The following is a 55,697-nucleotide window of genomic DNA, read 5'->3' on the forward strand; positions in this document are numbered from 1 at the left end:
GGCCTGGCCGCCGAGCTTGCCCTCGGTGCCGACCTCGCGGGCGACGCGGGTCACCTCTTCGGCGAAGGCGGAAAGCTGGTCCACCATCGTGTTGACAGTGATCTTGAGTTCGAACATCTCGCCGACGGCGTCGACGGTCACCTTGCGTGACAGGTCGCCGTTGGCCACGGCCGTGGTGACCTCACCGATGTCGCGCACCTGTGCGGAGACGCGGCTGGACATCGTGTTCACGGCCTCGGTCAGGTCGCGCCAGCTGCCCGACATGCCGCGCAGGTTGGCCCGGCCGCCGAGTTTGCCCTCGGTGCCGACCTCGCGGGCCACCCGGGTCACCTCGCCGGTGAACAGGGCCAGCTGGTCGACCATGCCGTTGATCGCCTTGCCCAGACGGCGCACCTCGCCCCGGGCGGCCCGGTCGAGGTCGATGCGCTGCGACAGGTCGCCCTTGGCCACGGCGTCGATCACGTCGGCGGCCCCGGTCACGGGCGTGACCAGGGCGTCGATCAGGCCGTTCACCGACTCGACGCTCTCGGCCCACGAGCCCACGCCGGGCCCGGGGGTCAGGCGCTCGCCGAAGCGGCCCTCCTTGATCACCTCGCGGCGGACCCGGGCGAGCTCGTTGGCCAGGTGTTCCCGGCGGTCGGCCACCTCGTTGAGCAGCAACCGGATCTCGCTCAGGATGCCGGGCGGGGCGTGCGGGACTCTCCGGCGGAAGTCTCCGTCTCGCCACACGGTCAGCGTGTCCAGGAGCGGCTTCAGATCAGACTCGGTGTAACTGCGTTCGGTCCGGGCCGGTTCGACGTCCGCACGCGTCATGGGGCCTCCTTACGTGTACGCCCAGTCTGTCACGTTCCGTGGTAGCTCCACCGGCCGTTGATTGACCGCGCGTCAGAGCGAATTGTGGTAAGCACGAGTGCAGTGGCGAATTCTCCACGTGCCGTGCTCGCGGCGTCGTTCACGACGGGCGAGACGGCCGTTCCGGCGGCGAAGCGGTTCACCCAGGAGGTGATGACCGCGTGGGCCGCCATGCCCGTCGGCGCCGAGGCCGAGCGGCTCACCCGGGCGCTCGTCGAAGGGGTCTCCGGCGAGTCGTTCGAGGTGAGATGGCTCCACCAAGGCGACTCTATCCAGCTTGAGGTCATCGAGCGCGGTCATGACTACGGTCCGCCACTCGACGCGGCCGATTGGGGGGTTTCGTTCTCCGGCAACTCCCGGGTCCGGTGGGCGCGGCTCGACCTGCCGGGCGGTGGCGGCGTACCGGAGGAAGAAGCCTGGACCGAACCCACGCCGAGCCCCGGGTGGCTGGGGTTCCTGGCCGACGCGAGCGATCTGCTCGCCGGCACGCTCGACCCCGGCATGGTGCCGGCGATCATCGCCCAGATCGTGGTGCCCCGGCTGGCCTCCTGGTGCGCCGTCTACACGGCCGACCAGGGCACCGGGCCGCTGCGGCTCGACTACCTCTGGCACGCCGACGAGGCCCAGAGCGACGCGCTGCGGGCGCGGCTGGCCGACGTGGTGCTGCCGTCGGCCGACGGGCCGGCCGTGCTCAGCGTCGACGGCACCCAGGCGCTCGGGTTCCCGCTGACGGCGCGGGGGCGGCGGCTGGGCGTCATGTGCCTGGGGCGCCGCGACCGGTTCCCCGACGAGAGCCTCCAACTCGCCGAAGACCTGGCCCGCCGGGCCGCGCTGGCGCTCGACAACGCCCGCCTCTACGCCCAGCAGGCGGCGGCCAACCGGGCGCTGCAGCGCAGCCTGCTGCCGCCCGAGGAGCCCCGCACCCCCGGCCTCGACTCCTACGTGATCTACGAACCGGCGGGCGAGACCAACGAGGTCGGTGGCGACTTCTACGACCTGTTCCCGATCGGCGACGGCGTCTGGCGCTTCGCGATCGGCGACGTCTGCGGCACCGGCCCCGTCGCCGCCGCCGTGACCGGCCTGGCCCGGCACACGATCCGGCTGCTGGCCCGCGAGGGCTACGGCGTCGCGGCCGTGGTCGAGCGGCTGAACCAGGCGATCCTCGAAGAGGGCGAGCGGGCCCGGTTCCTGACCCTGCTGCATGGCGAGATCACCATCGCCGCCGACGGGCTCGACATGCGGCTGGTGTCGGCCGGGCATCCGGAAGCGCTGCGGCTGCGGCCGAGCGGCGTGGTCGACGTCGTGGGCTCGCCGCAGTCGCTGCTCGGCGTCTTCCCCGAGGCCGAGTTCGAGGCCGACTCGATCCATCTGGAGCCGGGAGACGTGCTCCTGGGGGTCACCGACGGGGTGACCGAGCGGCGGCAGGGCTCACGGCTGCTCGACGACGAGGGCGGGCTGGCCAAGCTCCTGGCCGAGTGCGTCGACCTGTCAGCCCGCGCGGTCGCCGAGCGGATCAGGCGCGCCGTCCAGGACTTCGCGCCCGAGCCGAGCGCCGACGACCTGGCCATCCTCGTGCTCCGGGCGCCGGTCGAGCCGCTCTAGCAGCATCACCCCCAGGCCGACCACGGCCAGGGCGGCCCCCACCAGAGCCGACGACATCCAGCCCCAGCCCGCCGCGATGGCCAGCCCGCCCAGATAGACGCCGCCCGCGTTGGCGAGGTTGAAGGCCGAGTGGTTCGACGCCGCGGCCAGGGTGGGGGCGTCGTCGGCGTACCGGATGACCATGGTCTGGAGCGGCGCGGTCATCAGGAAGCCGACGGCGAGGATCACGACGACCATCACCGGCGCGGGCCAGACCACGAAGATCACCAAAACGGCCGCCAGCCCGGCGAGGCTCGCGTAGGCGGTCGGGCGGGCGGCCAGGTCGGTCAGCGGCCCGGCGGCGGCCACGCCGATGGTCATGCCGACGCCGGCCAGCGCCAGGATCCACAGGACCGCGCTCTCGGGCAGGCCCATGACCTCGGTGGTGATCGACGCCAGGTAGGCGTAGGCGGCGAAGACCCCGCCGAAACCGAAGATCGCGGTGCCGAGGAACAGCAGGACCTTGCGGTTCCGGAAGGCCCGGAGCTCGCGCCTGAGGCTCTGGTGCGGTTCCGGCGGCGTGTACGGAATCAGCAGCACCAGCGCGACCAGCGCGAGCACCCCGATGGCGGTGACCATGAGAAAGGTGGCCCGCCAGCCGAGATGTTGCCCGAGCAGCGTCGCGCCGGGCACGCCGACGATGTTGGCCAGGGTCAGCCCGAGCAGGATGCTCGCCACCGCCCGGCCTTCGCGGCCCTTCCTGGCCAGCCGGGCCGCCACGACCGAGGCGACGCCGAAGAACGCGCCGTGCGGCAGCCCGGCGACGAACCGCCCGGCGGTCAGCCACCCGAAGTCCGGCGCGAGCGCCGAGAGCAGGTTGCCCACCACGAAGAAGGCCATGAGGGCCACGAGCAGGCGCTTGCGCGACATCCGCACGCCCGCGGCGGCGAGCAGGGGCGCGCCCACCACCACGCCGATGGCGTAGGCGGCGACGAGGTTCCCGGCGACGGGCACCGAGGTGTCCAGGTCGGCCGCGACGACGGGCAGCAGACCCATGATCACGAACTCGGAGACCCCGATCCCGAAGGAACTGACCGCCAGAGCCAGCAGAGCGATGCGCATGCGCGGAACAGCGCTGCGGGCATCCGCGCCTATTTCACCCACGGCGCCCAATTTTCGGCATCGCCGCTCCGAGGGCGGTGCCGCGGCTCAGAGGCCTGGGGTGGCGGGTTGTTTGCGGCCGTCCATCACCCTGCTCGCGAACTCGATCTGGGTGCGCATCTGGCGGATGCGTTCCTCGACGACCAGGGAGGCGTGGCCGGCGTCGTAGCGGTAGACCTGGCACGGGCCCGGGACCGCGTCGATGAAGCTCTCGATCTGCCTGATCGGGCAGCGGGGGTCGTTCTCCCCGGCCAGGATCAGCAGCGGCGCTTCGACCATGTCGGCGTAGGTGATCGGGGAGGAGGCCGCGTACCGTTCCGGGACCTCTTCGGGGGAGCCGCCGAGCAGGGCGCGGTGGAGGGAGCGCAGGGCCTCCGACTCGTCCTCGTAGGCCGCGCGGTGGTCGGCGATCGGGACGGCGGCGATGCCGGCGCTCCAGACCTTGGGCTGGGTGCCGAGGCCGAGCAGGGTCAGGTAGCCGCCCCACGAGCCGCCCGCCAGGATCAGCCGGTCGGGGTCGGCGATGCCCCGGTTGACCACCCAGTCGCGGACCGCCGACACGTCGGCCAGCTCGATGTGGCCGATCTCGCCGTGGAGGGCGTCGCGCCAGGCCGAGCCGTAGCCGATGGAGCCCCGGTAGTTGACCCGGACGACCGCGAAGCCGCTGTCGACCCAGGCCGCCACGTGGGGCAGGAACGAGTCGTTGTCCTGCGCCGACGGGCCGCCGTGCAGCAGGAACACGGTCGGGTAGGGGGCCGCCTGGCCGGTGGGGCGGGAGATCATCGCGTGGATCCAGCCGCCGGGGCCCTCGACGTCGACGTCCTCGACCGGGACCGACGGGGGCGCGGTCGGGCCGGGGCTCATCACCACGTGGCCGTGGCTCGACCGGATCACGGGGGCGTGGGCGGCGCTCGACCAGGAGTACTCGACCGTGCCGTCGGGGCGGGTGGCGGCCGACTCGATCACGCCGTGGGGCGTCTCGATCGGGGTCATCGCGCCGCCGACGAGGTCGTAGCGGAAGAGCTGGGTGCGGCCCCGGTGGTGGTTGACGATCAGCAGGGCGCGGCCGTCGTCGTACCAGTCGGCGGTGACCTCGCCGGGGTCGCGGAGGTAGATCTCGCGCTGCTCGCCGGTCAGCGGGTCCCAGACCAGCGGCTCGTGCCGGCCCCTGCGCTCGTGCAGCACCAGCAGGCGGCGGTCGCCCAGGACGGGGGAGAAGCGGATGCCGCGCACGCCCTTGCCGGGGCCGTCGTAGAGGTCGCCGACGACCGAGCCGTTCTTCTTCACCACGCGCAGCGCGGGGTGGCGGGCGTCGCCGTGCTCGCTGTGGTCGATGGCGATGAGGGAGCCGTCGAGGGAGATGCCGGCCACCGAGGCCGACTCCTTGTGCTGGTAGAGCACGGTCGGCTCGCTGCCCTCGCCCATCAGCAGGATCTGGAAGCCGAGCCGGCACGAACGCCCTATGGCGGCGGTGCCGTTGGCGGCCAGCGCGAGCCCGGCCGGGTGACCGGGGGAGATGTCGAGCGGGCGGGCCGCGCCGCCGTGGAAGTGCTGGCGGATCCAGACGCCGTATTCGTCGCCGTCGGTGTCGGCGAACCACCAGATCCACTGGCCGGTGGGGTCGATGTCGCCGTGGGCCGTGCCGTTGGGCCGGTCGGTCACCTGGCGGCTCTGGCCGGTGGCCCGGTCCCAGGCGTAGATCTCCCAGGTGCCGGAGGCGTTACTGCGGTAGACCGCGTGGTGCGGGGCCTGCCGAGCCCAGGTGGGCAGCGTCATACGCGGGGAACGGAACCTGGTCTGCCAGCGTTCCTCGGCCTTCATCGGCTTTCCTCCCGGGTCCGCCGTCGGTCGCGGTCAAGTATGTCCCGTCAGCCCCCGGAATGGCCGACAAACAGGGGATCTCAGGTGGGAATTTACGGTGAAAAACCCCATTGGTCACTAGGGCTGCGGGCACCATTTTCAGCTTTTCGGACGCCACACCGTGACCTGCACCGACATCCGCACCCGGGCCCCCTCCGACACCTCGCCGACCCGTCCGTGCCAGGCGCTCGGACCCATCGCGATCACCGACATGACCTCGGCCGCCGTCAGGTCGAGCCAGCCGGCCACCGGCTCGGTCACGTCGCGTGCGAAGTGGTCGCCGAGGGTGTCGGACAGCCGCCGGTCCTTTTCGTCGTCGACCGACAACAGACCGAAACGTTCGACGATCGGCGCGAGGTGGTCGGGGTTTGGCGTGACCGTTATCAGCGTTCCCGTTGGTTTCAGGACACGGTGAAACTCACGGGCGTTCCTGGGGGCGAACACGTTGAGAAGCGTGTCAAACGCCGCATCGCGCACCGGAAGGGGTTTCCACACGTCGGCGACGACCGCGCCGATCCTCGGATGGGCCCGGGCGGCCCTCTTCAGGGCGTGCTTGGAGACGTCGAGGGCCAGGCCCCGGTCGCCGACCGCCCGCGCCAGGTAGTAGCCGGTCCCGGCGCCGGCGTCGCCGACGACGCCCTTCGCGTGCGCGGCCACCGTTTCGGCGATCGGGGCGAAGGCGCCGCTCGCGAGGAACGTCTCCCGGGCCGAGACCATCTCGGGGGTGTCGCCCTTCACCGGGGTGCTCAGCAGGTTGAGGTAGCCCTGCCGGGCGACGTCGAACGAGTGGCCGCGCGGGCAGCGCGCGGCGCCCTCCGTGAGGGCCAGGTCGTCGCGGCAGACGGGGCAGACCAGCAGGTCGATGACGTCTCCAAGCATCCGTCCAGTATCCCGTCAAGTCGTCTGCAACCAGTCTGGGGTGAACTGTCCGTATGACGAAGAAGAGACGCAACTGCCCGAGTTGTCGGACCGTTCTGGACGAAGGCCCGATCGTCTACCGCTGCGCGAAGTGCCAGCGTGCCGTGTACGCCGCCGACGTGAACTTCGATTATTCGGCCCGATGATGCACGATGACCGCATGTAGGAGAATAAAGTGCGGTAATGCCGTACGAACCGATGACCTTCGCCGGGGTCGAGGTCACGCCGCTGTGTGATGCCGTCGGGCCCATGGGGCCGAGCATCGCCCGGCCGCTGCCCGAACTGTTCCCCGGCGGGTCGTTCGCCGACGGCGAGGAGTGGATCCTCCACTTCCACTGCTTCCTGCTGCGCACCGGCAGCCGTACCATCCTGGTCGACACCGGCGTCGGCGACCTTACCGGCCCCGCCGCGGGCTGGGCGCCCATCCCCGGCCGGCTGCTCCAGGAACTCGACGCCGTGGGCGTGGCCCCGGCCGACGTCGACACGGTGATCCTCACCCACCTGCACAGCGACCACGTGAGCGGCTGCGTCGCCGACGGCGCCCCGGTGTTCGCCAACGCGCGCCACGTGCTGCAGGAGGCCGAGCTCGACTGGCCCGGCGGCGGGCTCATGCGCGACCGCATCGTCAAGCCGCTCGGCGACCAGCTCCAGATCGTGCACGGGTCCCGGGACCTCTTCGAGAACGTCCGGGTGGCGCACACCCCGGGCCACACCCCCGGCCACCAGGTGGTCCTGGTCGGCGACCTGATCGTCTCGGGCGACGTGCTGCACCACCCGGTGCAGCTGGCCGACCCGACGATCGGCTACCACTACGACGACGACGCCGAGCGGGCGCTGACCAGCCGCCAGGTCGTGCTCGGCCGGGCGACCTACCTGGCCACCTCCCACTTGGCCGAGCCCTTCACGAAGGTGCGCTGACGGTAACGCAGCACCTGGAAGGCGCCGAGCGCCCAGATCGGATACTGCGCGACCAGCGCCCACCGGAAGTCGCCGTGCAGGTCGAGCCCGACGCCGATCAGCCCGAGCAGCGAGACCGTGGCCAGGAAGCCGCCGCCGTTGACGATGCCGGTGGCCACGCCGATGCGTTCGGCCGGGTTGAACGTGCGGGCGAAGTCGAGGCCGATCACCGAGCCGGGCCCGTTGGTGGCCAGCACCACCATGAGCAGCACGATCAGCCACACGGGTGAGGGGCCGGGCCAGAGCAGCACGGCCGTCCAGACGACCGCGGTCGCCCCGACGATGCCGAGCACCATCCACGAGCGGCGGTGCGGCCACCGGCCGGCGACCCAGCCGAAGACCGGGTTGCAGGCCAGCGACACGACGGTGACCGTGGTCAGCAGCGCCCCGGCCGCGTTCGGCGACATGCGCTGGTCCTGGAGCAGGAACGGATAGCCCCACAACAGCAGGAACGCCGCCATAGACGACTGGGTGGCGGCGTGTGACCACAGGCCCAGCTGGGTGCCGGGTTCGGCCCAGGCGGCGCGCAGCCCGCGCGCCTCGGCGGTCCTCCCCGGGCGGGCCTCGCGCAGCAGCACGACCACCACGGCGAAGGCGACCGCGCTCAGGCCCGCCGCGCCCAGGAAGGTGTCGCGCCAGCCGAAGGCGTGCAGGGCCGAGATCAGCGGTACGGCCGCCAGGATGCCCCCCAGCGCCCCCAGCAGCCCCGTGGTCTGCACCATCAGGGGGTTGCGGCCGGGCGGGAACCACAGGTTCACGATGCGGATCACGCTGATGAAGGTCGCCGCGTCGCCCGCGCCGATCAGGACGCGGGCGGCGACCGCCCCGGTGGCGCTGCCCGCGAAGGCGAAGACCAGGTTGCCGGCCGCCAGCACGAGCGCCCCGGCGAGCAGCATCTTCTTGGAGCCCAGGCGGTCGACCAGGATGCCGACGGGGACCTGGAGGGCGGCGTACACGAGCAGTTGGAGCATCGCGAGCGCCGACAGGCCGGCGGCGCCGAGGTCGAAGCGGGCGGCGGCCTCCAGGCCGGTGACGCCGAGGGTCTGACGGTGGAAGACCGCGACGAGGTAGGCGACGACTCCGGCGCCCCAGTAGAGGTAGGCCTTCCGCGTCCCCGGCATGCGGCGATTTTACCTTTCGACCGTTTTCGCCCTCCGGGCGGTGCGAAGATCGCATGCCATGAAGAGACTGCTCGCCGTCGCCGCCGCCCTGGTCGCGATCATTCCCGCCGCGCCCGCCGCGGCCGCGCTCCCGTCGGGGCTGGTGTTCTACCGGTACGAGCACGGGGTGACCATCCACACGCCCTTCGCCAGGCACACCGTCGACCCGAACGGCCAGTTCTCGGTCTCGCAGGACGGCCGCAAGGTCGCCTACGTCGACATCAACGGCAAGGTGCACGTCAAGGCCGGCGGGGTCGACAAGGTCGTCGCGTCGGGCGCGGTGGCGGGCACGCCGTGCGCCACCCCGGCCTGGTCGCCCGACGGCACGAAGGTCGCCTACGCGGTCATGTCGACCGAGGGCAGCGCCCCGATCGCGGTCGTCGGCGCCGACGGCAAGGGCCGCAGGACGGTCGGCCGGACCTACGGCGTCTGCCACCTGGCCTGGTCGGGCAACGGCCGCTACCTGGCGGGCTACACCGGCACCACCGACGGCGTGCACGTCCTCGACGTCACCACCGGCAAGTCGCGCAAGGCCAAGGGCGTCGGCCGGGCCAACCACGTGCAGTCGTTGTCGCCCGACGGGCGCAAGGTGGTCTACCGCGCGCTGGGACGGAACACCGAGGGCGGCGACGGCACCTGGCCGCTCTGGTACACCCCGCGCATCGTCGACACCGTGACCGGCAAGCGGGTGACGCCGCCGGTCAAGGGCACCCTCATCGGGGCCATGTATTTGAACGACGGCAACCTCGCGGTCAGGGTCAAGGGCGCGACCCGCAACACGGTGGTGATCCTCACCCCGGGCTTCAAGGTCGTCCGGAAGATCTCCGAGCCGTTCCAGTACCGCAAGTACGCGCTGCTGCGGGTGCTCTGACGGCGACGGCCCGGCTCCCCCTCGGAGCCGGGCCGTGCCGGGGCCTGCCTAGACGAGCGCGGGCTCCTTGTGCGGAGCGGGCAGTTCGTCCTCGTCGTCGTCCCCGTGCGACAACCTCGGCAGCCAGTTCAGCCAGCGCGGCAGGTACCAGTTCCACTCGCCCAGCAGGCGCATCGTGGCCGGCAGCAGCACCGCGCGGACGATCGTCGCGTCGATCAGGATCGCCGCCGCCAGCCCCACGCCCATCTGCATGAACGTCAGCAGCGACAAGGTGGCGAAGACCGCGAACACGGCCACCATGATCAGGGCGGCGCTGGTGACCACCCCGGCCGTCGAGCGGATGCCGTGGGCGACCGCGTCCTCGGTGCGCATGCCCTTGTCGTACGCCTCCCTGATCCGGCTCAGGATGAACACGTGGTAGTCCATCGACAGGCCGAACAGGATGACGAACAGGAACATCGGCAGCCAGTCGGTGATCGTGCCCGTCGACTGGAAGCCGATCACGCTCTCGCCGTACCCCCACTGGAAGACCAGCACGAGCACGCCGTAGGCCGCCGCGACCGACAGCAGGTTGAGCAGGATCGCCTTGACCGCGACCACCAGGGAGCGGAAGGAGACCAGCAGCAGCAGGAAGGCGAGCAGCAGCACGAACCCGAAGACCAGCGGCCGGGTGGCCGACATCTGGTCGTTGAAGTCCATCGACCCGGCGGTCGAGCCGGTGACGTGCGCGCCCGGCAGGGTGGCCGGGATGATCGTGTCGCGCAGTTCGTGGATCGCGTTCTCCGAGACCGCGTCGGTGCCGGTGCCCTTGATGCCGATGCTGATCCGGGCGACGTCGCCCCGCGGGTTGACGTCGACCGTGAACGGCTCGTTGAAGTGGCCGGAGGCCAGCGCCCGCTCCTTGAGGCGCTCGATCGCGGCGGTGTCGGGGTTCTTGACGACCACGACGGCCGGTTCGTTGCCGCCGGGGAAGGCCCGGTCGATCGCCTTGAACGTCTCGGCGATCTTGTAGTCGCCCTGGAGCTCGTCGATCGTCTGCGGGCCGGGCTTGAGGCTCAGGCCGGGCACCGCCAGCGCGATCATCAGGCCGCCCGCGATCACGACCGAGATGATCGGGTGGCGCAGCACCGGACGCAGGATCGCGCCCCACACGCGGCTCTCGCCGCCCCGCACGCCCAGGATGCGCCGCCAGGTGACCCGCCCCCGGGTCAGCACCCGGACGGTGCCGTGGAACGCGCGGGCGTCGATCTTGTCGCCGATCAGCGACAGCAGCGCCGGCAGCGCGGTCAGCGAGCCGACCACGGCGGTCAGCACGACCAGGATGGTGCCCTCGGCGAAGCCCATGAAGATGCCGTTGCCGGTCAGGAACATGCCCGCCATGGCGACGATCACGGTGATGCCCGAGATCAGCACCGCGCGGCCGGAGGTGCCGGCGGCGATCTCGATCGCGCGCTGCTTGCCGCGGCCCTTCGCCCGTTCCTCCCGCTCTCTCATGATGTAGAAGAGCGAGTAGTCGACGCCCACGGCCAGGCCGATCAGCAACATGACGTTGGTGGTCGCGGCGTCCACGGCCAGCAGCTGGCTGGTCAGGGCGAGCAGGCCGGTCGCGCCGGCGATGGCGGTCAGCGCGAGCGCCACCGGGATGATCGCGGCCAGGATCGCGCCGAAGGCGGCCAGCAGGATGCCCAGCGTGATCGGCAGCGAGAGCTGCTCGGCCCGGACGAAGTCGGCGTCGATGGCCTCGCCGATCAGCTTGTCGGCGCTGGCCCCGCCCGCCTGCTCGACCCGCAGATCGGGGTGCCGGGCCTGCACGCCGTCGACCGCGTCGAGCAGCGGCTTCACCCGGTCGGCGGCGGTGTCGGCGTCGCCCTTCATGGTGAACTGGATCAACGTGGCCCGGCCGTCCGGTGTGACCGGGGCCGGGGAGGCGATCTCGGCGACCAGGCCGGTCGCGGTGATCGAGCGCTTCACGTCGTCGATCGCCCGCTGGAAGGCCGGGTCGTCGGTGGTCGCCGTGGCGCTCTGCACCAGCACGACCTCACTGGCCGGGTCGACGAACCCGGCGCCGTCGAGGATCTGCCCGGCGGCGCGCGAGTCGCCGTTGGCGCTCTCGTAGGACTTCATCTCCGCCGTGCCGACGGCGCCCCCGACGAACGTGGCGCCGGCCACGAACGCCACCCAGATCAACAGCGCCCACCAGCGGTGGCGTGCGCTCCAGCCGCCCACCCGGGCGGCGATGTTCCGATTCCGAACCATGTCTACGACCGTAGAAATCGATCGGCGCCGGAACCTCCTGCGTGGATGGGAGATCGGCCCTCCTTCCGGAGAGCTAGGGGACAACCCCGGCTAACCTCAGGGCTGTGATCCCCGCAGACGTGTTCTACGCCCGGCTCCACCGCGTCATCCCGGCCGCCGCCGGGTTCGTCACCGACGCCGACGACCGGGTGCTGCTCGTGAAACCCAACTACCGCGACCTGTGGGGCTGGCCCGGCGGCCACGTCGACGAGAACGAGACCCCTGAGGAGGCCTGCGCCCGGGAACTCAGGGAGGAGGTCGGGTTGACGCTCCCCGTGGGGCGGCTGCTCGTCGTCCATTGGGTGCCGGAGATGGACGAGCGGCCCTTCCCGCTCGTCCACTTCACCTTCGACTGCGGGGCCCTGCCCGACGGCGCGCGGATCACCATCCAGGAGGAGGAGCTCGACGACTGGGGGTTCTTCACCCCCGCCGAGGCCGACAAGATCCTGCCCGAGTGGCAGGCCCGGCGGCTGCACGCCTCCGTCGCCGCGCGCGCGTCGGGAGGCTTCACCTATCTGAGTTGAGGCGGTCCAGCTCGGCGTCCGACAGCTGAAGATCGAGCGCCTTCAGCGAGTCGAGGATGCTCTCGGGGCGGCTGGCGCCCGGGATCGGCACGATGCGCGGGCTGCGCGCCAGCTGCCACGCGAGGGAGACCTGCTGCGGCGACACGCCGTGGGCGGCGGCGATCTCGCCGAAGGCGGCGTGCCGGCTGCCCAGCTCGGAGGCCGAGCCCATGCCGCCCAGCGGCGACCACGACAGGAACGTGATGTCGATCTCGTCGGCGACGTCGATCTCCGGCTCGCTGGTGCGGAACCGGGGCGAGAACTCGTTCTGCACGGCGACCAGGTCGTCGCCGAGGATCTCCCGCGCGATCCGCAGCTGCTCCGGGTTGGCGTTGGAGACGCCCGCCATCTGGACCTTCCCGGCCTGGACGAGGTCCTTGATCGCGCCGATCGCCACCTCGTAGGGGACCTGCGGATCGGGCCGGTGGTGGAAGTAGAGGCCGATCGACTCGACCCCGAGGGCCTTCAGCGAGCGGTCGCACGCCTGGAACAGGTATTCGGGGCGGCTGTCCCTGCCCCAGCCGCCGCCGGGCGTACGGGTGTGCCCGCCCTTGGTGGAGACCAGGACCGACCCGGCGTCGCCGCCCCAGCTGTTCAGGGCCTTGGCGACCAGGCGTTCGTTGTGGCCGACGTCGGTGTGCGAGGGCGTGTAGGCGTCGGCCGTGTCGATGAGGGTGACCCCGGCGTCGAGGGCCGCGTGGATGGTGCGGATCGACTGGGCCTCGTCGGGCATGTGGCCGGCGGTGGACATGGGCATCGCGCCAAGGCCGATGGCGCTGACCTGGCGGCTTCCGATGCGGCGGGTATTCATGCCCCTCAGGCTAGTCAGGGCTATCAGAGTCGCTTCAACAGCGCCTGTTTGGCGAGCGCGAACTCCTCGTCGGTCAGCACCCCGTCGCGGTGCAGCCCGCCCAGTTCCCGCAGGCGGCGCAGCACGACGTCGTGGTCGTCCTCCTTCGGCGGCTCGGGCTCGATCGCGGGCGGCTCGGCCAGCGGGTGGGGCAGCCGGGCCACGACGGCGGTCACCAGCAGGGCGACGGTGCGGGTCTCCTTGTCGAGGCCCCACAGGACGACGGAGGACGGGTCGTACTTGATCGGCGGGCGGGTGGACGGTTCGTCCTTGCGGGTGAACCTGAGCCGGCCGTTCTCCAGGCCCGCGTTGGGGATCCACTCGACGGCCGCGAGCTCGGTCAGCGGGATGCGCTGCGGCCCGGCCTTGCGTTTGGTGGTGTCGGCGGCCCAGTTGAACTCGATCAGGATCACGTCGCCGTCGAAGCTGATCAGGCCGTCGGAGGCGTTGGCGGTCAGCGGCACCGAGGGGCCGGGCAGCAGGAAGCGGTCGGTGGGCCCGTCGGGCACCCCTTCGGCGAGCAGCGCGGCGCGGACCTCGTCGGCGAAGTACTCGGCCGCGCCCGTCCGGTCGGCGTCGATCGTGAGCCGGTAGGGGTCGGCCGACTCGGGGAGGCGTCCGCCGGTGGCGTGGCTGAAGGGGTCGGCCCCCATGCGCATGCGCAGGCGCAGCTGACCGCCCTTGCGGGCGGGCTGGTAGGCGATGCCGGCGACCGCCGCCAGCGGCACCACGAGCTCGCCGAGGGCCTGGCGGAGCTTGTTCACCCCGCGTTCCTTGGCCGGCACGATCCGGATGACGTCGCCGTTGAAGGTCCACGAGCCGTCGCTTACGAGCACCTCGGTCATGGCCGGATCCTACGCATCAGGTGGCACAGTGGGGGTTATGCACGTGGGGATTCTCGGGCCGCTGGAAGTGCGGTCCGACCGGGGCGAGGCCGTGACGATCGGCGGGGCCCGCCTCCGTGCTCTGCTGGTCCGCCTCGCGCTCGACCCCGGCCGGCTGATCACCCACGACGAACTGGCCGAGGCCCTCTGGGGCGCGGCGCCCCCGGCCGACCGGGCCAACGCCCTCCAGTCGCTCGTGTCGCGGCTGCGCCGGGTGCTGCCCGACCCGGCGGCGCTGCGCTCAGAACCCGGCGGATACCGGCTGACGCTGCCGAGGGAGAACGTCGACGCCCACCGGTTCGCCGCCCTGGCCGCGAGCGGACGCGCCGCGCTGGCCGCCGGAGACCACCGGCGGGCGGCCGGGCTCCTGGGCGAGGCCGCCGCGCTCTGGCGGGGGCGGCCGCTGGCCGACGTGGCCGACGCGCCGTTCGCCGACGCCGCCGTCGACGGCCTCGACGAGGCCTGGCTGACCGCCACCGAAGACCGCCTCGAAGCCGAACCGGTCGTCTCCGAGCTGCGCGACCTGGCCGCCCGCCATCCGCTGCGCGAACGCGTGCACGCTCTATTGATGCGGGCGCTGGCCGCGTCGGGGCGGCGGGCCGAGGCGCTGACCGTGTTCGAGGAGGTCCGCCACGCCCTGGCCGACGAACTCGGCGTCGACCCCGGCGCCGAGTTGCGCGAGGCCCACCTGGCCGTGCTGCGCGAGGAGCCGGCGCCGCGCCGGGGGCGTCCGGTGTTGCGGGCGCCGCTGACCAGTTTCGTCGGCCGCGACCACGACATGGCCGAGATCGCCCGGCGGCTGGCCGACAGCCGCCTCGTCACCCTGGTGGGGCCGGGCGGGGCCGGCAAGACCCGGCTGGCCAGCACGGTCGCCGCCGGGCTCGACCGGCCGGTCTGGCTGGTCGAGCTGGCCCCCGTCACCAACCCCGACGACGTGCCGCAGGCGGTGCTGGCGGCGGTGGGCGCGGGGCAGACGAAGACGCAGGAGAGCACCGTCGCCCGCATCGTCGAGGTGCTGTCGGGCGTCGAGGGCGTGCTGCTGCTCGACAACTGCGAGCACCTCATCGACGCCGCCGCCCGGCTGGCCGACGAACTGCTCGGGTTGTGCCCCCGGCTGACGGTGCTGGCCACCAGCCGCGAGGCCCTCGGGATCTTCGGCGAGTCGCTCTGGCCGGTGCCGCCGCTGGCCGACGAACCGGCGGTCCGGCTCTTCCTCGATCGGGCCGAGGCGGTGCGTCCCGGGTTCGCCCTCACCGAGGCCAACACGCCGGTCGTGCGGGAGATCTGCCGCCGCCTCGACGGGCTGCCGCTGGCGATCGAGCTGGCCGCGGCCCGGTTGCGCTCGCTCGCCGTCGAGCAGGTGGCGGCCCGGCTCGACGACCGGTTCCGGCTGCTGACGGGCGGGAGCCGTACCGCGATGGCCCGGCACCAGACGCTCCGCGCGGTGGTGGCCTGGAGCTGGGACCTGCTCGGCGACGACGAGCGCGACCTGGCCGAACGGCTCGCGGTGTTCCCCGGCGGCTTCACCGCCGAGGCGGCCGAGGCGGTGGGCGGCTCGCTCGACCTGCTGGCCGCCCTGGTCGACCGGTCGCTGCTCCAGCTCATCGACGGCCCCCGCTACCGGATGCTGGAGACCATCCGCGAATACGGCCTCGAACGCCTGGCCGAACGCGGCGAGGTCGACGAGGTCCGCGGTGCCCACACGCGCTACTTCCTCGACCTGGCCGAGCAGGGCGGCGGCCAGATGCGCGGCCACGGGCAGCTCAGCTGGATCCGCGTCCTCGGCACCGACCACGACAACCTGCTGGCCGCCTTCCACTACGCCATCGAGCGGGGCGACGCCGCCACCGCCACCCGGATGACCGCCGCCCTCGGCACGTTCTGGATGATCACCGGCCGCCGGTCGGAGTCGGTGCCCTGGCTCAAGTCGGCGCTCGACCTCGACGGCGACATCGACCGGAACGCGTGGCTGATCACCACGATGATGTATCTGCTGAACTCGCTGATGAGCCAGCCGATCGAGGACGTCGAGGGGCTGATCGCCCGGTTCGGCGAGATCTCCCGTGAGGCCGACGTCGACGACGACCCGCTGCTCTGCCTGATCAGCCCGATCTACCACCTGTTCCAGGACGACACCGAAGGGGGCCTGGCCGCGATCGACCGGGCCCTCGCGGTGGCCGAACCGTGGAGCAGGGCCATGCTGCTGATGTTCCGAGCGTTCATGCTGGAGAACGAGGGCGACCCCAGCGGCATGCTGGCCGACCTGGGCCAGGCCGCCGCCGGGTTCCGCGAGGTCGGCGACCGGTGGGGGCTGGCCCAGGCGCTCACGTTCATCGCCGACGCCGCCATGTTGTTCGGCGACTTCGACCTGGTGGTGAAGTCGCTGGAGGAGGCCATCGAGCTGACCCGGCTGCTCAACCCCGACGACGACGCCGGGCACCAGCGCATGTACCTGGCCACCGCCCGCAGCCGCCAGGGCGACGTCGACGGCGCCCGCCACGAGCTGCGGCTGATGGCCGAGTCGAGCCGGACCGAGTGGTCGATCAGAGACGCCGCCTTCTCCCGGATCGGCCTCGGCGACCTCGCCCGCGAGGTGGGCGACCTGGCCGAGGCGCGGTTCCAGTACGAACGGGCCGCCGCCGCGATCGACGACTCGGGCATCGTGTCGCCGCAGTTCCGGGCGCTGGTGCTGACGTGCCTGGGCCATCTGTCCATCGCCGAGGGCGACCTGGAGGCCGCCGCCTCGGCCGCCGGCGAGGCCGCCGGACTGGCCGACTCGGCCCGCGACCGGCCCGTGCTGGCCCGGGTGGGCGTGCTGGCCGCCGAGGTCGAGACCGTACGCGGGAACGCCGAAGGGGCGGCCCGCACGCTCGGCGCGAGCGAGCAGCTGCGGGGCGCCCCCGACGCGTACAACCCCGACGTCTTCCGGGTCTCCGCCCAGTTGCGGGAGACCCTCGGGGACGACGCCTACCACGACGCCTACGGCAAGGGCGCGGCCCTCGACCGGGCGGCGGCCATCGATCAGGTCCTGCGCCGGTAGGCCCGGACCGCCAGCGGCGCGAAGACCGCCATCAGGCCGACGCCCCAGGCGGCGACCCACACGACGTGACCGGCCACCGGCCCGCCGATCATGAGGCCGCGGGCGGCCTCCATCGCGTGGGCGACCGGGTTGACGTGCACCCACGACTGGAGCCAGCCCGGCAGGGTGTCGACCGGGGCCATCATGCCGGTGCCGAACGTCAGCGGGAACATCGTCAGGAACGCCACGCCCTGCACCGCGCCCGGCTCCCGCAGCACCATGCCGAGCAGGACGAACGCCCAGCTCAGGCAGAACGCGAACCCGATGGTCATGACGACGGCCGCGAGCGCCGGCACGATGCCGTTGACCAGGTCGAAACCGAGCACCAGCCCGCAGATCGCCAGGGAGAGCGTGGCGACGACGTAGCGGATCAGGTCGCCGAGCACCGACCCGATCAGCGGCGCCGACCGCCCGATCGGGAGGCTGCGGAACCGGTCGAAGACCCCCTTCTTGAGGTCGGTGTTGAGGCTCACGCCGGTCGCCACCGAGGCGAACACGACGGTCTGCACGAGGATCGCCGGCAGCAGGAACTGCAGGTACTGGTGGGTGTCGCCGGCGATGGCGCCGCCGAGCAGGAACACGAACAGCACCACGAAGATGATCGGCTGGAGGGTCACGTCGAGCAGTTGCTCGGGTGTCCTGATGGTCTTTATCAAGCTCCGCCGCGCGAGGGCGAGACTATGTCTGACCAGCCCGAAAGGGCGTGGTTGCGCGCGGGTGGGGGCGGGCTTCGGGGGCTGGACGGGGGAGAGGGTGGTGGTCGTCATGGGGGGCTCCTTCTCAGGCCGCTTCTTCGTCGGTGGCGCGCTGGCCGGTGAGGGTGAAGAACACCTCGTCCAGGCTGGGCAGGCGCAGGGAGAGCTCGGTGACGGAGACGCCGGCCTGGGCGAGCCGCGCCACCGCCTCGGTGAACTGGGCGTCGCCGTCGACGGGCACGGTGACCACGCCGCGGCTGGGCGATTCGGCCGGGCGGCCGGAGACGCCGGTGAGGATGGCCTCGGTCTCGGCCAGGCGGGCCGGGTCGGCCGGTCGGGCGAGGATGGTCTGGCCGCCGACGATCTGCTTGAGCTGGGCCGGGGTGCCGTGGGCGATCGACCGGCCGTGGTCGACGACGGTGATCTCGTCGGCCAGCGCGTCGGCCTCCTCCAGGTACTGCGTGGTCAGCAGCACGGTCACGCCGTCCTTGACCAGCCCGCGCACGATGTTCCACACGTCGTCGCGCTTCGAGGGGTCGAGCCCGGTCGTGGGTTCGTCGAGGTAGATGACGTCGGGGCGGCCGACGAGGCTGGCGGCCAGGTCGAGGCGGCGGCGCATGCCGCCCGAGTAGGTCTTGGCCTGCCGCGTCGCCGCGTCGGCCAGCCCGAACTCGCCCAGCAGCTCGGTGGCCCTGGCGATCGCCTCGCTCTTGCGGAGGTCGAGCAGCTGGCCGATGAGGACCAGGTTCTGCAGGCCGGTCAGGTCTTCGTCGACGGAGGCGTACTGGCCGGTCAGGCCGATCAGGCGGCGGACCTTGGCGGCGTCCTTGACGACGTCGAGGCCGCCCACGAACGCGCGTCCCTCGTCGGGGCGCAGCAGCGTGGCGAGGATCCGGACGGCGGTGGTCTTGCCGGCCCCGTTCGGGCCGAGCACCCCGAGCACGGTCCCCTGCGGGGCGGAGAGATCGAGGCCCGCCAGGGCGGTCGTCTTTCCGTAGCGTTTCACGAGGCCGCGGGCCTCGAATGCGTATTCCATGCCTCCCAGGGTGGAGCCCGCCGCTGTCATCCGGCGCACAGCGGGCTGTCACGCCTCAGCGGGCCCTCAGCGGCGTCTCAGCCGGCTCTCAGCGAGGTGTGCGGCGCCAGCCGGCGGGCCAGGTCGCGGGCGGCTTCGCGGCCGGCCCGGTTCGCGCCGACCGTGCTGGCCGAGGGGCCGTAGCCGACGAGGTGGACGAGCGGCTCGGCCACGACGCGGGTGCCGTCCATGCGGATGCCGCCGCCGGGGCGGCGCAGCTTCAGCGGGGCCAGGTGGCGGAGGTCGGCGCGGAAGCCGGTCGCCCACACGATGACGTCGGCGGGGAAGACCTCGTCGCCCCACGACACGCCGTCGCGCACCAGGTGCGTGAACATCGGGCGGCGGGTCAGCACGCCGCGTTCGAGGGCCTCGGTGACGACCGGCGTGTAGGTCAGGCCGGTCACGCTCACCACGCTCTGGGGCGGCAACCCGGCGCGCACCCGTTCGTCGACGAGCGCCACGGCGTCGCGGCCGTCGAAGCCCTCGGGACGGAAGTCGGGTTCCCGGCGTGTCACCCACAGCGTGGAGGCGGCCACCGCGCCGACCTCCGACAGGACGTGCATCGCGGAATGCCCGCCGCCGACGACCACGACGTTCAGGCCGGCGAAATCCGCCGGGCCATCATAGGACGCGTAGTGGAGCTGCCCGCCTTCGAAACGCCCGGGATAGAACGGCCAATGCGGGCGGGTCCACGTGCCGGTGGCGTTCACGATTCCGCGGGCGCGCCATTTCCCGTCGACCGTGAAACCCGGCTCGACTTTTCCCACTTTGTACGGCCGCATGACGTCCAAACCCATTTGAGCTTCATAAGCGGCGAAATATTCCGGTACGGCCTCCGCCGCCGCCCGCCCCGGGTCGGCGGAAGGGCGCGACATGCCCGGCAAATCGAAGATCCCGTGCACGCGATCCATTGTCAGCGTGGGGGATCGGTGCCGCCACGCCCCGCCGGGGGAGCCCTCCGCGTCGAGCACGACCTGCGACAATCCGAACCGCCGCAGGTGGTACGCAGCGGACAATCCGGCCTGACCAGCACCGATCACCACAACATCGACATCGATCACGACTCACTCAACCAACGCAACCCCGTGAAACTTCCCGATTTAAGGGGCATTTACTGGCCGAGCTTTCCCGTGGCTTTGTGTGTGCTGCCAAAGGAGATCCGTCCGGATATTGCATGATCGGCACATGAGGTACGGAACGTACATGATCGCCCTAATCATGGGCCTCGGTTTCATGGGCGTCGCGCTTCCCGCGCAAGCTGCCCCGGTCTCCGACACCCAGATCATGGGCCACGCACCGGTTAAGCAGTACAAGAAAGCCAAGAGAGTCAAGGTGATCAAGTACCGGGTGAAGAAGCGGCACATCCGCATTCGCCCGAAGATTGAATGGCACCACATCCACCACTACCACCGCATCTTCCACACGAAGCACTGGCTGCACAAGCACCACCACCACAAGCGCCACTTCGTGCACAGGCACCACCACCACAAGCACGACAACCACATCATCCACAACCGCTGCTGGAACAAGCACATCCACCACCTGCACGAGCACCACAAGAAGCCGAAGCACCACCGCCACCACGGCCACCACTTCGAGGGCATGCAGAGCGCTCAGACCGCTCCTCGCATGGACTGGAACGAGGGCATGGACGCCGGCATCTCGGCCGAGCGTCGCGCTGTGAGCACTTCGGACCGTCACTGCCTGCCGGGCCACTTCTACGACGAGACCGGCGATGACGGCTTCGAAGAGGAAGACGGCTTCGAGGACGACGACGACCTCGGTGGCGGCGCCATCGGCGGCTCGGCCGGTCCGGCCGCCTCGGCTACCACCATCACCGGCGTCGTGCACGTCGCCGGCAAGCCGGTGACCCTGCTCCCGCAGCTGGGCGCTCAGGTCAACGGCGGCAGCTGCCCCGCGGGTAGCACGCTGGTCGGCGGTTCGTGGACCGTTCCGCTGCTCAGCCAGGGCGTCCCGATGGCGCCCATCCGCAGCGCCGCCAGCGGCGCCCAGTGGCAGATGCAGTTCATGAACACCGGCAGCCTGCCGACCGTCGTGACGGTCTCGTCGAGCTGCCTGGCCCACTCCTGAGATTCACTCCTGATTTCTCAGGAGTCGGCCGGTAGATAGCGGGTTGACAACCAGATCACCGCTCCGAGGACCAGTCCCACGGAAAGGGCCAGCCGAAGCGACGTCGCGTCGGCGAGGAACCCGATCAGGACTGGTCCGAGGAGCAGCCCGGCGTAGCCGATGGCGGCCGTCTGCGCGATGGCAGGCCCCGACTGCGCCGGGTCGGCCCCGCCCGCCAGCGAGAGCGCGAACGGGATCACGGTGGCCATCGCCACCCCGGCGACCAGCAGTCCCACCAATGCGACCTCGGCCACCGGCGCCGTGATCACCACCCCGAACGACAGCGCCACCACGAGCCCGCCGAAGCGCAGGCACGCGGCGGCGCCGTAGCGTCTGCGCAGCCGGTCGCCGGCGAGCCGGGCGGCCAGCATGCCGCCGGCGAACAGCGGATAGCCGAGCGCGGCCAGCGACTCGGGCGCGCCGAGCACGTCGCGCAGGTAGAGACCGTTCCAGTCGCCGACCATGCCCTCGATCATGAACGCGGCGAACACCACCACGCCCAGCACGTAGACCACCGGCGGCAGCCGCCGGCGCACCGCCGCGTCGCCGTCGTCGCTGGCCGGGTCGGGCAGGTACGTGCGCGCCAGCGCCGCCGCGACCGGCAGGCTGGCCAGCGCCACCAGGATCAGGTGGTCGCGGAACGACAACCCCAGCCTGATCGCGCCGATCCCGATGACCCCCGACGCGATGGCCCCGATGGACCACCCGGCGTGGAACCCGCTCATCAGCGACCGGCCCGAGGCGTTCTCGGCCACCGCGCCCTGGGCGTTCATCGAGATGTCGAACAGGCCCACGGCCACGCCGAACGCGGCGGCCGAGGCGATCAGCGCGACGTAGTCGGGCGCCAGCGCCACGCCGGTGAGGGTGAGCGCGCTGAGCGGCATCGACAGGGTGAGCGACCGGCCGCTGCCCAGCCGGCGCAGCATGGGCCGGGCGCCCTGCATGGCCAGCAGCCCGCCGACCGCCCACGCGAGCAGGACGATGCCGAGTTGCGATTTGGTGAGGTGGATCGTGTCGGTCATGGCCGGGACGCGCACGGTCAGCGTGCCGGACATGATTCCGCACAGCACGAAAGACGCCGTCGTGCCTAATCGGGCCCTGGTGAGGTCGGGGGCCAACAGGTGTCCTCTCGATCGGTCAGGGAGGGAGGGGACGCAAACCCGACCAGATTAGAAGACCGATCGGAAATGTGGGGATTTGGCCCGCGTGTCACGATGGATACATGCGTGCCGGAATCACGATCCTGCCCGAACACCGCCGCCCCGAGCTCGAACGCCGCTGGCGAGCCGCCGAGGCCTACGGCTTCGCCCACGCGTGGACCTTCGACCACCTGGGCTGGCGCACCCTCATCGACGGCCCGTGGTTCGGCTCGGTGCCGACCCTGTCGGCCGCGGCGATGGTGACCTCGACCATGGAGATCGGCCTGCTGGTCGCCTCCCCCAACTTCCGCCACCCCGTGCCGTTCGCCCGCGAGCTGACCGCCCTCGACGACCTCTCCGAGGGCCGCTTCACGCTCGGGATCGGCGCGGGCGGCGGGGGCGGCTACGACTCCAATGTCCTGGGCTGGAAACCCGCCAGCCGGTACGCCCGCTACGCCGAGTTCGTCGAACTGCTCGACCTGCTGCTGCGCGAGGAGCGGGTGTCCTGGTCGGGCGACTACTACGAGGCGGTCGAGGCGCGCAACACGCCGGGTTGCGTGCAGCGTCCCCGCGTGCCGTTCCTGGTGGCGGCCGACGGGCCGAAGGCGATGGCGCTGGCCGCCCGGTTCGGCGACGGCTGGGTGACCCTCGGTGGACGGGACAAGGAGACCCTCGGCGCCTGGTGGGACGCGGTCGCCGAGGCGTCGCGCCGGTTCGACGACGCGCTGGCCGACGCGGGCCGGCCGCGCGAGGGCGTGCGGCGGTTCCTGCAGTCGGACTCGGCCCCCGTCTATTCGTTGTCGAGTGTCGAGTGTTATCGCGATTTTGTAGGAAGGTCTGCCGAACTCGGTTACACCGACCTGGCCGCGCCCTGGCCGCGCGAGACTGGCATCTGGGCCGGGGACGAATCGGTCCTCGACGCGGTGGCGGCAGACGTGCTGCCGGAACTCAGAAGGGCGCCTTGACAGACTCCCCTCCCAAGAAGAAAGGGGATCCCCGCGGTCGCCCGCGAGGGTTCCTGGTTCACCGCCGATTGCCCGCCGGAGAGGGGGTCTCCTTGAGGTCTTGCATCGGCTCCACAGGCGTTTCAGCTCTCCGCAAGCCCTGCGGCGAGGATGTTCGCAGCCGCATTGACGTCGCGGTCATGGGCCGCGCCGCAGGCGCACACCCATTCCCGGACGCCCAGCGGCAGCGATTCGGTGACGGCCCCGCAGGCCGAGCACCGTTTGCTGGAGGGGAACCAGCGGTCGATGACCAGCAGCTCCCGGCCGTACCAGGCCGCCTTGTACGACAGCATGGACCGGAACTCCCGCCAGCCCGCATCGGCGACGGCGCGTGCCAGCGAACGGTTCTTGAGCATGTTGGCGACCTTCAGGTCTTCGACGGCGATCGTTTGGTTCTCACGAACAAGCCGGGTGGTGACCTTGTGCAGATGGTCGCGTCGACGGTCGGCGATGCGGGCGTGAACACGGGCGACGACAAGCCGTGCTTTGGCGCGATTGGCGCTGCCCTTGGCCTTGCGCGCCAAGGCACGCTGGGCCTTGGCGAGCCTGCGGCGGTCGGCCTTCTCATGGCGGGGGTTGTCGATCTTCTCGCCGGTCGACAGCGTCGCCAGAGTGGTGATGCCCAGGTCGACTCCGACCGTGACGTTGGTCGGAGGAGGTGGAGCGATCTCGTCTTCGACCAGAATGCACACGAACCAGCGTCCGGCGGCGTCTCTCGAAACCGTGACCGTGGACGGCTCCACCCCGTCGGGCAGCGGACGCGACCACACGATGTCGAGTGGGGCGTCCATCTTGGCCAGGGTGAGCCGGCCGTCACGCCAGCGGAACGCCGAGCGTGTGTATTCGGCCGAGGCCCGCGACCTCTTGCGCGACTTGAAGACCGGATGCCGGGCGCGCTTGGCGAAGAAGTGCGCGAACGCCGCCTGGAGGTGCCGCAACGCCTGCTGCAACGGCACGCACGACACCTCGTTGAGAAAAGCCAGGTCTCCGGTGCGCTTCCATTCAGTCAGCGCGGCCGACGACTGCGAGTAGGAGACACTCCGGCCCTCCTCCTCGCGGACGCGGATGCGTTCTTCGAGGGCCTTGTTGTAGACCAAGCGCACGCACCCGAAGGTCTTGGCCAGTTCTTCGGCCTGACCGGGGGTCGGGTAGAAGCGGTACTTGTAAGCCCGCTTCACAACGTGCGCCATGGTGAGCAATCTAAATCACAACCGAGCCGGAATCGTACACATGTTCGATCCTGTGATTCCAAGATCCGTCTCATCGGGCGGAGGGAGTTCTGATGACGGAATTGTTCGCCAAGCTCACCCCCGAGGAACAGATCGACCTGCGGACCCGCGGCCGGACCCGCACCTGGGGCCGGGGCGAGATCGTCTTCACCCAGGGCGACCCCTCGACGTGGGTGCTGCTCGTCCTGTCGGGCAAGGTGAAGATCTCGGCCGCGTCCGAATCGGGCACCGACGTGGTGCTGGCCGTACGCGGCCCCGGAGCCGTCGTCGGCGAGATGGCCTCCATCGACGGCGAGCCCCGGTCGGCGACCGTCACCGCGGTCGAACCGGTCGAGGGCCTGGCCATCCGCGACTTCGCCGGGTTCCTGCGCGAGAACGGCCGTGTCGCGGTGCTGATCATGCGTACGGTCACCGAACGCCTGCGCGACGCCGACCGCAAACGCATCGAGTACGGCGTGCTCGACACCGCCGTCCGGGTCGCCAACCGGCTCGTCGAGCTGGCCGAGCGCTACGGGGAGCCGGTGCCGGGCGGCGTCAGCCTCGAACTGCCCCTCAGCCAGGACGAACTGGCCAGCTGGGTGGGCTCCTCCCGGGAGGCGGTCAACAAGGCGCTGCGTGGATTGCGTGATCGAGGTCTGATCGAGACGGGCCGCCGGCGCGTACTTATCAATGACATGGACGGACTGCGGCGCCGCGCACGTCAGTCGTAGTGAGTACTGGTTCACAGAACTTCCCGGCAGCCCGCCCTACTGTCGATCATGTTGGGGAATGGTGCTGGAAGGACGGATGTGGACATGAGCGACCGCCTGGCGGAGTTCGCCGCCGTCTATGTCACGCTCTACACGACCCACATGATCGTGGATCACTGGATCCAGACCGACCACCAGGCCTGTACCAAGATCCAGCCCGGCTGGGCCGGACGGCTGGCCAACACCACCCACGTCCTGACCCACGTCGTGCTGGCCTTCGCCGGGTTGATGGTGCTGGTCTGGCAGCTCGGCGCGGTCTTCGCCCCCGCCGACGTCGCGATCGGCCTGGCCGTCACGGGCGTCACCCACTGGATCGCCGACCGCCGCTGGCCGATCCAGTGGCTCGCCGCCAAGACCGGCCGCGGCCGGTTCGCCGCGCTCGGCGTGCCGCGCCCCGGCCACGACGACAACCCGTCGATCGGGACGGGGGCGTATGTTCTTGACCAGACCTGGCATCTCGCCTGGCTCTTCGTCTCGGCACTGATCATCGTCTAGGGGGCGTCATGATCCTCAGGTACGCGGCCTTCACCGCCGACCCGTCAGGAGGCAACCCGGCAGGGGTCGTCCTCGACGCCACGGGCCACACCGACGCCGAGATGCTCGCCATCGCCGCCGAGGTGGGCTACTCCGAGACCGCGTTCCTGTTCCCCGAGGGCGGCGACGCGTACACGATCCGCTACTTCAGCCCTCTGGCCGAGGTCGCCTTCTGCGGCCACGCCACCATCGCGACCTCGGTGGCGCTCGGCGAACGCACCGGCTCCGGCACCATCCACCTGACGACCAAGGCCGGCCCGGTCGACGTCGACGTGGTCGCCGAACCGAACGGCCCCGTCACCGCCACCCTCACCTCGCCCCCCGCGACCACCCGCCCGGCCGACCCCGCCGACGTCGAAGCGGCGCTGCGCGCCCTCGGCTACACCCCCGCCGACCTCGACCCGGCCTTCCCGGTCCACGTCGCCAACGCCGGCATGAACCACCTGGTGGTGGGCCTTGCCTCACGCGAGCTCCTGGCCGCCCTCGACTACGACTTCGAGGCCCTGGGCGCCCTGATGGCCGCCCGCGACTGGATCACCGTGAACCTCTTCTGGGCCGAGTCGCCCGTGATCTTCCACGCCCGCAACCCGTTCCCGCCCGGGGGCGTGGTCGAAGACCCGGCCACCGGCGCCGCCGCCGCGGCCTTCACCGGGTATCTGCGCGACCTGGCCCTGATCAAGGAAGACGACGTCGTCACCATCCACCAGGGCGCCGACATGGGCCGCCCCAGCCTGCTCACCGCCGCCCCGCTCCCCGACGACCAGCGCATCAGAGTGAGCGGCCGCGCCGTCGGCTTCACGGAGAACTGACACGAAATCGGGCATCGTCGAATCGGCGCTGTCATGGCCCCGGTCGGCGGGGCCTTGGCGGCGGCCTAAGCGGTGACGTCCCAGAACGCGATCTCGTGTTCCATGCCGCGCAGGAACAACTCCCGCGCGCGCCCCGGGTGGACGTCGGCTTCGTCGATCATCTTGGCGATGCGTTCGGTGAGGGCCTGGAAGCCCGGGTCGGCGTAGGTCTCCACCCAGGCCCGGTAGCGCGGGGCGGCGGTCTCCGCGAGGGCCTGGCCCAGGGTCGAGTAGCCCCACATGCACGGGTAGAGCGCCGCCAGGCCCTCGCCGTAGTGGGCGGCGCTGTCGATCAGGAACTCGGTGTAGGCGGCGCACGCCTTGCCCTTGGTGGCCGTGTTGAGGTCGGCGCCGTAGCGGGCCGACATCGACCGGTGCAGGGAGAGTTCGTCGTGGAAGGTCGAGTAGGCGAGGTCGACCAGGTCGCCGAGGTGGGCGTCGGGGGCCTGCCAGGCGAGCCGGGAGAAGACCCGGACGTAGTCGAGCAGGAACAGGTAGTCCTGTTCCAGCCAGGCCCGGAAGGAGGCCTCGGGCAGACTGCCGTCGGCGATCCCCCGGACGGTCGGATGGGCGAGTTGCCGCTCCACGAGGGGACGGCCGAGGTTGTGAAGTTCGGTGGAAAGCGACACGCCCCCATTTTTACCCGCCACGTCCGACGTTTCCCCCGGGCGCTATGGTGTGGACGTCACGAGCCCCCGTGGGAGGACGCATGCCCGCTGGTCCGCTGGAGCCGGGAGACCCGCCCGTCCTGGGCGATCACCAGCTCGTGGGGCGTCTCGGCGAGGGCGGTCAGGGCGTCGTGTACGAAGCCCGTTCCCCCTCCGGTGAGCGCGTGGCCGTGAAACTGCTGCGCGGCGGGGCCGACCCGGCGATCCGGCGGCGGCTGGCGCGCGAGCTCGACTCGGCGCGGCGGGTGGCGCCCTTCTGCACCGCCCGGGTCCTGCGCGCCGAGATCGACGTGCCCGCGCCCTTCGTGGTGAGCGAGTTCATCGACGGCCCGTCGTTGCAGGAGCGGGTGCGCGATCGGGGGCCGCTGCGTGAGGGCGAGCTCGAACGGCTGGCCGTGAACACCGCCGCCGCCCTGGCGGCCATCCACAGCGCCGGGGTGGTGCACCGCGACTTCAAGCCGGCCAACGTGCTGCTCGGCCCCGACGGCCCGCGCGTGGTCGACTTCGGCATCGCCCAGCTCGCCGACGCGAGCACGATGCCGACCTCCATCTCCGGCACGCCGCCCTACATGGCCCCCGAGCAGCTGGGCGGCGTCCACGGATCGACGGCCGCCGACGTGTTCTCGTGGGCGGCGACCATGGTCTACGCCGCGACCGGCGAGCCGCCCTTCGGCAACGACACCGTCGCGGCCGTGTTCAGCCGCATCCTCAACACCGCCCCCCGCCTCGACGGCGTGCCCTCGCCCCTGCGCGAGACGCTGGCCAGGTGCCTGGCCAAAGACCCGGAGGAGCGGCCCTCGGCCCACCAGTTGTGGGTGATGCTGATCGGCGTGGGGCCGCAGACGGCCGTGCTGACGCCCAAACGCCGGCGTACCGGGCCGAACCTGGCCGCCGCCGCGGGTGTCGGCTTCGCCGTCGCGGTCACCATCGGCATCCTGTGGACGGCCCTCAACGGCTCCCCCGAGACCACCCCCCGGGAGACCGGCGCCGGGGAGACCAGTGCCCGGGAGACCAGTGCTCAGACCGGCGTTCCCGCGTCGTTCGCCGGGACGTGGACCGGTGACATCGTCCGCGACGCGGGCGCCAGGGTCGCCGTCACCCTGACCCTCGAAGACGGCACGAGAAGCGGCACCTGGCGGCGGGACGACTGCGAGCAGGACGTCCAGCTCCGCTCGGCCCGCCAGAACGGCCAGGTGCTGGAGATGTCCATCGTGCAGCTCGGCCAGTGCGTGGGCGGCGACATCACCCTCACGCTGACCGAGCCGGCGACGCTGAGGTTCGAGGGCCAGGAGGGCAGCAGCTCGGTCCTCTACGAGGGCACTCTGACGAAGGGCTAGGCGCGGGCGAGCTGGAAGGTGTAGCCGCCGGTCTTGGCCGCCGCCGACCTGACCACCAGCGCGTACTTCCCGTCGCCGTTGGCGAGCGGGATGGGCGCCTCGTAGCCGCACAGCGGGATCGGCTGGCGCGCGGTCGCGATGCTCTTCTCCGCGGCGTCGACGAGTTCGACCTCGATGGCCTGGCACGCGCCGTTGCCGCCGATGAGCTTGATGGCCGTCGCGCCGTCGGAGTCGAACTCGTAGCGGTCGATCCGGCCGGGCACGTCGAGCTGGCCGTTGATGTTCAGGCCGATCGTGGTGGGGATGTCGCGCACCTTCACCGTGGCCACCCGGAAGCCGTAGGGGCCGACGACGTTCGTCTGGCCGTACACCTCAAGACGGTGTGCCCCGGTCTTGGTCAGCTTCACGACGGTGGAGCCCCACGAAAGGGCGAAGCCGGAGGGGCTGATCGGTTCGCCGTCGACCTCGGAGACGATCTGGAACTCGATGCCGTCGCCGGACATGTCGGTCACGTAGAACTCGCGGGCGTCGCCCAGGTCGAGCGGGTAGGTGTCACGCTGTCCGGCCCGGGTGAGCTCGGCGGAGATCTCGGCGCCGTCGGCGACGACGTCCGAGGAGGCGGGCGCGGCGGACTCCTCAGTGGACTCCTCGGTGGAGTCCTCCGGAGAGGAGGCGGTGGGTTCGGTGGCGATGTCCGGCGTCGCGGTGCTGACGACGGTGGTGGTGCCGGGCTGTTCGCCGGAGACGGCGGCGCAGCCGGTCAGTGCGAGGAAGACGAGGGCGAGGGGGAGAGCGGCCTTCATGTCACCAATGGTGCTCAATCCGGCTTGCAGTCGGCTTTCCGGCCGCCCTCCCTGCGCTTAATCCATCACGGCGTCCATGGTGATCGGCAACGACCGCATACGCTTCCCGGTCGCGTGGAAGATCCCGTTGGCGATGGCGGCGGCCACCCCGACCAGCCCGATCTCGCCGACCCCCTTCACCCCGATGGGGTTGAACGCGTCGGGTTCCCCCACGAACTCGACGTGCACGTCGGGGATGTCGGCGTTGACCGGGATCAGGTAGTCGCCGAAGGTCGCGTTGGCGATGCGGCCGGTGTCCTTGTCGGTCACCGTGTCCTCGAACAGCGCCATCCCGACCCCGCCGACGGTCCCGCCGAGGATCTGGCTACGGGCCAGCTTCTCGTTCAGGATCCGGCCGCCGTCGTTGACCGTGACGATCCGGGCGACCCTGACCCGGCCGAGGTCCTCGTCGACGCGCACCTCCACGAACCGGGCGCCGCGCGCCCCGGCCGGCGTCATGCCCATCTGGTCGGCCGAGTTCGGCGTCGAGGTGCTCTCGGCCGACAGCTCGGTCAGGCCGTGGACGGCCAGGATGCGCGCCAGCGACTCGCCCCGCGTCGGCTCGCCCTTGCGGAACAGCCGGCCCTCCGACACCTCGACGTCCCCGAACGGCACGTCGGCCAGCGGCGAGAACGGGTCGGTGCCGGCCAGCTCGACGAACTTCTTGATCAGCCGCCCGCAGGCGTCGTGCACGGCGCTGCCGAGCGCCGCGGTCAGCCCCGAGCCGCCGGCGGCGGTGCCCACCGGCATCGAGGAGTCGCCGAGCTGCATCTCGACCTGGTCGACCTCCAGCCCGAGCAGCCCGGCCGCCAGCTGGGCCATGATCGTGTACGTGCCGGTCCCGATGTCGGTGACCGCGCTGCGGATGTACGCCGACCCGTCGCCCCTGACGATCACGGTGGCCGAACACGGTTGCTGGTACCAGAAGAAGCTCACCCCGGCCACGCCGTAGCCGACCAGCTCATGCCCGTCGCGCATCGACCCGATCTCGGGGTTCCGGTTCGACCACCCGAACCGCTGCGCGCCCACTTCGAGGCACTGCCGCAACGCGTTGCTCGACCACGGACGCCCGGTCTTCGGGTCGACCTCCGCGTAGTTCAGCAGCCGTATCTCCAGCGGGTCGAGCCCGACCTCCCACGCGAGTTCGTCGATCGCCGACTCCAGCGCGAAGTTGCCCTGGGCGTCGCCGGGGGCGCGCATGAAGTTCGTCCACGGGATGTTGAGCCGGACCTGCTGGTCGCGCGCGGTCACGTTGGGGCTGGCGTAGGACCAGGTGGAGACGGAGGAGCAGGGTTCGTACTCGTCGCCGTCGAGCGGGAGCGTGGTGAGGCTCTCGTGCTCGATCGCGGTCAGCCGGCCGTCGCGGGTCGCGCCGAGCCTGATCCAGTTGATGCTGCTGGTCCGGTGGCCGAGGCCGGTGAACATCTCCGGCCGCGTCAGCTCCAGCTTCACCGGGCGGCCGACGTGCCGGGCGGCCATCACCGCGAGCGGGATGTGCGACCAGCACCGCAACCCGGCGCCGAACCCGCCGCCGACGAACGGGGTCAGCACCCGCACCGCGTCGCGCGGCAGGCCGAACATCGCGGCCACCACCTGCTGGATCATGTTCGGCCACTGGTTGGAGTCGTGCAGCGTCAGGGTGTCGCCGTCCCACGACGCGAGGGTGGTGAACAACCCCAGCGGGTTGTTGGTGTTCTCCGAGGTCGTGTACGTCTGGTCGATCATCACCGGGGCCCGCTTGAGCGCCGTCCTGACGTCGCCCCAGGCGGTGTCCTCGCCCCACGGGTCCTTGATGCGCTCGGCCCTGGGGTCGTGCGGGTCGAGGATGGCCTCGTGGCGGTCGTAGTCGACCTCGATCAGCCCGGCGGCGGCGGTGGCGTTCTGCTGGGTGTCGGCGACGACCACGGCGACGTACTGGCCGTAGTAGCGGATCACGTCGTCCTGGAGCGGGGGCTGCGGGTTCTTGATGAACGTCGCGGGCGCCTCGCCCAGGTGGTCGGCATTCTCGTGGGTGATCACTTCGAGCACGCCGGGCGACTTCCCGGCCGCCGTCGTGTCGATGCGCGTGATCCGCCCCGACGGGATGGTCGAGCGCACCACGGCGGCGTAGGCCATGCCGGGCAGGTTGACGTCGTTGGGGTATCTGGCCTGGCCGGTCACCTTGAGCGGCCCGTCGACCCGGTCGACCCCCGCTCCCAGGATGCGCGGCTGCTGGATAGTCGTCACGAGGTCACCTCCGTGAGGGCGCGGATCAGGGTCCGCTTGGCCAGTTCGACCTTGAACGCGGTGCCCGGCACGACGAACGGGTCGCGGATCGTGCCGTCGGCCGCGCTCCGGAAGGTGTCGGGGGTGGCGGGCGCCTCGCGCAGCACCTCTTCGGCCTCGAAGCCGCGCCACGGAATGGTGCCGACCCCGCCCATGGCGACCCGGGCCTCCTTGATGACCGGCCCGTCCATGATCACCGCGACGGCGGCGGAGGCGAGCGCGAACTCGTACGAGGCCCGGTCCCGGATCTTCAGGTAGATCGACCTGGTGCCCTCCGGCGGCAACGGGATGTCGACGGCGGTGATGAGCTCGCCGTGCCGCAGCACGTTCTCCCGGTCGGGCGTCTCACCGGGCATCAGGTAGAACTGCGTCAGCGGTACGAGCCGCTCGCCCTCCTCGCTCTGGATGTGCACCACCGCGTCGAGCGCCGACAGCGGCACCGCCACGTCGGAGGCGTGCAACGCGATGCAGGCCGGGCTCGCGCCGAGGATGGCGTGCATCCGCGCCACGCTGTTGACCGCCTCGCAGCCCGTCCCCGGCTCCCGCTTGTTGCACGCCGGCACGGCCGGATCGCGGAAGTAGCGGCACCGGGTGCGCTGCAGCAGGTTCCCGCCGATGGTCGCCATGTTGCGCAACTGCACCGAGGCCCCCCGGAGCAGCGCCTCCACGACGAACGGCGCCCGCTCCATGAGCGTACGGTCGGCCGCCAGCTCCTCCATGGTGGTCAGCGCCCCCACCTGGAGCATCGTCCCGTTCCTGCGCACCCCACGGAGCGGCAGCCGGGTGATGTCGACCAGCAGGTCGGGATGGAACACGCCGTCCTTCATCAGGTCGACCTCGGTCGTGCCCCCCGCGAGGAAGTCGGCCTCCGGATCGTGCGCGACCGCCCGTATCGCCTCGGCGACCGTGGCCGGCCGCTCGTAGCGGAACTCACGCATGACGCGCCACCTCCCGCACGGCCGCGACGATGTTGGAGTAGGCCCCGCAGCGGCACAGGTTGCCGCTCATGTACTCGCGGATGTCGGCATCCGTACCGGCCCGGTTCTCCCCGAGCAGCGCGACGGCCGACATGATCTGCCCCGACGTGCAGTAACCGCACTGGAAGGCGTCGTGCCGGACGAACGCGTCCTGCATCGGATGGGACTCCAGGCCCTCGATCGTGGTGATCTCCCGCCCGTCGCACTGCGCGGCCAGCGTGAGACACGAGAGGATGCGCCGGCCGTCGCACAGGACCGTGCAGGCGCCGCATGCGCCCTGGTCACAGCCCTTCTTGGTGCCGGTGAGGTCGAGCCTGTCGCGGAGGGCGTCGAGGAGAGTGACCCTGGGGTCGGCCAGGTCCAGCGGATATTCCGTACCGTTGACGGTCAGCGTGGTCATGAGGTCCCCCTTTGTAGCGACGCTAACCATCGGGGTGGGGACCGGGACAAGCCCGTACGGACGGGATCAACGTCCGCATGGGGGAGATCTGACCTGCGCCTGGCCTGCGGAGGTTTCAGCCCGCCAGCAGGTCGTGCAGGGCGTCGAGACCGTCACGGTAGATCGTGGTGAACAGCGCGACCGCCTCGTCGTCGCTCCCCGTCGTCGGGGTGAACCGCCCCGACCACACCACCTCGGCTGCGCCGGGCATCGGATAGACCCGCAGCGTGGACAGATAACCGGTGACGGGGAAGGGCCCTTCGACGATGGCGTAGGTGTAGGAGCGCTCGGCCTCGTTGAAGGACAACAACCGCTCGACGATCACCCCGCCCTCCGGGTTCACCAGCCGGCGGACCCGGCCGCCGTCGAGCATGGTGCTCTCGGGAATGTAGGGGAGCCAGTCGGGCAGGGCGTGGAACCCGCCGATGAGCTCCCAGACCCGCTCGGGCGAGGCGGGCAGGACGCGGCTGACCGAGGTCGAGGCCATGATCGTTTCTCCAGGTGGTCGTGTCGGTCAGGCGCCATCGGGAAGCGGCGCGGCCGGGCTGACCAGCCCCTGAGCGCGCAGCTCGTGCCAGAAGGCGGCCGGGACGGTCTCGTCGACGGCGGCGACGTCCTCGGCGATCCGGCTCGGCCGGGTCGCGCCAGGGATGACGGCGGCCGCCACCGGGTGGGCCAGGGAGAACTGCAACGCCGCGGCCTTGACGCCGACACCGTGCCGCTCGGCAAGGTTTTTGATCTTCTTGACGCGTTCGAGGATCTCCGGCGGCGCCTGCTGGTACTCGAAATGGCTGCCCCCGGCCAGGACGCCGGAGTTGTAGGGCCCGCCGACGACCATGCCGACGTTCTGCTCCTGCGCCATGGGCAGCAGCCGCTGCAGGGCGTGCTCGTGGTCGAGGAGGGTGTAGCGCCCGGCGAGCAGGAAGCCGTCAGGTTGGGGCTCCTCCAGGGCCAGGGTCAACTCGATCGGCTCGGTGCGGTTGACGCCCAGCCCCCAGGCCCTGATCACCCCTTCGTCGCGCAGCCGGGACAGGGTCCGGAAGGCGCCGGTGCGGGCCTCCTCGAACTTCCGCAACCACTGGTCGCCGTTGAAGTCCTGGGCGATGTCGTGGACCCAGACGACGTCGAGCCGGTCGACGCCCAGGCGCTTGAGACTGTCCTCGATCGACCGCTCGGTGGCCTCGGCGGTCCACTCGTTGACCATCCGGTTGGGGCGGCCGTGCTCGAACAGGCCGCCCTTGTCTCCCAGATCACGGTCCCCGACCTGGACCTCGTCGAGGATGACCCTGCCGACCTTGGTGGACAGGATGTAGGAGTCGCGGGGCTTGGCGGACAGCAGCGTGCCGAGCCTCGACTCGGCCAGGCCGGCGCCGTAGAAGGGGGCGGTGTCGTAGTAGCGGGTGCCCTGGTCCCAAGCGGCTTCCAGGGTGGCGCGGACCTCTTCCTCGGGGATCGCGCGGAACATGTTGCCCAGTGGGGCCGTGCCGAAGCCGCGCCGGCCGGGAAGGATCTCCGTCAGCGACATGACCTTCCTTCTCTCACCGTGTCGGTTCCCGTCTGGGATCAGATTCCCCGCTGGTGGGGGACCGCCACGTGCGGTGAGCAAAGATCGGGTTAGCTCCCTGAACAACAGAAAAGCGGACCTCTACCTGGTACTTCACCCTCGGGGTGGCGGAATTTGAACCCACGACCTCTTCGCCCGAAGGAAGACCACGTTGTCTGAGGATGACCACACAGGTCACCTCGTAGTGCTTGCAGTAGGCGCGCCCTTTGAAGATGCGCCGGATCGGCGGTAGGTCGGCAGGGGCAGCCGGTTGCAGAAGGCGCGCCCTTCCACGGCCACGAGCCCGCCGCTGCCGAATTCGGCGCGGAACTTGTGAAGGTGCTGGGCTCCCGCTCGCCCTCGAATTCCGACCGGGTGCGTGGCGTCGGCGCTGAGCGATCGTGCAAGGCCGGTCTTTCCGAGGCCCTGCCGTTCAACCCAATGCAGGGGGTGAACTAGGACTTGGTCCGGAGCGCGGGCCAGATCCACATGAGGTTGACCACGGCGCCGATCAGCGGAACCAGGCCGATCAGCCCCAGGACCCAGACGAGCGGGCTGGGCACCGGCCAGTGAGGCAGTCCGGCCGCCGAGGTGCGGACGGCCCGGTTGAAATTCTCCGAGTCGTAGGCGACATAGACGATCTGCCCCTCCTTCGGCGCCGGGCACACGGGGACGTCGCAGCCGGCCAGCCGCATCCGGTTGCTGACGACCTCGGCGCCCTTGGCGGTGTAGCGCACCCGGCCGTGGTACTCCACCTGTGAGCTTCCGTCATCGGTGTAGAGCACGCCGCTGCGGCGGACCTCCTCCACCGTGCCCGAGGTGACGACCGACCGGCGGGCGAAGGCGGTCTCTTCGGAGTACGCGAAGGCCGCGACCCCGAGCACGAGCGCCGCGACGCCCAGCCACCTCAGCACCTGCCCGCGGATGAATTCGCCGATCATCCCTCGACTATGCGGTGCCTTTCATGGGGCGTATACGCCGATTCATGCCACACTTCCCGGCGGTCGGCGGCCCGGCGACAGCCAGACCTCCCGGGCCTTGCCTGCGGCGCATTCCGCAAGATCACTGAGTCGCAAAGATCAAAACCGACTGGACACCCGGGAACTGAGTGAGTTGGCTCCCCGATTGGCTCTCAGCAACAGAAAAAGGCCCGACCCGCCGAAGCGGATCAGACCCTTGCCTGCTACTACACCGTCGGGGTGGCGGGATTTGAACCCACGACCTCTTCGTCCCGAACGAAGCGCGCTGCCAAGCTGCGCTACACCCCGGTGCTTTCTGCCTCGTTGAGTCTAGCGGACTTTCGCCGCGCTTGCGTCACCCCGCCACGCGCGGCACGAGAGTCAGCAACGTCGCCTCCGGCGGACAGGCGAACCGGGCCGGCGCGAAGGGCGACGTGCCGAGCCCAGCGGACACGTGGAGCCACGCCGACTCGTGATGGGACAAACCCTTCACCCGGGCCCGATCGATCCCGCAGTTGGTCACCAGGGCCCCGTAGAAGGGGATGCAGAGTTGCCCCCCGTGCGTGTGCCCGGCCAGCAGCAGCTGATAGCCGTCGGCCGCGAACCGCGTCATGTTCCGGGGTTCGGGAGAGTGCATGACCCCCAGCCGCAGATCGGCGTCCGAAGGCGCCGCCCCGGCGATCCGGTCGTAGCGATCAAGGTCGATGTGGGAGTCGTTGATGCCGCCGACCGCCACGTCCAGGTCGCCGACCTTCAGGCGGGCCGTCGTGTTGTTCATGTCGAGCCAGCCGGCCGACGTCATCGCCGTGCCGAGTTCCAGCCACGGCAGGTCGGGGATGTTCCGCTTCTTGCTCTCGGTCTTGGACGTCCGCCACAGGTACTTGGCCGGGTTCTTGAAGTGGGGCGAGTACATGTCGTTGGAGCCGTACACGAACAGGCCCGGAAGGTCGAGGAACGGCTCGACGGCGCGGAGGTAGGACGGGATCGCGTCGGGGTGGGAGATCGTGTCGCCCGTGTTGACCACCAGGTCGGGTTCGAGCCGCGACAACGACCGCACCCAGTTGATCAGGCGCGTGCGGCCCGGGGTGAGGTGCAGGTCGGAGATCTGCAGGATCTTCACGGGGCGGCGGCCGGGTTCGAGGACCGGCACGTCGAAGCGGCGCAGCCGGAACCAGTTGCGCTCGACGACCGACGCGTAGCCCAGCCCGGCGAGCCCGAGACCGACCACTCCCAAAGGTACCGCTACGACTTTCCGCACATCCCAATCATGCCCGAACGCCGGGTGAGCCCGGGATAACCCGGAGAGATCCCGGGCTGGGACACGGCAAGATAGTGGGCCATGAGCGCTCTCAAAGACAGGCTGAAGGCCGACCTCACGACTTCTCTGAAGGCTCGTGACGACATCCGGCTGCGGACCATCCGCATGGCGCTGGCCGCCATCAACGTCGAGGAGGTCGCGGGCAAGGCCGTCCGTGAGCTGAGCGACGACGAGATCGTCAAGGTTCTCACCAAGGAGGCCAAGAAGCGCCGCGAGGCGGCCGAGGCGTTCGCCGGGGCGGGGCGCGAGGAGCAGGCCAAGGCCGAGCTGGAGGAGCAGGCCGTGCTGGAGGCGTACCTTCCGGCCCAGCTCTCCGACGCCGAGCTGGCCGCGCTCGTCGACGAGGCGATCGCCGAGACCGGGGCGGCCGGGCCGCAGGCCATGGGCCAGGTCATGAAGGTCGTCAACCCGAAGGTCGCGGGGCGGGCCGAGGGCGGCCGGGTCGCGGCGGCGGTGAAGGCGCGGCTGGCGGGCTGACCCCGTCCACGAGAACGGCTGAGGGCCCTCCCCCCGATCGGGGCAGGGCCCTCAGCCGTTTGGTCAGTTGACGGCCGGGATGATGACGCCGCCGCCGTCGTCCGGCGGGGGAGGGCCGTTGTCGTCGGGCGGCGGGTTGTCGCCGCCCCGGTCGTCGCCCCGGTCGTCGCCGCCCCGCTCGGGCTTGGGCTTCGGCTTGGGCTGGCAGAAGCCGGGCGAGCAGCCGCCGAACTCCGACATGTCGACCGGCGTGAAGTCGGTGGCGGGCACGCCCTTCAGCGCCTTCAGCATCGTGTACTTCCAGATCGGGCCCGAGATCGAGGCGCCGTAGACGTACGGGAAGGACTGGCCGCCGATGGTGACGCCGGTCAGGTCGTACTTGAAGGCGCCGCGCGGGTCGCCGATGCTGACGGCCGAGGCGAGGTCGGGGGTGTAGCCGGCGAACCAGGCGGCGGTGTAGCCGTCGGTGGTGCCGGTCTTGCCGGCCGCGTCGCGGCCGATGCCGCCGACGCCGGTCATGGTGCCCTTGGTGAAGACGCCGCTGAGGATCGAGCTGGCCGCGTCGGCGACCTTCTCGTCGAGCACCTGGTCGCAGTCGGGCTTGTAGTTGGTGGCCTTGCCGTCGCGGTCGACGATCTCGGTGATGACCATCGGCGCGCAGTACTTGCCGCGGGCGCCGATGGTGGCGTAGGCGTTGGCGACCGTCACCGGGTCCATCTCGTTGACGCCGAGCGTGAAGGTCGGCACCTCGCGCAGCTTCGCGCCGTCGGCCCGCTCGATGCCGAGCTTCTGGGCCATCTTGACGACCTTGCACAGGCCCACGTGCTCTTCGAGCTTCATGAAGAACGTGTTCACCGAGCCCCAGGTGCCGGTCTGGAGGGTGTTGAAGCCGCCCGCACCCTCGCTGGAGTTGAACACCTGGTGGGTCTCGCCGGTCCGGTTGCCCTTGCAGTCGCGGAACGGTGACAACGCGTTGGTCGGGATGTCGTAGGTCTTGCCGGTGCCGAAGCCGTCGTTGAGCTTCATGCCGTTGTCGAGGGCGGTCAGCAGGGTGATCACCTTGAACGTGGAGCCCGCCTGGAAGCCGGAACCGCCGCCGTGGGAGCGGTTGGCCGCCAGGTTGTAGCTCATCTCGTTCTTCTTCTTGTTGTCGCCGAACTTGCGGCTGGCGGCCAGCGCCTTGATCGCGCCGGTGCCGGGCTCGACCAGCGCCTCGGAGGCGACCTGCTCGTCACTGGGGTAGACGAACTTCTTGATCGCGTCGTCGGCGGCCTTCTGCATCTTCGTGTCGAGCGTGGTGCGGATGGTCAGCCCGCCCCGGTTCAGGAAGTCGCGCCGGGCCTTCTCGGTCTTGCCGAAGTCGGGGTTGTTCAGGATGTCGTTCTGGACGTACAGGCAGAAGTAGGGGTAGGAGCTGTCTTCGCAGCCACCCGGCATCTTCTCGCCCTTGTAGCCGAGCTTCTCCTGCTTGGCCGCGGCCGCCTGCGCGGGGGTGATCTTGTCGAGCTCTTCCATCCGGTCGAGCACGGTGTTGCGCCGCGACAGCAGTCGCGCCCGGTACTCCTTGCCGCGGCCCGGGTCGGTCTGGCTCGGGTTCTGCACCGCGCCGGCGAGCGTCGCGGCCTCGTGCAGCTCCAGTTCGGAGGCGTGCTTGTCGAAGAAGCGCTTGGACGCCGCCTCGATGCCGTAGGCGCCGTCGCCGAAATAGGAGATGTTCAGGTAGCGGTTGAGAATCTCGTCCTTCGAGTACTTGTTCTCGATCGCCATGGCGTAGCGGATCTCGTTGAGCTTGCGCGTGTACGTCGCCTCGATCGCCTTCAGCTGTTCTTCCTCGGTCTCAGCCGAGTTGAAGATGACGAGCTTCACGTACTGCTGCGTGATGGACGAGCCGCCCTGCACGACCCCGCCGCCGAAGAAGTTCTTCGTCATCGCGCGGATCGTGCCCTCGATGTCGAGGGCGCCGTGCTCGTAGAACCGGAAGTCCTCGATCGCGATGATCGCCTGCTGCATCACCGGCGCGATCTTGCTCAGCGGCACCGACTCGCGGTTCTGGAAGTAGAACTGCGCGATCTGCTTGCCGTCGTTGTCGAGCAGCACGGTCTTCTCGGGAAGCGGGGGCTCGTTGAGCTCCTCCGCCTCGATGCGCAAGGACTCGACGCCCGACTTCGCGCCGAAGCCGGCTCCACCGATGGCCGGCAGCCCGACGGCCGCGACCAGCACGCCGGCCATGGAGGCGGCGGCGATGAGCTTGACGAGGGTCAAGATCGCGTTCCCGAAGCGGGCTTTGCCTGAAGCTTGCACGGAGCTAAGCGTACGTCGAAGCAAGGGGAGATTCGGTACCAAACGCACCACGGCGCATTACCCGCGCTTGGGATGACTAGTCATACCCGGACACGACCGCCCGCCAAATTTGGTCCCTGCGGGTCTGTCCATTCGGATGCGGAGTCTCGTACGTTCTCCTCTGCGGCAACTGAATAAGGAGGCTCGGCGACCGCGCCCGTCGGCCCCAGAAGTCACGACTGACCACCTAAGGGGAGTGGGGTCGAAAAATGTGGATCACGGATTGGACCTCCCGTGCCGCCTGTCGAGGTGCGGATCCTGACGCTCTGTTCGTTCAGGGCGCCGCACAGAACCGGGCGAAGTTGATCTGTCGAGGATGCCCTGTCCGGACCGAATGCCTCGCCGATGCGCTGGACAATCGCATCGAGTTCGGGGTTTGGGGCGGAATGACCGAACGGGAAAGGCGCGCCCTCCTGCGCCGCCGGCCCGACGTCGACTCCTGGCGCGACCTGCTGGAGATGGCGAAGGAAGAATACGAACGGACGAACGAGCTGATCGCCGGCTGATCCTCAGCGCTTGGCGAGCAGCTCTCCGATCTCACGCAACCCGTCGAGATCGTGTACGTCCTGAGACATCGCGGGCACCTGGGTGACCGGCACAGTGGGGTGGGCCGAGGCGAAGTGTTCCTGCTCCCGGTGCTCGCGGGCGGCGAGCTGCATCCGTCCGGCGTGCAGTCTCAGCACGGCGGCGGTCAGCTCGTGCTCACCACGTGACTCCAGATCTTCCGCGGCGGCGGTGCTCCGCGCCGCGGACAGATCGGGAGCCGGGGAGCGGTGCACCCGGTTGATCACCAGACCGGCCAGCGGCATCCGCTCCTCGGCCAGTCGCTCCACGAAGTAGGAGGCCTCCCGCATCGCGTCACGCTCCGGCGTGGCCACCACGATGAACGCGGTGCCGGGGGCCTGCAGCAGCTTGTAGGTCTGCTCCGCCCGCTGGCGGAATCCACCGAAGACGGCGTCGAGCGCGGAGACGAACGTCTGGATGTCCTTCAGCACCTGGGCGCCGAGCACCTTGGTCAGCACCCCGGCCACCAGCCCGAACCCGGCGTTCAGGATCTTGAACGCGCTGCGCCCCCCGGCCTTGGCGGGCGCCATCAGCAACCTGATCAGCTTCCCGTCGAGGAACCGCCCCAGCCGCTCGGGCGCGTCGAGGAAGTCGAGCGCCGACCGCGAGGGCGGCGTGTCGACGATGATCAGATCCCATTCGCCCGACCGCCGGAGCTGGCCGAGCTTCTCCATGGCCATGTACTCCTGCGTGCCGGAGAAGCTCGACGAGAGCGACTGGTAGAAGGGGTTCGTCAGGATCTGCCGGGCCCGTTCGGGGTCGGCGTGGGCCTCGATGATCTCGTCGAAGGTCCGCTTCATGTCGAGCATCATGGCGAACAGCTCGCCGTCGGCCCCCGCCACCCTGCGCGGGGTGTTGTCGAGCGAGGTCAGCCCCATCGACTGCGCCAGCCGCCGCGCCGGGTCGACGGTCAGCACCACGACGTTGCGCCCCCGCTCGGCCGCGCGCAGCCCGAGGGCCGCCGCCGTGGTGGTCTTGCCGACGCCGCCCGACCCGCAGCAGACCACGATCCGGGTGCCGGAATCGTCGATGATGCCGTCGAGGTCAAGTTCGGGCGAGGTCATGCGGCTCCCTGCGTGCGGATCGCTTCGGCGAGTTCGTAGAGCCCCGCGAGGTCGGCGCCGTCGGCCAGCAGGGGCAGTTCATATCGTGGCACCCCGGCGGTCTCCAGCGCGTCACGCTCGGTTCTTTCGAGCTCGGCCCGGCGCTGCTGTTCGACGACCTCTCCGGCCAGGGCCTCGGCGATGACCGCCGCGTTGCCGTCGTCGCCCAGGCCGGCCGCCTTCACGCCCATGGCGAGTTCGGCCAGGTCGAAAGGGCCGTCGAGGGTGGGATCGACGGCTCGCACCATGTTGATGAAGACGCCGCCGACGGGCAGTTTGGCCGCGCGCAGCTCGGCGACGCCGTCGAGGGTCTCCTGGACGGGCATCTCCTCCAGCAGGGTGACGAAGTGCACAGCCGTCTCGGGGGAGGCCACCACTCCGCGCACCATGTCGGCGTGGGTGCGTACAGGACCGACTCTGGCCAGGCCGGCCACCTCTTGGGTGACGTTCAGGAAGCGCGTGACGCGGCCGGTGGGCGGGGCGTCCATGACGACGGTGTCGTAGACCCTCTTGCCGGTTCTGTCTCTGCGCCTGACCGCCTCGCTGGTCTTGCCGGTGACCAGGACGTCGCGCAGGCCGGGGGCGATCGTGGTGGCGAAGTCGACGACGCCCATCTTGGTCAGGGCCTTGCCCATGCGCTTGAGCCCGTAGAACATCTCGAGGTATTCGAGCATGGCCTCTTCGGGGTCGATGGCGAGCGCGTGGACGTCACCGCCTCCCGGCGCCACCGCGATCTTGCGCTCCTCGTAGGGGAGCGGCGGAAGATCGAAGACCTGCGCGATGCCCTGGCGGCCCTCCACCTCCACGAGCAGCACCTTGCGGCCGCCGGCCGCGAGGGCCAGGGCCAGGGCGGCGGCCACGGTCGTCTTGCCGGTGCCGCCCTTGCCGGTCACGACATGGAGACGTACTCCGTCCCAGTCGGTGTCGCGAGATCTCACACCCGTGAGGCTACCCAAACACGATTTCCCGATACGCCGAGGAGTATCGATAGCCTTCCGCCATGACGAAGTGGGAGTACGTGACCGTGCCGCTGCTGACGCACGCGACCAAGCAGATCCTCGACAACTGGGGCGAAGACGGCTGGGAGCTCGTGGCCGTCGTCCCCGGCCCGAACCCCGAGCAGCTCGTGGCCTACATGAAGCGGGCCAAGGCGTGAGCAGCCCCGAAGACCGCCTGTCGGCGCTGGGCCTGGTGCTGCCCGAGGTGGCGGCCCCGCTCGCGGCCTACGTCCCGGCGGTCCGTTCGGGCGCCCACGTCTACACCTCGGGCCAGCTGCCGATCGTGTCCGGGGAACTGCTGAAGACCGGCAAGGTCGGCGCCGAGGTCACCCCCGAGGAGGCCTACGAGCTGGCGAAGGTCTGCGCGCTGAACGCGATCGCGGCCCTGAAGTCGGTCGTCGGCGACCTGTCGCAGGTGGCCGGCATCGTCAAGGTCGTCGGCTTCGTCGCCTCCGAGCCGTCGTTCACGGGCCAGCCGCAGGTCGTGAACGGCGCGAGTGACCTGCTCGGCGAGGTCTTCCAGGGCGCCCACGCCCGCAGCGCGGTCGGCGTGGCCGTGTTGCCCCGGGACGCCCCGGTCGAGGTGGAGCTGATCGCAGAGATCCGATAGTTCTACACTCGGACGGTGGACATTCCGCTGCCGGGCGAGCTGGGTGTACGGGCGCGTGACCTGCTGGCCGGGCGGCTCGTCCCGGTCCCGGCCAGAGCCGCCGCCACGGTGGCCCTGCTGCGGGAGCCCCCTCTGGAGGTCTACCTGCTCCGGCGCGCGGCCACGATGGCCTTCGCGGCCGGGGCCTACGTCTTCCCCGGGGGCTCCGTCGACCCCCGGGACGCCTTCGTGGACATCGGCTGGGCCGGGCCGTCGCCCGCCGACTGGGCCGTGATGCTGAACGCAGACGAGGACACGGCGCGGAGCCTCGTCTGCGCGGCGGTCAGGGAGACGTTCGAAGAGAGCGGGGTCCTGCTGGCGGGCCGGTCGGCGGGCGAGGTCGTGCCCGACACGACCGGCTGGGAGGCCGAGCGGCTGGCGCTGATCAGCCGGGAGCTGGCGTTCGCCGACTTCCTGGCGGCCAACGGCCTGGTGCTCCGATCCGACCTGCTGAAGCCGTGGGCCCACTGGATCACCCCGGAGATCGAGACCCGGCGCTTCGACACCCGCTTCTTCGTGGCCGCCCTGCCCTCGGGCCAGCGCACCCGCGACGTGGGCGGCGAGGCCGACACGGTCGTCTGGACGACCCCCGCCGAAGCTCTGACATCCGGATATTTCCTGATGCCGCCGACGCTGCACACGTTGACCACGGTGTCGGCCTTCGAGACGATCGCCGACGTGTTCGCCGACGACCACAAGATCACCACCGTCATGCCCGCCCCCGTCGAGAAGGCCGGGCAGATGGTCCTCACGACCGAGGGACAGATCTGATGAGCGGCCTCTCCATCCCCATCGACGGCTCGGGCACCACCCACGCGACCAACGTCCTGGCCCCCAACGCCTCCCCGATGACCCTCGACGGCACCAACACGTGGATCCTCGGGCGCGGAGAGAGGGTCGCGGTCGTCGACCCGGGCCCCGACGACGAGGTCCACCTGTCGACGGTCCTGAAGCGCCTGGGCGAGCGGGCCGTGGACGTCATCCTGCTCACCCACGGCCACGAGGACCACAGCGGAGGAGCCCGGCGATTCGCCGAGATGGCCGACGCCCCTGTACGTGCTCTCGACCGCACCCACGTCCTGGGCGAGGAGGGCCTGGCCGACGGCGACGCGCTGACGGTCGGCGGGGTCGAGATCCGGGTGATCGGCACCCCGGGCCACTCGTTCGACTCGATGTGCTTCTGGCTCCCCGAAGACGGCGCGCTGCTGACGGGCGACACGATCCTCGGCCGGGGCTCGACGGTGATCGCCCCCGACGGAGACCTGGCCGACTACCTGCGCAGCCTCGACCGGCTCAGGGCCATGGCCGAACTGGCCGAAGCCGAGTCGCTGCTCCCGGGCCACGGCCCGATCCTGCCCGACCCGATCGGCAAGCTCGACGAGTACATCGCCCACCGCAGGCAGCGCCTCGACCAGATCCGCCAGGCGATCAGAGACGGCGCGAAGGACGCGCGGGAGATCGTGGAGATGGTCTACGCGGAGGTCCCGAAGGAACTGTGGCCGGCCGCCGAGATGTCGGTCGCCGCCCAGCTCAACTATCTGAAGAGCCTCTAGCGGGAGCGGTTGTAGAGCCGCTCCATGTCCATGATCACGACGGCCTTGGCCTCGATGCGGAGCCACCCTCGTCCGGCGAAGTCGGCCAGGGCCTTGTTCACCGTCTCGCGGGAGGCCCCCACGAGCTGGGCCAGCTCTTCCTGGGTCAGGTCGTGGTGGACGCGGATCCCGTCGTCGACCTTCTGGCCGAACCGCTCGGCCAGGTCGAGCAGGGCCTTGGCCACGCGGCCGGGCACGTCGGTGAAGACCAGGTCGGCCAGCACGTCGTTGGTGCGGCGGAGCCGCTGGGCCAGCGCCCTGAGCAGGTGCAGCGCCACCTCGGGCCGCCCGGTCAGCCACGGACGCAGGTCGTCGTGGGACAGGCCGGCCAGCTTCACGTCGGTGAGGGCGATGGCCGAGGCGGTGCGGGGGCGCGGGTCGAACAGGGAGAGCTCGCCGAACATCTCGGAGGGGCCCAGGACCGACAGGAGGTTCTCCCGGCCGTCGGACGCGGTGCGGGCCAGCTTGATCTTGCCTTCCAGCACCACGTAGAGGGTCGCGCCCGTCTCGTTCTCGCTGAACAGGGTCTGGCCCTTGGTCAGGGTGACCTCGGTGATGCTCGTGCGGAGGGCCGCGGCGCTCTCACGGTCGAGCGCGGAGAAGAGGGGGGCCCTGCTCAAGACTTCTTCGGTGCTCATGCCTGCCTCCCAACTTCATTCGCGATCGTAGCCATTGTGGCCTATGCCCTGCCTTCTGTATCACCTGGACCACCAGAAAGCAGACGTCGGACCGCTGTTTCGACGTAGCGGGCGCGCTCCTCGGGGGTCGTGGAGGCGACCGTGGCGGCGGATTCGGGGCTGACGGCCGTCCACACCGAGGCGAGGTGGAGCACCAGGCTCAGCAGGACACCCGGCGGGAAGTCGGCGGGGAGGACGCCGTCGGCCTGGGCCTTGGCGATGGCCTCGGCCTTGTGGCGCATGCTCTCGACGGCCAGCGGCACCGGCGGGTCGCCGGCCCGCTCCAGGCGCTGCCAGGTGGCCAGGCGGGCCACCTGGGGGTGGGCCTCGTAGCCTCGGGCCAGGGCGGCGGCGTAGCCGGGGAGGTCGTGGGGGTCGATCGGGGTCTCCCGCACGATCTGCTCGACGATCCGGTCGAAGACGGCGTCGAAGAGCTGATCCTTGCTGCCGAAGTAGTGGTAGATCTGCGCCTTGTTGGTGCCGGCCACCGCCGCCACGCGGTCGACCCTGGCCCCGGCGATGCCGTATTCGGCGAACTCCTCCAGGGCGGCGTCGAGCAGGCGCTGTCGCGTGGCGTCGGCTTTCCCAGGCATGCCCCAAGACTATTTTCTAACCGGTTAGTTGACAACTCCGCCGGGTCTTGCCTAGCGTTTCAACTAACCAGTTAGTCAGAAGGAGCCGAACATGATCTGGTTCGTCACCGGCAGCTCCCGGGGTCTCGGCCGCGAGATCGTCCTGGCCGCCCTCGAACGCGGCGACCGCGTCGCCGCCACCGCCCGCAACCCCGCCCAGCTCGACGACCTCGCCGCGAAGTACGGCGACCGCGTCCTCCCCCTGCCTCTCGACGTGACCGACGCCGAAGCGGTCGACGACGCCGTGGCCACCGCCGTCAAGGCGTTCGGCACGCTCGACGTCGTGGTCAACAACGCCGGCTGGGCCGACACGTCGGCGTTCGAGGACACCCCCATCGACAACTTCCGCGCCCAGGTCGAGACCAACTTCTTCGGCGTCGTCAACGTCGCCAAGGCGGTGGTGCCGATCCTGCGCGGGCAGGGGCGCGGCTCGCTGATCAACGTCTCCTCGATCGGCGGACGCCTCGGCACCCCCGGCCTGTCGGCCTACCAGGCATCCAAGTGGGCCGTGAACGGCCTCACCGAGGTCATCTCGAAGGAACTCGCCCCGCTGGGCGTCCGGGTCACCACCATCGAGCCCGGCGGCATGACCACCGACTGGGCCGGCTCGTCGATGACGATCCCGCCGATCTCCGAGCCCTACCAGCAGACCGTCGGCGCGATGGTCCGGCTGCTGCGACAGGGCGACCACAAGCCGCTCGGCGACCCGGCCAAGGTCGCCCAGGTGATCGTCGAGCTGGTCGAGATGGACGAGCCGCCGATCCGGCTGGTGCTCGGCTCCGACGCCCTCAACGGCGCGCAGTACGCCGCGCGCACCACCGCGGAGCGCGATGCGGCGTACACGGAACTGAGCCGTTCCACCGACCGCGACGACGCCACCGCCCAGGAGCGTGATCCTCTGGGTCAAGCGTTGTCCACGACCGACGATGGCGACGCGGCGGCGTGAGGCCGGTCGTGTATCGGTAGCCGGGTGACCGACTCGATGGGCGTCGCCGAGCTTCTCAACGCGACCCGTGAACTGATCGAACCCGCCCACCGGGCCGCCATCGACCGGCTCTCCCCGGAGCTGCGGCACGTCGCGGGCTACCACATCGGCTGGTGGGACGCGCAGGGCCGGCCACGCAAGGACGGTCAGGGCCGGTTCGTGCGGCCCGCGCTGGCGCTGGGCTGCGCGCGGGCGGCCGGCGGGCACGCCCACGACGCGGTGCCGATGGCGGTCGCGACCGAGCTGGTCAACGACTTCTCCCTGCTCCACGACGACGTGATCGACGGCGACGCGGTCAGGCGGGAACGCCCGGCCGCCTGGACCGTCTTCGGCCTGAGCGAGGCGCTGCTGACCGGCGACGCCCTGCTGGCGGTCGCGATGGCGCTGGTCGGGCCGGCCGGGGTGCGCACCCTGGCCGACGCGCTGCTCGACCTGTGCCACGGGCAGGCCGGCGACCTGGCGTTCGTCGACCGGCCCGAGGTGAGCCTGGCCGAGTGCATGACCATGGCGGAGAACAAGACCGGCGCGCTCCTCGGCGCCGCCTGCGAGCTCGGGGCGCTGGCCGGGGGCGCCCGGGAGGTGCACGTCTTCCGCGAGTTCGGCACCCGCCTCGGGCTGGCCTTCCGGCTCACCGACGACCTGCGCAGGCTGGCCGCCGACCTGGCCTGCCGCCGCAAGAGCCTGCCGGTCGTCGCCGCGCTCAACTCCGGCACCCAGGTCGCCGTGCTGCTGGCCGAGTCGCTCAACGGCGAACCCGACCCCGCGACCGAGGCCGACCTGGTCGAACAGACGGGCGCGCGGGAATGGGCGCTCCGGGAGGCCGACCGTCAGGTCGAGCTCGCGTTCGCGGCGCTCGGCCACGGGGCCACCCCGGAGCTGCGGCTGCTGGCCGACCTCAGCGTCGGCCGGGGGCGCTAGCGGGTCAGTGGATGCCGGTGCGGACCGACGTGATCCGCCCGGTGTTGAACCCCAGCCAGTGCATGCGGCCCAGGTAGCGGGCGTGCTCGATCTTCATGCAGCGATCCATGATCACGGTGAGGCCGCCCTCTTCGGCGATCCGGGCGCCCTCCTCGCTGATCACGCCGAACTGCAGCCACAACGCCTTGGCGCCGATCGCGACCGCCTCCCGGGCGATCCCGGGCACGGCGTCGGGCGCGCGGAAGACGTTCACCACGTCGACCGGCTCGGGGATGTCGGCCAGGCTCGGGTAGGAGGTCTCGCCGAGGATCTCCTTCTCGCGCGGGTTGACCGGGAACACCGTGAAGCCGTGGCGCTTGAGGTAGAAGCCGACGAAGTTGCTGGCCCGCAGCTCGTTGCCCGACAGGCCGACGACCGCGACGCTCCGGGCGGTGTTGACCACCCGCTGGATGTCCTGCGGCTCCTGGTACTTCATGCGCTCAGGCCCTTCTCGACGTGGGCGAAACCCTGCTCCAGGTCCCAGATCAGGTCGGCCACCGACTCGGTGCCGACCGACAGGCGGATCGTGCCGGCGCCCACGCCGGTGGCGGCCAGTTCGGCGTCGCCGAGCTGCCGGTGGGTGGTGGAGGCGGGGTGGATGATCAGGCTCTTGGCATCGCCCACGTTGGCCAGGTGGGACCAGAGCGACGTGCCGCGGATGAACGACTGGCCGCCCTCGCGGCCGCCGGCGCACTCGAAGGAGAACACCGCGCCCGCGCCGCGCGGCAGGTACTTCTCGACCAGCGGCTTGTACTTGCTGGACGCCAGCGCCGGGTAGGTCACGTTGGAGGCCAGTTCGTGGCCGTCGAGGAACTCGGCCACCTGACGGGCGTTCTCGACGTGGCGGTCCATGCGCAGCGACAACGTCTCGAGGCCCTGGAGGAACAGGAACGCGTTGAACGGCGACATCGCCGCGCCCAGGTCGCGCAGGGTCTCGGCGCGCAGCTTCATCAGGTAGCCGTACTCGCCGAAGGTCTCGTGGAACTTCAGGCCGTGGTAGGCCGGGGACGGGTCGGCGATGACCGGGAAGCGGCCGTTCGACCAGTCGAAGGTGCCCGCCTCGACGACCACGCCGCCGATGCTGGTGCCGTGGCCGCCGATGAACTTCGTCGCCGAGTGGACGACGATGTCGGCCCCCCACTCGATCGGCCGGCACAGGTAGGGCGTGGCGAAGGTGTTGTCGACGATCAGCGGCAGGCCGTGCTCGTGGGCGATCGTGGCGACGGTCTCGATGTCGAGGACGTTGCCGCCCGGGTTGCCGATCGTCTCGCCGTAGAACGCCTTGGTGTTGGCCTTGACCGCGCCGCGCCAGGCGTCGGGGTCGTCGGGGTCGACCCAGGTCAGCTCGACGTTCATCTTGCGGAACAGGTGCTTGAGCTGGTTGACCGTGCCGCCGTAGAGGGCCGAGGAGGAGACCACGTGGTCGCCCGGCTCCAGCAGCGTGAACAGCGCCGCGGCCTGGGCGGCGATGCCGCTGGCGAACGCCACCGCGCCGGTGCCGCCCTCCAGGTTGGCCACCCGCTCCTCGAACACCGCCGTGGTCGGGTTCATGATCCGGGAGTAGGTGTTGCCGTACTCCTGGAGGTTGAAGTAGGCCGCCGCCGACTCGGGGTCTTCGAAGACGTAGCTGGTGGTCTGGAAGATCGGCACCGCGCGGGCGCCGGTGTTCGGATCGGGCCGCTGTCCCGCGTGGAGCTGGCGGGTCTCGAACCCGAACTCCCGGGCTTCTTCGGTACGAAAAGGTCTGTCGCTCACGAAGCCATCTTCCTCGCCAGAAAATCACGGATGAGAGGGGTCTGCCGTGCTTCCTCCAGCAGGAAGCAGTCGTGCCCATAAGGTGCGTCGATGAGGTGGTTCTCCACCGGTTTGCCCAGATTAGTCAGCGCGGCCGCGATCTCGTCCGACGCCTCCGGCGGATAGAGCCAGTCGGAGCTGAACGAGATCAGCAGCGTGCGCGCCCGGACGTTCTCCAGCGCCTTCTCCAGCGAGCCGCCGCCGTGCTCCCTGGCCAGGTCGAAGTAGGTGAGCGCGCGGGAGATGTAGAGGTAGCTGTTGGCGTCGAACCGCTTCACGAACGAGTCGGCCTGGTGGCGCAGGTAGCTCTCGACCTCGAACTCGGGCTCGACGATCGTGTGCCGGATGTCGTCGGCGAACTGGAGGCGGCGGCCGAACTTGTCGGTCAGGGCCGGGCCGGAAAGGTAGGTCACATGGCCGACCATGCGGGCCACGCCCATGCCGGCGTCGGGCTTGCGGCCGGTGCCGTAGTAGTGGCCGCCCTGCCAGTCGGGGTCGCGCATGATGGACTCGCGGGCGATCGCGTTCCACGCCAAACCCTGGGGGTGGAGGGCGTGGGTGGAGGCGATGACCACTATGGAGTCGACCTGACCCGGGTACTGGACCGCCCATTCGAGGGCCTGCATGCCGCCCAGCGAACCCCCCGCGACGACCGCGAGACGCTCGATCCCGAGCGCGTCGAGGAAGGCGCGTTCGGTGCGGACCATATCGGCCACGGTGACGACCGGGAAGTGCGATCCGTAGGGGCGGCCGGTGGCGTCGTCAATGGTGGAAGGGCCTGTCGTGCCGTTGCAGCCGCCGAGAAGGTTGGTGCACACGACGAAGTAATGGTCGGTGTCGAAAGCCTTTCCCGGCCCGATCATCCCGTCCCACCAGCCCAGCCCCTTCCCCTGCGCGCCGTCGCGGTCTTCGGCTCCGAAGCCGTCGCGGGCGCTCGCCTCGGGGGCGGTCTTCGCCGAACCGGCCGCATGGGCATTGCCGCTCAGGGCGTGGCAGACGAGTATGACGTTGTCGCGCTCGGGGGAGAGGGTGCCGTAGGTCTCGTAGGCCACGCGTACGTCGCGCAGCTCCCGCCCGCTGTCGAGGCGTATCGGACCGTGCAGGTCGAGGTACTGAGTTTCAACGAAACCTATGGAGCCCATGGGTTTCATTGTATTGTTCATTTAACCTGTAGGAAATGAGGGGATCATGTCGAACGGAGTGAACGTCCAGGCCCTGCTGGACGCTCGTGAGGTCCTGAAGGGCGCGCCCGAGGCCGCCCAGTTCACCTGGCGGGCCAGCTCGAAGTGGCAGCACGGCGTCCACAGCACCACCAAGATCGAGAAGTTCTTCGGCCTCGGCCAGGAGCAGAGCCACAAGAACGAGTCGGTCTTCGAGGCCGACCACCCCGCCATCTTCGCGGCGGAGGACAACGGCATCACCCCGATCGAGTACCTGCTCGTCGGCCTGGCCGGCTGCCTGACCGCGGGCGTCGCCTCGGTCGCGCAGAACCGCGGCATCAAGCTGAACTCGGTCGAGTCGGTCGTCGAGGGCGACCACGACATCCGCGGCATCCTCGGCGCCGACAGCGACGTCCGCAACGGCTTCAACGACATCAAGGTGACCTTCACGATCGACGCCGACGCCTCCAAGGCCGAGATCGAGGCCCTGGTCGCCCAGTCGCAGAAGCGCTCGGCCGTCTTCGACGCGCTGACCAACCCCACCAACGTCACCGTCGAAGTCGCCTGAGGTCCGTCGTGTACGTCACCACGGCCGTCATCGGGGCAGGTCACGCCGGCCTCGCGGCCAGTCACTTCCTGACCGCCGCCTCGGTCGACCACGTGGTGCTGGAGCGCGGCGAGGTCGCCAACTCGTGGCGGCACGAGCGGTGGGACTCGCTGCGGCTGCTGACCCCCAACTGGCTGAGCCGCCTCCCCGGCGCGGCCTACGAAGGTCCCGACCCCGACGGCTACGCCGACATGGGCGAGGTCGTCGACCTGCTGGAACGGTCCGCCAAGGACGTCCCGGTCCGCACCGGTGTGAACGTCACATCGGTGCGGCGCTCCTCCGAGGGCTACACGCTGACGACGAGCGAGGGCCCGATCCGGGCCCGCACGGTCGTCATCGCGAGCGGCGCCTGCAACCGTCCCGTCGTCCCGTCCTTCGACGTGCCCCCGGGCGTCGAGCAGGTCACCCCGTTCGACTACCGGAACCCCTCCCGGTTGCCGGACGGGGGCGTGCTCGTCGTGGGCGCGTCGGCGACGGGCGTGCAGCTCGCGGCCGAGATCCAGCGGTCGGGCCGCCCGGTCGTGCTCTCGGCCGGGGAGCACGTGCGCCTGCCGCGCGTCTACCGGGACCGCGACGTGCTCTGGTGGATGCACCACGCGGGCGTCTGGGCGCAGCGTTACGACGAGCTCGACGACCTGACGCGGGCGCGGCGGCTGCCGTCGCCCCAGCTGGTCGCCGGGTCGACGCTCGACCTGAACGCGCTGACCGCGATGGGGGTCGAACTGGTCGGCCGGTTGTCCGCGATCCGCGACGGCGCGGCCTTGTTCTCCGGAGGGCTGCGCAACGTGGCGGCGCTGGCCGACCTCAAGCTCACCCGTCTCCTCGACGCCTTCGACGAGTGGGCCGGCACCGTTCCGGGGGAACGGCACGAGCCCACTCGCGTACCGAAGTCGGCCCGCTGGCGGCTCGATCTGCGGTCAGGGGAGATCGGTTCGATCGTCTGGGCCACCGGCTTCCGTCCTGACTACTCGTGGCTGGACGTGCCGGTCGTCGACGAGAAGGGGGCGCTGGTCCACGACGGGGGTGTCGTCGGTGCCGGCCTCTACGCCCTCGGCCTGCCGGTGTTGCGGCGGCGCGGGTCGACCTTCATCTGCGGGATCGAAGACGACGCCCGGGACGTGATCGGGCACCTCGTCCGGGGACTTCGCTGACCCCACGCGGTGCGGGCCGCGTGAGGCGGCTCCTAGACCACGGAGGAGCGGGTGAGCTCCCACCTGATCGTGATGACGGTCCGGCCCGACTTGCCGTGCGTGTCGAAGCGCAGCGACTTGCCGGGGACACAGGTGTAGGTGCCCTTGCGGGGGATCGCCCCGAGGTCCTCGTTGTGCGCGACGGCGTCGCGGAGCAGCCCGTCGAAGCCCTTGCCGCCGCCGGAGCGCTCCAATCTGGCGCCGACGTTGCCGGTGCGGGGCTTGAGGGCGACCTTGCCGTGGGTGTGCGGTCCGTGGCCGCCGAAGGTGTACGTGAAGTTCTCGCGGCCCTTCAGCTTGAAGGTGGCGCCGCCGGTCAGGGGGGCCGACGTGCGGAAGTCGAAGTGGGCGGCGACGTACTTGCCCTCGCGGGTGAAGGTCGCCTTGATGCCGGCGCCGCCCTCCGCGAAGAAGTTGTGCTTCTTGCCGACGACTTCGGCGGTCGCCTTGGTCACCGTCCACGACCCGGCCCAGCACGGTCCCTTGACCGCGGGGGTGGGGCTCGGGGAGGGGGTGGGGGCCGCTTGCGCCGTGGTGGGGGCGACGAGGAGGCCCGTGGTGAGCGCGAGGGCTCCCAGTAACTTGTGCATCGTTCCGCTCTCAGGGATCAGAGGTCTCTCAGGAAACTCCCATAATCCGGCTAAAAAATAACAATTCAACTGTTTTCGAGCAGTGAAGTACGTGATCACTTACCTCCAGAACATCAGCGACCGCAGGAAGTTCCACAACGGCCGATCCGTCGGCTCGGCCGCGACCACGAGCCGCACGGTGCCGGGGTAGTGGCCGCCCCACGTCTCGTGCACAAACCAGGACTCCGGGATGTCCGCGGGCTGGAGGACGTGGTCGGTGAAGTCCCAGTCACCCCGAACCCCTTCGGGGGACGCGTAGTAGGTCTCGACGGAGACGTTCCGCTCCCGGAGGAGGTCCCTGGCCCCGGCGACCGTCAGGTTCGTGAGGTCCTCTCCCTCCAGAGCCTCACCCCGTGCGGCCGGGTCGCCAACGAGTACGTGTCGCTCACCCTGCCGGGCGGGGCGTCCGGCGATGAGTTCCAGGGGACTGCGCAGATCGACGGGGATGCTGATTCCGTCCATGCACCAGAAGTTTCCGCACCCGGGGCCCTCGATCGCCGTGATCCACTGGCCCGCGACCTCGAAGCCGCCGGGGTGGAAGTCGACCGCCCGGTCCGGGGAGAAGATGCCGGTCACCTTCCCGACCAGACTCGGGGAGGCGGGTTCCATGAGCAGGTTCACCCTCAGGCCGTGGGCGGCGAAGTCCTCGCGGTAACGCCGGGGGTCGGCGTTGGGATCGACGATCCGGACGTCGATGTGGTCGCCCTGATCGGCGAACGCCACGGCCTTGGCCGGCCCCAGGACGAAGGGGGCTCCAGAACCGGGCCGCAGGACGATCGGCAACATGACCGCCAGGAGGGCGGTGACGGTGACCAGGATCAGCGGTGCAGGCGCATGGCCGCCGTCGCCCGCGAACAGCCGACGACCTTCGCGGCCTGGGCGAGATCGAGGCCCTCCCACGACATCAGCAGCACCAGCTCCCGGTCGCTCTCGCTCAGGCTGTTCAAGGCGGCCAGCGCCGCCTGGCGGGTGGCGACCTCGGCCGCGTGGTCGGCCTCGGTGCCGGCGACGAACGTGGTGAGCGCGTCGCGGCGGTTGGTCCGCCGGATCAGGTTCAGGGTGAGATTCCGGGCGGTGGCGTAGAGCCAGGGCAAGGGCTGGTCGTGTGGAACCCTGTCGTACTTCTCCCAGGCGATCTTGAACGTCTCGGCGGCGATGTCGGCGGCGTCGGCCGGGCCGACGCGGCGCCAGGCGTACCGCAGGACCGATTCGTCGTGCTCCTGGAACATGCCGGTGAAGCGCGCCTCGTCATCCACGCGCCGTCCTCTCTTCAGGTGCCGTCACCTGGTGAATGTCGCGAAGCGCGTGGATATCACCCCTACGCTGGGGCCATGGCGACTGAGACCCGGCTGGGGCTGGTGCGGCGGGCCCGGAAGATGAACCGCATCCTGGCCGAGACCTATCCCGACGCCCACTGCGAGCTCAACTTCGCCGACGCGTTCCAGCTGCTCGTGGCGACGGTCCTGTCGGCGCAGACGACCGACGTGCGGGTCAACCTGACCACCCCGGCGCTGTTCGCCAAGTATCCGACGCCCGACGACATGGCCGTCGCCGACCCCGACGACATGGAGGCGATCCTGCGGCCGACCGGGTTCTTCCGGGCCAAGACCAAGTCGGTGATCGGGTTGTCGATCGCGATCAGGGACCGGTTCGGCGGAGAGGTGCCGCGGAAGATGGCCGACCTCGTCACGCTGCCGGGTGTCGGGCGCAAGACCGCCAACGTCGTGCTCGGGAACGCGTTCGGCGTGCCGGGGCTGACCGTCGACACGCACTTCCAGCGGCTGGTGCGGCGGTTCGGGTGGATCGAGGGCGAGCTCGACCCGGTCAAGATCGAGCAGGAGATCGGGCAGCTCATCCCGAAGAGGGAGTGGACGGTCTTCTCCCACCGCATCATCTGGCACGGCCGCCGGATCTGCATCGCCCGCAAACCGGCCTGCGGCGCGTGCCCGCTGGCCGCGCTCTGCCCCTCCTACGGCACCGGGCCGACCGACCCCGAGACCGCCGCCAAGCTGGTGCGGTCGGGGCCCTTCTCGTGACGGGAAGCTTCGCGGGGCGCGCGCGGTTGCACTGTCCATGACCGACGTACCGGCCTGGATCACCGAAGCGGCGGAGAAGGCCGGTCGGAGCCCCGTCCCCCTGGCGATGCGCCCACCACAAGACGGCGGCCGCAGGGCCGCCGTCCTGCTGCTGTTCGGCGACGGCCCGGCCGGGCCCGACATCCTGCTCATCCAGCGCAGTTCCAACGGACGCAACCACGCCGGGCAGCCCGCCTTCCCCGGCGGCGGGGTCGACCCCGAAGACGACGGCCCGGTCGGCGCGGCCCTGCGCGAGGCCGCCGAGGAGACCGGCCTCGACCCCGAGGGCGTCGAGGTGCTCGGCACCATGCCCGAGCTCTACCTCTCGCACAGCGACAACCGCGTGACCCCCGTCATCGGCTGGTGGCACACCCCCTGTGCCGTCCACGCCGCCTCACCCGACGAGGTCGAGTCGGTCGAGCGGGTGCCCGTCGCCGAACTCGTCGACCCCGCCAACCGGTTCAAGCTGCGTCACCCGAGCGGGTT

Annotated in this window: 55 protein-coding genes, 1 tRNA gene and 2 pseudogenes (1 of these 58 running past the window's edge); 24 read left to right on the forward strand and 34 right to left on the reverse strand. The window is 70.5% G+C overall.

The annotated features are described in order from the left end of the window. On the reverse strand, positions 1-813 hold an 813-nt coding region (locus AW271_RS27130), incomplete at its 3' end, for a HAMP domain-containing protein (protein ID WP_157554671.1). 102 nt (positions 814-915) lie between these two features. On the opposite strand from AW271_RS27130, the gene AW271_RS42960 reads away from it, so the two are divergent. Further along, complete coding sequence (locus tag AW271_RS42960) at positions 916-2,454, forward strand: PP2C family protein-serine/threonine phosphatase (RefSeq protein ID WP_275935781.1); 1,539 nt, start codon at positions 916-918, stop codon at positions 2,452-2,454. Here AW271_RS42960 and AW271_RS38965 read toward each other — a convergent pair. The 3 genes from AW271_RS38965 to AW271_RS27145 all read right to left on the reverse strand — a co-directional run bounded on the left by AW271_RS38965 (position 2,341) and on the right by AW271_RS27145 (position 6,333). After that, the gene (locus tag AW271_RS38965; RefSeq protein WP_083977295.1) at positions 2,341-3,555 is read right to left on the reverse strand and encodes an MFS transporter; all 1,215 of its coding nucleotides are present in this window, start codon (positions 3,553-3,555) and stop codon (positions 2,341-2,343) included. The two genes, AW271_RS42960 and AW271_RS38965, sit on opposite strands and share 114 nt — an antisense overlap. A gap of 87 nt (positions 3,556-3,642) precedes the next feature. Continuing rightward, complete coding sequence (locus AW271_RS27140) at positions 3,643-5,415, reverse strand: S9 family peptidase (protein ID WP_062340448.1); 1,773 nt, start codon at positions 5,413-5,415, stop codon at positions 3,643-3,645. Positions 5,416-5,553: 138 nt separating this feature from the next. Then, positions 5,554-6,333, reverse strand: a complete 780-nt coding sequence (locus tag AW271_RS27145) for a putative RNA methyltransferase (protein ID WP_062340449.1) — start codon at positions 6,331-6,333, stop codon at positions 5,554-5,556. A 222-nt stretch (positions 6,334-6,555) separates the two neighbouring features. On the opposite strand from AW271_RS27145, the gene AW271_RS27150 reads away from it, so the two are divergent. Next, positions 6,556-7,290 carry an MBL fold metallo-hydrolase gene (locus AW271_RS27150; protein ID WP_062340450.1) on the forward strand — a complete coding sequence of 245 codons (735 nt, stop codon included), beginning with the start codon at positions 6,556-6,558 and terminating at the stop codon, positions 7,288-7,290. Here the strand turns inward: AW271_RS27150 and AW271_RS27155 are convergent. Then, the gene (locus tag AW271_RS27155; RefSeq protein WP_062340451.1) at positions 7,242-8,450 is read right to left on the reverse strand and encodes an MFS transporter; all 1,209 of its coding nucleotides are present in this window, start codon (positions 8,448-8,450) and stop codon (positions 7,242-7,244) included. The two genes, AW271_RS27150 and AW271_RS27155, sit on opposite strands and share 49 nt — an antisense overlap. 58 nt (positions 8,451-8,508) lie before the next feature. On the opposite strand from AW271_RS27155, the gene AW271_RS27160 reads away from it, so the two are divergent. Further along, positions 8,509-9,360, forward strand: coding sequence for a PD40 domain-containing protein (locus AW271_RS27160; RefSeq protein ID WP_062340452.1), 852 nt, complete (start codon positions 8,509-8,511; stop codon positions 9,358-9,360). Positions 9,361-9,408: 48 nt separating this feature from the next. Here the strand turns inward: AW271_RS27160 and AW271_RS27165 are convergent, their stop codons facing one another. Then, entirely contained in the window at positions 9,409-11,616 is a 2,208-nt protein-coding gene (locus AW271_RS27165; protein ID WP_062340453.1) for an MMPL family transporter, read from the reverse strand. 104 nt (positions 11,617-11,720) lie between these two features. Between AW271_RS27165 and AW271_RS27170 the strand changes: the two genes are divergently transcribed. Beyond that, positions 11,721-12,179: an NUDIX domain-containing protein gene (locus AW271_RS27170; protein WP_062340454.1), complete on the forward strand. Its 459-nt coding sequence runs from the start codon at positions 11,721-11,723 to the stop codon at positions 12,177-12,179. Here the strand turns inward: AW271_RS27170 and AW271_RS27175 are convergent. After that, positions 12,163-13,029: an aldo/keto reductase gene (locus tag AW271_RS27175; RefSeq protein ID WP_062340455.1), complete on the reverse strand. Its 867-nt coding sequence runs from the start codon at positions 13,027-13,029 to the stop codon at positions 12,163-12,165. The genes AW271_RS27170 and AW271_RS27175 overlap by 17 nt on opposite strands. A gap of 23 nt (positions 13,030-13,052) precedes the next feature. Further along, complete coding sequence (locus tag AW271_RS27180) at positions 13,053-13,913, reverse strand: DUF4429 domain-containing protein (RefSeq protein WP_062340456.1); 861 nt, start codon at positions 13,911-13,913, stop codon at positions 13,053-13,055. Positions 13,914-13,950: 37 nt separating this feature from the next. Here AW271_RS27180 and AW271_RS27185 point away from each other — a divergent pair, with 37 nt between their 5' ends. Continuing rightward, positions 13,951-16,992: an AfsR/SARP family transcriptional regulator gene (locus tag AW271_RS27185; protein ID WP_063818131.1), complete on the forward strand. Its 3,042-nt coding sequence runs from the start codon at positions 13,951-13,953 to the stop codon at positions 16,990-16,992. Here the strand turns inward: AW271_RS27185 and AW271_RS27190 are convergent. The 3 genes from AW271_RS27190 to AW271_RS27200 all read right to left on the reverse strand — a co-directional run bounded on the left by AW271_RS27190 (position 16,974) and on the right by AW271_RS27200 (position 19,817). Then, positions 16,974-17,798, reverse strand: a complete 825-nt coding sequence (locus tag AW271_RS27190) for an ABC transporter permease (protein WP_062340457.1) — start codon at positions 17,796-17,798, stop codon at positions 16,974-16,976. The two genes, AW271_RS27185 and AW271_RS27190, sit on opposite strands and share 19 nt — an antisense overlap. A 13-nt stretch (positions 17,799-17,811) precedes the next feature. Beyond that, positions 17,812-18,762, reverse strand: coding sequence for an ATP-binding cassette domain-containing protein (locus AW271_RS27195; protein ID WP_062340458.1), 951 nt, complete (start codon positions 18,760-18,762; stop codon positions 17,812-17,814). Positions 18,763-18,839: 77 nt separating this feature from the next. Continuing rightward, positions 18,840-19,817: an NAD(P)-binding domain-containing protein gene (locus tag AW271_RS27200; protein WP_245653242.1), complete on the reverse strand. Its 978-nt coding sequence runs from the start codon at positions 19,815-19,817 to the stop codon at positions 18,840-18,842. Here AW271_RS27200 and AW271_RS42535 point away from each other — a divergent pair. Beyond that, a complete protein-coding gene (locus AW271_RS42535; RefSeq protein ID WP_245653244.1) occupies positions 19,698-19,979 on the forward strand; it encodes a hypothetical protein in 282 nt (93 codons plus the stop codon). The two genes, AW271_RS27200 and AW271_RS42535, sit on opposite strands and share 120 nt — an antisense overlap. Positions 19,980-19,986: 7 nt before the next feature. Further along, on the forward strand, positions 19,987-20,892 hold the full coding sequence (locus AW271_RS27205; RefSeq protein ID WP_157554673.1) for a hypothetical protein: 906 nt from the start codon (positions 19,987-19,989) through the stop codon (positions 20,890-20,892). A 17-nt stretch (positions 20,893-20,909) separates the two neighbouring features. On the opposite strand, the gene AW271_RS27210 is transcribed toward AW271_RS27205, so the two are convergent. After that, complete coding sequence (locus AW271_RS27210; RefSeq protein ID WP_275935784.1) at positions 20,910-22,001, reverse strand: MFS transporter; 1,092 nt, start codon at positions 21,999-22,001, stop codon at positions 20,910-20,912. A gap of 152 nt (positions 22,002-22,153) precedes the next feature. On the opposite strand from AW271_RS27210, the gene AW271_RS27215 reads away from it, so the two are divergent. Then, positions 22,154-23,035: an LLM class flavin-dependent oxidoreductase gene (locus AW271_RS27215; RefSeq protein ID WP_062340462.1), complete on the forward strand. Its 882-nt coding sequence runs from the start codon at positions 22,154-22,156 to the stop codon at positions 23,033-23,035. A 35-nt stretch (positions 23,036-23,070) separates the two neighbouring features. Here AW271_RS27215 and AW271_RS27220 read toward each other — a convergent pair. Continuing rightward, positions 23,071-24,264 (reverse strand): annotated as a pseudogene (locus AW271_RS27220) (RNA-guided endonuclease InsQ/TnpB family protein); the annotation flags it as partial. Between the two features lie 92 nt (positions 24,265-24,356). Here AW271_RS27220 and AW271_RS27225 point away from each other — a divergent pair. The 3 genes from AW271_RS27225 to AW271_RS27235 all read left to right on the forward strand — a co-directional run bounded on the left by AW271_RS27225 (position 24,357) and on the right by AW271_RS27235 (position 26,395). Then, entirely contained in the window at positions 24,357-25,013 is a 657-nt protein-coding gene (locus tag AW271_RS27225; RefSeq protein ID WP_062340463.1) for a Crp/Fnr family transcriptional regulator, read from the forward strand. Positions 25,014-25,097: 84 nt separating this feature from the next. Next, the gene (locus tag AW271_RS27230) at positions 25,098-25,547 is read left to right on the forward strand and encodes a DUF3307 domain-containing protein (RefSeq protein WP_062340627.1); all 450 of its coding nucleotides are present in this window, start codon (positions 25,098-25,100) and stop codon (positions 25,545-25,547) included. A gap of 8 nt (positions 25,548-25,555) precedes the next feature. Further along, positions 25,556-26,395 carry a PhzF family phenazine biosynthesis protein gene (locus tag AW271_RS27235; RefSeq protein ID WP_062340464.1) on the forward strand — a complete coding sequence of 280 codons (840 nt, stop codon included), beginning with the start codon at positions 25,556-25,558 and terminating at the stop codon, positions 26,393-26,395. Between the two features lie 65 nt (positions 26,396-26,460). On the opposite strand, the gene AW271_RS27240 is transcribed toward AW271_RS27235, so the two are convergent. Beyond that, complete coding sequence (locus AW271_RS27240; RefSeq protein ID WP_062340465.1) at positions 26,461-27,063, reverse strand: TenA family protein; 603 nt, start codon at positions 27,061-27,063, stop codon at positions 26,461-26,463. Between the two features lie 80 nt (positions 27,064-27,143). Here AW271_RS27240 and AW271_RS27245 point away from each other — a divergent pair, with 80 nt between their 5' ends. Continuing rightward, positions 27,144-28,439 (forward strand): serine/threonine-protein kinase, encoded by a 1,296-nt coding sequence (locus AW271_RS27245; protein ID WP_062340466.1) that lies wholly within the window; start codon positions 27,144-27,146, stop codon positions 28,437-28,439. Here AW271_RS27245 and AW271_RS27250 read toward each other — a convergent pair. From AW271_RS27250 to AW271_RS27290, 9 genes are all read right to left on the reverse strand, one after another. Beyond that, complete coding sequence (locus tag AW271_RS27250) at positions 28,436-29,242, reverse strand: hypothetical protein (protein ID WP_062340467.1); 807 nt, start codon at positions 29,240-29,242, stop codon at positions 28,436-28,438. The genes AW271_RS27245 and AW271_RS27250 overlap by 4 nt on opposite strands. A 57-nt stretch (positions 29,243-29,299) precedes the next feature. After that, positions 29,300-31,507 carry a xanthine dehydrogenase family protein molybdopterin-binding subunit gene (locus AW271_RS27255; RefSeq protein ID WP_062340468.1) on the reverse strand — a complete coding sequence of 736 codons (2,208 nt, stop codon included), beginning with the start codon at positions 31,505-31,507 and terminating at the stop codon, positions 29,300-29,302. Then, positions 31,504-32,484, reverse strand: coding sequence for an FAD binding domain-containing protein (locus AW271_RS27260; protein ID WP_062340469.1), 981 nt, complete (start codon positions 32,482-32,484; stop codon positions 31,504-31,506). Before AW271_RS27260 ends, AW271_RS27255 begins: the two co-directional genes overlap by 4 nt. Then, the gene (locus tag AW271_RS27265) at positions 32,477-32,923 is read right to left on the reverse strand and encodes a (2Fe-2S)-binding protein (RefSeq protein ID WP_062340470.1); all 447 of its coding nucleotides are present in this window, start codon (positions 32,921-32,923) and stop codon (positions 32,477-32,479) included. Before AW271_RS27265 ends, AW271_RS27260 begins: the two co-directional genes overlap by 8 nt. A gap of 115 nt (positions 32,924-33,038) precedes the next feature. Continuing rightward, complete coding sequence (locus AW271_RS27270) at positions 33,039-33,449, reverse strand: SRPBCC family protein (RefSeq protein WP_062340471.1); 411 nt, start codon at positions 33,447-33,449, stop codon at positions 33,039-33,041. 27 nt (positions 33,450-33,476) lie between these two features. Beyond that, a complete protein-coding gene (locus AW271_RS27275; RefSeq protein WP_062340472.1) occupies positions 33,477-34,487 on the reverse strand; it encodes an aldo/keto reductase in 1,011 nt (336 codons plus the stop codon). A 473-nt stretch (positions 34,488-34,960) separates the two neighbouring features. After that, on the reverse strand, positions 34,961-35,446 hold the full coding sequence (locus AW271_RS27280; protein WP_062340473.1) for a DUF3592 domain-containing protein: 486 nt from the start codon (positions 35,444-35,446) through the stop codon (positions 34,961-34,963). Between the two features lie 253 nt (positions 35,447-35,699). Further along, positions 35,700-35,773, reverse strand: a tRNA-Pro gene (locus AW271_RS27285). Positions 35,774-35,819: 46 nt separating this feature from the next. Next, complete coding sequence (locus tag AW271_RS27290; protein WP_062340474.1) at positions 35,820-36,722, reverse strand: metallophosphoesterase; 903 nt, start codon at positions 36,720-36,722, stop codon at positions 35,820-35,822. A gap of 81 nt (positions 36,723-36,803) precedes the next feature. On the opposite strand from AW271_RS27290, the gene AW271_RS27295 reads away from it, so the two are divergent. Then, positions 36,804-37,259 (forward strand): GatB/YqeY domain-containing protein, encoded by a 456-nt coding sequence (locus tag AW271_RS27295; protein WP_062340475.1) that lies wholly within the window; start codon positions 36,804-36,806, stop codon positions 37,257-37,259. Between the two features lie 63 nt (positions 37,260-37,322). Here AW271_RS27295 and AW271_RS27300 read toward each other — a convergent pair whose 3' ends face one another. Continuing rightward, a complete protein-coding gene (locus AW271_RS27300; protein WP_245653220.1) occupies positions 37,323-39,560 on the reverse strand; it encodes a transglycosylase domain-containing protein in 2,238 nt (745 codons plus the stop codon). 248 nt (positions 39,561-39,808) lie between these two features. On the opposite strand from AW271_RS27300, the gene AW271_RS27305 reads away from it, so the two are divergent. Continuing rightward, entirely contained in the window at positions 39,809-40,105 is a 297-nt protein-coding gene (locus tag AW271_RS27305; protein ID WP_030456252.1) for a WhiB family transcriptional regulator, read from the forward strand. A gap of 3 nt (positions 40,106-40,108) precedes the next feature. Here AW271_RS27305 and bagB read toward each other — a convergent pair whose 3' ends face one another. Both bagB and bagA read right to left on the reverse strand, forming a co-directional pair. After that, positions 40,109-41,227 carry an ATPase BagB gene (gene bagB / locus AW271_RS27310; RefSeq protein WP_062340476.1) on the reverse strand — a complete coding sequence of 373 codons (1,119 nt, stop codon included), beginning with the start codon at positions 41,225-41,227 and terminating at the stop codon, positions 40,109-40,111. Further along, complete coding sequence (gene bagA / locus AW271_RS27315) at positions 41,224-42,204, reverse strand: ATPase BagA (RefSeq protein WP_062340477.1); 981 nt, start codon at positions 42,202-42,204, stop codon at positions 41,224-41,226. Before bagA ends, bagB begins: the two co-directional genes overlap by 4 nt. 62 nt (positions 42,205-42,266) lie before the next feature. Between bagA and sp36 the strand changes: the two genes are divergently transcribed. Genes sp36 through AW271_RS27330 form a run of 4 tightly spaced genes read left to right on the forward strand, consistent with a single transcriptional unit; the run spans position 42,267 to position 44,466 of the window. Further along, positions 42,267-42,422, forward strand: a complete 156-nt coding sequence (gene sp36 / locus AW271_RS40140; RefSeq protein ID WP_137246435.1) for a Sp36 family protein — start codon at positions 42,267-42,269, stop codon at positions 42,420-42,422. After that, positions 42,419-42,874, forward strand: a complete 456-nt coding sequence (locus AW271_RS27320) for a RidA family protein (RefSeq protein ID WP_062340478.1) — start codon at positions 42,419-42,421, stop codon at positions 42,872-42,874. The genes sp36 and AW271_RS27320 overlap by 4 nt, the downstream gene beginning before the upstream one ends. 15 nt (positions 42,875-42,889) lie before the next feature. Continuing rightward, positions 42,890-43,684 (forward strand): NUDIX hydrolase, encoded by a 795-nt coding sequence (locus tag AW271_RS27325; RefSeq protein WP_439649009.1) that lies wholly within the window; start codon positions 42,890-42,892, stop codon positions 43,682-43,684. Further along, the gene (locus tag AW271_RS27330) at positions 43,684-44,466 is read left to right on the forward strand and encodes an MBL fold metallo-hydrolase (RefSeq protein ID WP_062340479.1); all 783 of its coding nucleotides are present in this window, start codon (positions 43,684-43,686) and stop codon (positions 44,464-44,466) included. Before AW271_RS27325 ends, AW271_RS27330 begins: the two co-directional genes overlap by 1 nt. Here AW271_RS27330 and AW271_RS27335 read toward each other — a convergent pair. Together AW271_RS27335 and AW271_RS40895 are read right to left on the reverse strand one after the other, a co-directional pair. After that, positions 44,463-45,143, reverse strand: a complete 681-nt coding sequence (locus AW271_RS27335; protein ID WP_030456245.1) for a Crp/Fnr family transcriptional regulator — start codon at positions 45,141-45,143, stop codon at positions 44,463-44,465. The two genes, AW271_RS27330 and AW271_RS27335, sit on opposite strands and share 4 nt — an antisense overlap. Positions 45,144-45,184: 41 nt before the next feature. Beyond that, entirely contained in the window at positions 45,185-45,775 is a 591-nt protein-coding gene (locus AW271_RS40895) for a TetR/AcrR family transcriptional regulator (protein ID WP_062340480.1), read from the reverse strand. Between the two features lie 91 nt (positions 45,776-45,866). On the opposite strand from AW271_RS40895, the gene AW271_RS27345 reads away from it, so the two are divergent. Together AW271_RS27345 and AW271_RS27350 are read left to right on the forward strand one after the other, a co-directional pair. Continuing rightward, positions 45,867-46,760 (forward strand): SDR family NAD(P)-dependent oxidoreductase, encoded by an 894-nt coding sequence (locus AW271_RS27345; protein WP_062340481.1) that lies wholly within the window; start codon positions 45,867-45,869, stop codon positions 46,758-46,760. Positions 46,761-46,784: 24 nt separating this feature from the next. Beyond that, positions 46,785-47,717 (forward strand): polyprenyl synthetase family protein, encoded by a 933-nt coding sequence (locus AW271_RS27350; protein WP_062340482.1) that lies wholly within the window; start codon positions 46,785-46,787, stop codon positions 47,715-47,717. A gap of 4 nt (positions 47,718-47,721) precedes the next feature. Here AW271_RS27350 and AW271_RS27355 read toward each other — a convergent pair whose 3' ends face one another. From AW271_RS27355 to metX, 3 genes are read right to left on the reverse strand one after another with little or no spacing between them, the layout of a single operon-like run. After that, positions 47,722-48,192 (reverse strand): CoA-binding protein, encoded by a 471-nt coding sequence (locus tag AW271_RS27355; protein ID WP_062340483.1) that lies wholly within the window; start codon positions 48,190-48,192, stop codon positions 47,722-47,724. Then, positions 48,189-49,511, reverse strand: coding sequence for an O-acetylhomoserine aminocarboxypropyltransferase/cysteine synthase family protein (locus AW271_RS27360; protein ID WP_062340484.1), 1,323 nt, complete (start codon positions 49,509-49,511; stop codon positions 48,189-48,191). Before AW271_RS27360 ends, AW271_RS27355 begins: the two co-directional genes overlap by 4 nt. Further along, positions 49,508-50,692, reverse strand: a complete 1,185-nt coding sequence (metX, locus tag AW271_RS27365; protein ID WP_245653221.1) for a homoserine O-acetyltransferase MetX — start codon at positions 50,690-50,692, stop codon at positions 49,508-49,510. The genes AW271_RS27360 and metX overlap by 4 nt, the downstream gene beginning before the upstream one ends. Before the next feature lie 46 nt (positions 50,693-50,738). On the opposite strand from metX, the gene AW271_RS27370 reads away from it, so the two are divergent. Continuing rightward, positions 50,739-51,278, forward strand: a complete 540-nt coding sequence (locus AW271_RS27370; protein WP_062340486.1) for an OsmC family protein — start codon at positions 50,739-50,741, stop codon at positions 51,276-51,278. Further along, positions 51,167-52,468, forward strand: a pseudogene (locus tag AW271_RS27375) (NAD(P)-binding domain-containing protein); the annotation flags it as partial. The gene AW271_RS27370 and the pseudogene AW271_RS27375, both read left to right, overlap by 112 nt. A 32-nt stretch (positions 52,469-52,500) precedes the next feature. Here the strand turns inward: AW271_RS27375 and AW271_RS27380 are convergent. The 3 genes from AW271_RS27380 to AW271_RS27390 form a co-directional block, all read right to left on the reverse strand. Next, positions 52,501-53,097, reverse strand: a complete 597-nt coding sequence (locus AW271_RS27380; protein WP_062340487.1) for a hypothetical protein — start codon at positions 53,095-53,097, stop codon at positions 52,501-52,503. Between the two features lie 99 nt (positions 53,098-53,196). Then, complete coding sequence (locus AW271_RS27385; protein ID WP_062340488.1) at positions 53,197-53,922, reverse strand: hypothetical protein; 726 nt, start codon at positions 53,920-53,922, stop codon at positions 53,197-53,199. 32 nt (positions 53,923-53,954) lie between these two features. After that, on the reverse strand, positions 53,955-54,392 hold the full coding sequence (locus AW271_RS27390) for an RNA polymerase sigma factor (RefSeq protein WP_062340489.1): 438 nt from the start codon (positions 54,390-54,392) through the stop codon (positions 53,955-53,957). 75 nt (positions 54,393-54,467) lie between these two features. On the opposite strand from AW271_RS27390, the gene nth reads away from it, so the two are divergent. Both nth and AW271_RS27400 read left to right on the forward strand, forming a co-directional pair. After that, complete coding sequence (gene nth, locus AW271_RS27395; RefSeq protein WP_062340490.1) at positions 54,468-55,172, forward strand: endonuclease III; 705 nt, start codon at positions 54,468-54,470, stop codon at positions 55,170-55,172. 37 nt (positions 55,173-55,209) lie between these two features. Continuing rightward, positions 55,210-55,697, forward strand: the 5' portion of a protein-coding gene (locus AW271_RS27400; protein WP_062340491.1) for an NUDIX hydrolase. 157 nt of this gene lie beyond the right edge of the window; 488 of the gene's 645 nt are visible here — the first part of the coding sequence; the start codon lies at positions 55,210-55,212; the stop codon falls past the right edge of the window.

This window comes from Herbidospora sakaeratensis, from assembly GCF_001570525.1.
Lineage (GTDB): Bacteria > Actinomycetota > Actinomycetes > Streptosporangiales > Streptosporangiaceae > Herbidospora > Herbidospora sakaeratensis.

Coding starts and splice junctions, on each gene's coding strand:
- AW271_RS27245 (WP_062340466.1), top strand. CDS start 27,144: ATGCCCGCTGGTCCGCTGGAGCCGGGAGACCCGCCCGTCCTGGGCGAT.
- AW271_RS27230 (WP_062340627.1), top strand. CDS start 25,098: ATGAGCGACCGCCTGGCGGAGTTCGCCGCCGTCTATGTCACGCTCTAC.
- AW271_RS27145 (WP_062340449.1), bottom strand. CDS start 6,333: ATGCTTGGAGACGTCATCGACCTGCTGGTCTGCCCCGTCTGCCGCGAC.
- AW271_RS27370 (WP_062340486.1), top strand. CDS start 50,739: ATGTCGAACGGAGTGAACGTCCAGGCCCTGCTGGACGCTCGTGAGGTC.
- AW271_RS27185 (WP_063818131.1), top strand. CDS start 13,951: ATGCACGTGGGGATTCTCGGGCCGCTGGAAGTGCGGTCCGACCGGGGC.
- AW271_RS38965 (WP_083977295.1), bottom strand. CDS start 3,555: ATGCGCATCGCTCTGCTGGCTCTGGCGGTCAGTTCCTTCGGGATCGGG.
- AW271_RS27295 (WP_062340475.1), top strand. CDS start 36,804: ATGAGCGCTCTCAAAGACAGGCTGAAGGCCGACCTCACGACTTCTCTG.
- AW271_RS27250 (WP_062340467.1), bottom strand. CDS start 29,242: ATGAAGGCCGCTCTCCCCCTCGCCCTCGTCTTCCTCGCACTGACCGGC.
- AW271_RS27330 (WP_062340479.1), top strand. CDS start 43,684: ATGAGCGGCCTCTCCATCCCCATCGACGGCTCGGGCACCACCCACGCG.
- AW271_RS27195 (WP_062340458.1), bottom strand. CDS start 18,762: ATGGAATACGCATTCGAGGCCCGCGGCCTCGTGAAACGCTACGGAAAG.
- AW271_RS27215 (WP_062340462.1), top strand. CDS start 22,154: ATGCGTGCCGGAATCACGATCCTGCCCGAACACCGCCGCCCCGAGCTC.
- bagB (WP_062340476.1), bottom strand. CDS start 41,227: ATGACCTCGCCCGAACTTGACCTCGACGGCATCATCGACGATTCCGGC.
- AW271_RS27355 (WP_062340483.1), bottom strand. CDS start 48,192: ATGAAGTACCAGGAGCCGCAGGACATCCAGCGGGTGGTCAACACCGCC.
- AW271_RS27335 (WP_030456245.1), bottom strand. CDS start 45,143: ATGAGCACCGAAGAAGTCTTGAGCAGGGCCCCCCTCTTCTCCGCGCTC.
- AW271_RS27140 (WP_062340448.1), bottom strand. CDS start 5,415: ATGAAGGCCGAGGAACGCTGGCAGACCAGGTTCCGTTCCCCGCGTATG.
- nth (WP_062340490.1), top strand. CDS start 54,468: ATGGCGACTGAGACCCGGCTGGGGCTGGTGCGGCGGGCCCGGAAGATG.
- AW271_RS27380 (WP_062340487.1), bottom strand. CDS start 53,097: ATGCACAAGTTACTGGGAGCCCTCGCGCTCACCACGGGCCTCCTCGTC.
- AW271_RS27265 (WP_062340470.1), bottom strand. CDS start 32,923: ATGACCACGCTGACCGTCAACGGTACGGAATATCCGCTGGACCTGGCC.
- AW271_RS27345 (WP_062340481.1), top strand. CDS start 45,867: ATGATCTGGTTCGTCACCGGCAGCTCCCGGGGTCTCGGCCGCGAGATC.
- AW271_RS27305 (WP_030456252.1), top strand. CDS start 39,809: ATGTGGATCACGGATTGGACCTCCCGTGCCGCCTGTCGAGGTGCGGAT.
- AW271_RS27180 (WP_062340456.1), bottom strand. CDS start 13,913: ATGACCGAGGTGCTCGTAAGCGACGGCTCGTGGACCTTCAACGGCGAC.
- metX (WP_245653221.1), bottom strand. CDS start 50,692: ATGGGCTCCATAGGTTTCGTTGAAACTCAGTACCTCGACCTGCACGGT.
- AW271_RS27235 (WP_062340464.1), top strand. CDS start 25,556: ATGATCCTCAGGTACGCGGCCTTCACCGCCGACCCGTCAGGAGGCAAC.
- AW271_RS27270 (WP_062340471.1), bottom strand. CDS start 33,449: ATGGCCTCGACCTCGGTCAGCCGCGTCCTGCCCGCCTCGCCCGAGCGG.
- AW271_RS27205 (WP_157554673.1), top strand. CDS start 19,987: ATGAGGTACGGAACGTACATGATCGCCCTAATCATGGGCCTCGGTTTC.
- AW271_RS27150 (WP_062340450.1), top strand. CDS start 6,556: ATGCCGTACGAACCGATGACCTTCGCCGGGGTCGAGGTCACGCCGCTG.
- AW271_RS40895 (WP_062340480.1), bottom strand. CDS start 45,775: ATGCCTGGGAAAGCCGACGCCACGCGACAGCGCCTGCTCGACGCCGCC.
- AW271_RS27190 (WP_062340457.1), bottom strand. CDS start 17,798: ATGACGACCACCACCCTCTCCCCCGTCCAGCCCCCGAAGCCCGCCCCC.
- AW271_RS27155 (WP_062340451.1), bottom strand. CDS start 8,450: ATGCCGGGGACGCGGAAGGCCTACCTCTACTGGGGCGCCGGAGTCGTC.
- AW271_RS27275 (WP_062340472.1), bottom strand. CDS start 34,487: ATGTCGCTGACGGAGATCCTTCCCGGCCGGCGCGGCTTCGGCACGGCC.
- AW271_RS27225 (WP_062340463.1), top strand. CDS start 24,357: ATGACGGAATTGTTCGCCAAGCTCACCCCCGAGGAACAGATCGACCTG.
- AW271_RS27280 (WP_062340473.1), bottom strand. CDS start 35,446: ATGATCGGCGAATTCATCCGCGGGCAGGTGCTGAGGTGGCTGGGCGTC.
- AW271_RS27385 (WP_062340488.1), bottom strand. CDS start 53,922: ATGTTGCCGATCGTCCTGCGGCCCGGTTCTGGAGCCCCCTTCGTCCTG.
- AW271_RS27160 (WP_062340452.1), top strand. CDS start 8,509: ATGAAGAGACTGCTCGCCGTCGCCGCCGCCCTGGTCGCGATCATTCCC.
- AW271_RS27260 (WP_062340469.1), bottom strand. CDS start 32,484: ATGCGTGAGTTCCGCTACGAGCGGCCGGCCACGGTCGCCGAGGCGATA.
- sp36 (WP_137246435.1), top strand. CDS start 42,267: ATGACGAAGTGGGAGTACGTGACCGTGCCGCTGCTGACGCACGCGACC.
- AW271_RS27175 (WP_062340455.1), bottom strand. CDS start 13,029: ATGAATACCCGCCGCATCGGAAGCCGCCAGGTCAGCGCCATCGGCCTT.
- AW271_RS27165 (WP_062340453.1), bottom strand. CDS start 11,616: ATGGTTCGGAATCGGAACATCGCCGCCCGGGTGGGCGGCTGGAGCGCA.